Below are 41,685 nucleotides of genomic sequence, written 5' to 3'. Positions count from 1 at the left end.
GAAATCAACAGACCAATTTCAAAGTACATAAACAAAAGAGGGAATGTCCCTAAAAATTATCTACTTTTGGGACACCCTCGTGTTTAGGAATTTATTTTCAGCAGCTCTTTTATAATTTCATTGAACCTTTGGTCGAGCCTATTGTAGGTTTCATCTTTTTTTGTTAGTGAACTTAATTTTCCTAGTATTTCCTGTTTTTCATTTTCAAGCTGGAGGCGGTGTGTTTCCAGTTCCTCAGCCCTTTTGCTTTCAACAATAGGAGTTCGTATCTTCTTATCCTCAATCATCCACTTTTTGTTTGTTATTTTTTCAATGAAATAGCGATCATGGGATACGACAAGGACTGTACCGTTATACTCCACAAGTGTTTGTTCCAGCTGCTCTCTTGATGGTAAGTCGAGATGGTTGGTTGGTTCATCTAATAGTAATAAATCTTTTTCCTCAAGGATTAATTGCATTAATTTGCACTTTACTCGTTCACCCATACTCATATTCGCAATTGTTTCCGTCCATTGTCCAGCATTGAAGCCTAAATGCTTCATTACATTTTGCACTTTTCCACGTTCATCAAAGCTTTCTTTGTAAAAGAATTGTTCTGGTGTTTGCTCTAAAGGTAAATCGAACACTTCTTGTGTCAAATACCCAATTTTTACTGCCGGTGATTTCCAAATGTACCCCTCAGCTGTTTCTCTTTCCATTAGGATTTTCAATAGTGTGGTTTTGCCGCTGCCATTTGGTCCCGCTAAAACAATCTTTTCTCCTGATTGGATCGTTAAGTTTACTCCCTCAAACAATAACTCTTTGTTGAAAACTTTCCGTAAATCCTTGATTTCAATCAGACGCTTTCCTCTCCTTTGATTCTGAGGCAATGTGAATTGAACCGTATATTCCGGTTTTAACCGTTCTACCTTTGATTTCTCTAACTCTTTTTCTAACCGTTTCTGTTTGGATTTTACTTGTGCATCCGTTCGTTTAGCTTTGACACGGTAATATTCCTTAAACCCCTCTTTCTGAGTCGATTGATTATGCGCTTTTTCTGACCATGAGCTTAGTTTTTTCAGCTGTGCTTCAACTTGTTTAATCTGCTTTTGTTGTACATTATATGCATGCTGCTGAGCCTGTCGTTTTTCATTCCTATATGTGATATAAGCTGAATAATTCCCTTCAAACTCTAGGATATTTTTATCCTCAATCGACCATATTTTTGTTGCCGCTTGATCTAGAAAATAACGATCATGCGTGGCAATGATAATTACCCCTTTATAATTATGCATTAAGCTAATTAATAGTTGTACCGAGGCCTCATCCAAATGATTTGTAGGTTCATCCAAAAGCAATATTCCGGCATTTTGTGCAAATCCTCTTGCCAACCGTGCCTTCAGTTTCTCTCCGCCACTTAACGATTCATAATCCTTCAATGGGACCGAGAGCTTTGCTAAAAGCTCCTGCTCATTAGGATTAACCTGTTGATTTGCAAATTCTGCTAGTTCTTGTAATACAAACTCTACGTCCATTCTTTGTTTCCAATCTACTATACCTGATGCCGGTTTTATTTCACCCGCAATCATTTTTAACAACGTTGATTTGCCGGCTCCATTTTTTCCAATAATTCCGATTATCTCATTACTTTTAACTTGTAATCCAGCTGCCTCAAATAGAGTTATTTCTTCGATTGTACATCGTAGATTTTGTATTTTTAATATTTCTTTCATTCATATCCCTGCTTTCCGGGAGGATTAAAGAGCATTACCGAAAAGTTGTTGAACGTAAAAAATCCTCCCAAGTTTAATTGGAAGGATTAGCCTACAAATTTCGTGCAAAAATAAGCCCGTTTTTAACAGACCATTCTTTCGAATATATGAAAATTGGGCAGACTAATCCTATTTTTCGTTAATCGTACTATACGATTGATCGAGTAAAATAAGATTAGTTAATCATCGTCCACCCACATTCCCTTCTTAACAAGTTGGCACTATTATAACATTAAATTCCAAATTAAAATAGCCTAATTATTGCCATAAGTCTTTTAATTTCTTAATCCAGTTCGCGTATATACCGTTAATGGTTAAGATAATGAGGCCAATGCGACCTTGAATCTGCCATCTAAAGGCTTTCTGCTTCATATGCTTCTTTTGTCGTTTTATCAAGCCTTCTGAGCAAGGCCATTGTTGCTCGTACAAACCAAAAGGATACTGTTAGCGATTCGAAGGAATGAGCCCAAGACCAATTATTCTTATACTTAATTAATTTAGTATTTTTTTCAGCCCAAATCTCACCAAGTAAAATCGGAGTACTAAAAATGAATACTGACGATACTGTTTTCAGTAAACTTGTTCGATACGTTAGCTTATTATAAAGAACACATACAATTGGGAAAAGCAGAAGATCGAACAAAATATTAATATGAAAAACATTTGGTAATAACCGTACTGGGTATACAACTTTTTTATGGGATACGACGAAAGAATCGATAAATCCAGAATAAAAGGCTTTAATGCAGAAGACCAATCCTTTATTGGTTGCTTTTTCAAAATAAATGGAAAACTGCCTAAGCCTATATATAAAAGAATTCTTAATATTTTCATGTTACGCAATGGACACACCTCTTTCTTGTCTATAGGATGTGCTTTTTTTTTAACAGCAATTCATGCTTGAAATAAAGTCTTCTTATTACAATTAGTCCGGCCAATTAATCAATGATTGGTACATTAAAATATATTACGAAAAACAGAACAATTGGAATAGAAACTAGCATAGCTATCATTGGCTTTTTGTAATGCAGTCGAAGCATGGGAAAAAGCATTACATTAAATAATATGGACCATCCAATTGTCCAACCATGGTGATGGGAAACTAAATCTAAATATCGTAAATTTATATATTCAATTAATGAATATAAAGCTACCCAGCATAAAATCCAAATGATACTTTTAGAAGTTTCTTTTGGAAATTGTCCTAAGTAAATCAAAATAGTTGCCGGGTAGGCAACAAACATGATTAATAATGAAATAACGGTATGGTTAGAAAGGAGATTTTCAGCCATTATACTCTCGTTATATTCCCACATTTTATACTCATAACAAAGTATGTTATAAAGCAAGTCCCCAAACCATAAGAACAATATTGTAGAATGGTACCTCTTCCAGTTTTTCCAGTCACCCCATCTTAGCCCTGCACCTAAAAACAAAGCATTAAAAATTAAATGCATTTAATCAGCTCCGTATTTTTCTTTTTGTCTAAGTACAAAACAGCGAACAGTATTTCACTGTTCGCCAAAAGCTAAAACATGCTTAATTGATAATTTTTAGATAACAGCTCCAATAATTTAATTCCTGCGATACTGTTTCCTTTTTGATCTAATGCTGGTCCGAAAATTCCAATTCCAAATCTGCCTGGGACTGCTCCCATAATGCCTCCTGATACTCCACTTTTGGAAGGAATCCCTACTTTAATAGCAAATTCTCCTGAAGCATTGTACATTCCGCAGGTTACCATGAAGGTTTTACAAATTCGAGCAATATCAACTGGCATGATTCGTTTGTTTTTTTCCTGATCAATCCCGTCCATTGCAAAAACTAAGCCGATTTTTGCTAGATCGTAACAGTTCATTTCTATGGCGCACTGTTTTGTGTATAAATCAATTAACGTTTCTACATCTTCATTGATTACCTTATGCTGTTTTAAAAAATAGATAAGCGCACGGTTTAGGTTTGCCGTTTCGTATTCTGACTGGGCCACTTCTTCGTTGTAGCTAACAGAAGCATCTCCTACTAAGTCCCGTATAAAAGATAACAGCCTATCTAGCCTCTCTTCCACTGTATTCCCTTTGATCATATGCGTTACAACCAATGCTCCGGCGTTTATCATTGGATTCAATGGTTTAGCCGGCACCATCGTTTCAAGTTTGGCAATTGAATTAAATGGGTCTCCAGTCGGTTCCATCCCCACTCGTTCAAATACATAATCTGCTCCCCTGTCCATTAAGACCAGAGCTAGACTGATTACTTTTGAAATACTTTGCAGCGTAAATTTTTTCTCTATGTCTCCTGCCTGTATACAGTTCCCTTCTGGATAATGAATTGCAATTGATAAATCGTTAGGATTTGCTTTTCCGAGTGCGGGAATATAATCTGCAACCTTTCCCTTTTTAGCGCATTTCTTCGCTTCAAGTACTAATTCTTTTAATTCACCACTTGATTGACAAGGCATCTTCATCACCGCCAGTAGTTTACTCGTTGCCTTACTCGTTTTTTTAACTCTTGATCCACATAGACTCCTTCTTTCTTGTCGTGTAGAACTTCTTCGTAAACCTGCGCTTGTTTTTTACAGTGCTTCGGTCGTGAAGACTCCTTCTATTAAAGTTTCTTCACTTTAATAGGACTTACCATTAAAAGAGCCAGGAGTAACGTAATCCACGCATTACTATATGAAAAGAATCCCATCCCGGCCAACGGCAGTCCGGCAGCCGGAATAGGCAAACCATTAAAATACCCGATGGTCGGTTTCACATTAAATTTTGCTAAACGTAATGCGCCCATTATTGGGAAAAGTATAAATGCCAAAGAAGTCAAAACGGAAGTTGGTGCGATCGAATGGAATAGAAGGGCAGGAGCAACCCCAAAACTTACTATATCGGCTAAAGAATCGAGCTGCACTCCCATTTCACTGTTTACCTTCAACCTTCTTGCAATCCTTCCGTCAAGAAGATCAAAAACGCCTGAAAAAAATATTAAAATAGCGGCTGTTTCGATAAAGCCGCTCATATTTAGCGTAATGGAAAGCACACCACATAATAAATTTCCAAGTGTAAATATATTAGGTACTACTTTTATAATTTGTTTAAACATAGTTGACCTCCTGTACATTGACAAGCCTCTTATTAGCATTTTCTATATATTCTTTCATTATTCTAATGAATGGTTAACATTCCTATCGATTTTAAACACACGAATATATACATATGTATGAAAAATTTTAGAAAAGGGTGATTCTTGTCCATTCTAATTTTTCTATGGTGCATAAAATATTGTGCATATTTTAATGCGCGCATACCGTAAAGGAGGGCTGATGAAAATGAAGAATTCAAGAACAAAAACACAGTCAAATCAAACTTATTCTAATCGTGTGTTAAGAGCAGAGTTTGATAATAACTGGGATACAACGATTACTTCAACCGGTTATGTCAAATATGTTGCGCTGAAAGATAAGGCTACAGTAGAACTTTTACTTTCCGATGGCACAAGTAGACTAGTGGTATTTCCAAAAAACGGTTATATATTAGTGGGCAGCGGGGGTACAAGTCACTTTAGTAAACCGCATTTGACCTTAACAATTTAAGGATTTTTTGTAAACAGTCACAACTCAAAAAATAATTTTTATAAATGCCCCCTTCCCTTTTCATCAAAAAAAGCAGAGCTGTTCACGATTCGCTCTGCTTTTAAAAGTGCTTATTTATTTGAATTAATACATGTATATACTTTTAAAAAAACAGGCTACAATTCACTTACAGTTTTCACTGTCCTCCCGAGGTGGAATCGTGTCTTTTTATGGTGCCTGACACCACTTAGTTTAAGCTTCGACTGTTTCTTTCTGTTCGAATATTTTTTTCAAGTGTTCTGGTGCGGTTAAGTAGGCCATACCGTTCCCTTCGAGTTTTGGCGAGTTTCCTAGGGGGATGGTTCGCTTGATTAGCTGGGCGTATAGTTCAGGCTCGGTGAGATTTCTTTCAAAGGTTTCGTTGCTGAGAGCCTTGATAAGTGCCAGTGCACCAGATATATGGGGAGTGGCCATTGATGTTCCGCTTAGTTTGGCGTATTTGCCATTTAAGTAGGTGGATAAAATTTTTTCCCCAGGTGCGACTAAATCTAACTCTTTATTTGAATTGCTAAAATCAGATATACGTCGTTCAAGATTTACAGCACCGACACTTATGACTTCGTTATACGCTCCAGGATAACCTAGTTCATCTGTAGAATCTTGTCCGTCCCCTTCATTTCCTGCCGCGCAAACAACCAAAATATTATTGGCAACAGCCTTCTGGATCGCTTCACGTAAGGCTGGTACATCAACTGGACCGCCAAGGCTCATTGAGATGATATCTACCTTTTGCTCAATCGCAAAATGGATTCCATTGATAATCCATTCATATTGGCCGGAACCATGTTTATCCAATACCTTAACAATTAGTAGATTCGCTTCAGGAGCAACTCCAACGACACCGTTTTGATTTTCGGCTGCCGCTATGGTTCCAGCAACATGTGTGCCGTGGCCATTATAATCACGGTAAATATCTTGATTGCTGTTGTCATCATTGGTAAAATTCCGACCGCTAATGATTCTATCTTTCAAATCAGGATGGGTACCATCACATCCGGTATCTAAGATGGCGACCGTAATTCCCTTTCCTTTCGTTCTTTCCCAAATTTTCGGGGCTTGAATCATTTCTACCCCTGTTGGCACCTCGGCTGCTTCTTCAACCTCTGCAATGAATCGGTACGGAATTAAACGCATTTTTTGCTCCATCTTTTTCCCTCCTAAGGTTTATTCGAAGTCACCCCTGATGTTACTAATAGTCTATCAATTCTGAATGTAACAAAAAAGGTGCCTTTGGATTATTTTTCTATTTTTCCTATTAAAAGTGCCTGACACCAAAATGAGTATCAGGCACCAAACCTAATATAGTTTTTTCAAATCGTCTATAAATGCTAGAACGGCCTCTTCTCTCGTTGCCCAGGAAGTTACAAGGCGAATGGCTGAGTGGTCTGTGTTGACCGTTTCCCAAATATGGAAACCATAGTTCTTTTGTAATGCTGTTATCACTTCATTCGGCAGGATCGGAAAAATTTGGTTGGATGGTGATTGTGTTAGAAATTGTATATTCACTTTGCTAAGTTCAGCCGCAAGCAAACCCGACATTTTATTGGCATGCTCGGCCAAATCAAAAAACAAATTATCCCGAAAAAGTTCATAAAACTGGATTCCTAAAAGCCTTCCTTTAGCCAAAAGTCCTCCCTTTTGTTTAATATGATAACGAAAATCTCCTTTAAGCGCTTCTCGGCAAATAACCAATGCTTCGCCCATCAAAGAACCATTCTTTGTGCCGCCAATATAAAAAGCATCAACAAATGAAGGAATATCACATAACTCGATATCATTTTCTTCTGAACAAAGTGCGGACCCCAGTCTCGCCCCATCCATATACAAAATTAAATCTCGCTCACGGCAGAATTCACTTAACCTCCGCAGCTCCTCTTTCTTATAAATCGTTCCAATTTCAGTAGAATTCGATATGTAAACCAGCTTTGGTTTTACCATGTGCTCATCAGTATGATAATCGAGAACTGTTTTGACCAGCAACGGTGTTAATTTCCCATCCTCAGTTTCAATCGATAACACCTTATGACCTGTTGCTTCAATCGCACCTGTTTCATGCGTAAAAATATGGCCGGAATTAGCGGCGATGGCTGCCTCGTGAGGTCTTAAAAATGCGGATATCGTCGTAAGATTTGTCTGAGTTCCCCCTGCTAACAGGTGAATATCCACATCTTTTCGTCCAAGCCTTTCCTTAATAAGCTCCACTGCTTTCTGCGAAAATCGATCTTCACCGTAGCCATCTTCCTGCTCAAGATTGGAATCAACTAAAGCTTGCAATATTCTTGGATGTGCGCCTTCGCTGTAATCATTTTTAAAGCTATACATGAATCGTTGCCCCCGTTTTCCTTTTTTCCTTTTATTTTATCGTAACATATTTTCCGAAACGAATTTTTAATAAAAATAACATAAATCAGTAAAACAAATAGAGATTTTTATATGATAGATTGATGTTAGCACATAGTAATTGTGAGATGATTTCATGTTGAATTTAAAGGAAGCAACTGAACTATTAAAATCTGAAGGCATCATAAATTCCGAACAAGATGTTATACGCTTGATTCTTAACGGTAAACTGAAAGCAAAACGAAGTAAAAGTTTAAATGTAGATTATGTCATTCATCCTATTGATATAGCAGCATTTATTTTGAAAAAACAGATAGCGGACCGCAGTAAGAAATACGGCATCGATTATCAGCAATGGGAAAAAACATTTCAAGATAACAAACGATTAAAAGCGGAAAACGAGGAATTGAAGGTAAAAGTTCGCATCGAGCAAACCAAAGTGCGCGGTTTAAAAAGAATGCTGCAGGCAGAATATGCACTTACGGAATCCCCTCCCCTTGCATATACGGACATATTAGGATTAGAAACAGATACCGACAAGGACGTAATCAAGAAAGAGTTTAAAAAACTACTTAAGGCACTCCATCCCGACCACGGCGGCGATGACCGGCTTTTCCGGGTGTTTTATGAGCATTACACGAAAGTAAAGTAGGATTGTTCTGTCTACTCAATGTAACGACAAATAGTCCCCAGCTTTCAAGAAGATCGGGACTATTTGTCGCTTACGGTTCTGTTTTTGTGGCCTGCTAATTTTTAAATTCCTCGTAATACTGTTTAAATTCTTCCTTAGTAACTTCATGAAACGAGAGTTTTTGGTCCGTTGTCCAAAACGACAGGTCCAATCTAGTGGCTCCTTTATGGAAATCCCCTTCCAACTCGGTTGTTTTCCCGTCTGCATTAATAAAGAACTTCACCATTTGCCCATCTGTTATTCCATTTAATACATACCTTTTTTCTTTCCCCTTGTCATCCATCATGAGAAGAGAACCAGTTATTTCGCCTTCGAGCAAGGCTTCATCGATTTTGACGAACAATTGAAACGAGCCGTCCTTAGCGGTGTAAAGATATCCGTAAACATTACGAAGCTTAGAAAAAAATTCTCTTAGTCGTTTATTTTCCTTTTCTTCCGCGTCGTAGTCTTTTAATGCACTTACATACCCTTTGAGTTCTTCCTGATTAACGGGGTTGTATAATTTGATATCTTTTTCACCTTGCTTTTGGATTGAAAGATGCGGTCCGGTAAACCAAGCCTCATATGTCATCATTTCCGTGCCATTATTCACCTTTAATTTATATCCTTTTTCGGTTGTTTCACCAATCAGATTGTAAATCTTCTCATCCTTTAACGGTGCTTTCCCGGCTTTTTCTATGAATCTCAGTTGGTGAAGTTTTCCCTCGACTTTCCCTCTTTTACTAGTCAGCTCAAACCAATAAAGAAAGCCGTTATCACTATACACAAATGCGTCAGATTTGTTGAGCGGGTCATTATGCTCGTTCACCTTTGATATAGCCCACCAACATGCCGTCCCGATTACCAAGCTAATTACCGCCGCCACTCCCCAATATTTTAACTTCTTCATGGTGATTCCCTCCTAAACCGAGGTAAAGTCAATCTATTTTTTCGAGTTTTTTCTTATCTAGTTCGCAGTTCTTCTATGCGCAGATTTAAATCAGCAAGATAGCTATCACTTAAATAGCCGCTGCCACCGCGGAATATTTCTTCAGCATAATGTTCAGGAGGAGCCGATTCCTCTTCTTTGTTCACAACGATAAATGTCAATACGTTTTTAACCACGGTACCATTGATTGTGAGTTCTATCACCGCCGGCCGATAACAGCCAACGCTCACACCCTCTCTTCGGTATAAATACGCTAGCGCTTCTGCCGGAATTTCATAGACAATGCCCTCAACGGTTCCTCCTTTTTCTACAATGTCAGCCCTTCCTCCATCAAGTGACCTTATTGTAAACTGCAATTGGTAACCATCAAGGACACCCTTGCCTATTACTTTTTGAAAAAAATGATCCACCCCGGCCTGCTGGAATCGCTCATGGTCCATACAGCTTCCATAAGCAAAATAATAATATGATTGGTTTTGCTCCCTTAGAAACCGATCGACACACCAGTCTCCGTCTTCAATCTGCCGCATGTTTTGCGGCTCTTGGTCTTCAGGAAGAGTATAAACAAATGCCATATAGCTTTCTGTATCCGTATGAATTAGCTGTTCGCCCCTATTGTAGTAGTTATTTTTCCCGGGACCGTAATAGCCCTCAAGCCCATCAAGTGCTTGTAGCTGCCGATCATCTACCTTATAAAGCTCACCGTAGACTTTATTTTCTTCTGAAGCAGCTAAAAAGGGGTACCCTAATGTTGAATCAAACATCCTCCCTCTCGTCCAGCACTGTCTCCTAACACACTCCGCTCCGAGCAATAATCCATGATTTCCTTCATGCTTCCTTAATGTGCCATAAACAAACACGAGATGTTTCGTCAATCTGCTTCTCTCCTTCAATAAGATAAATTTCTCTTAACAACCTTGTAAAAAAATTTTATAAGATATTAAGCATTAACAATATACACACGCTCCGGTCTGCCTACAGTTCCATATGCTAAATCAGCTTCTATTTTTTCCTCAGCAACTAGATGCTCTAAATAGCGCCTGGCAGTAGTTCGACTGATTCCAATTTTTTTCGCAACAATTTCAGCTGTTAGGCCGCTTACTTCTCTGCCTAACACCTCTAGTACCTTTTCAAGTGTGCGCGGATCAATTCCTTTTGGCAGATAAGACTTTTCAATACTGCTGCTTACTTCAATTTCTTTTCGCAGCAGCCTGTCTACCTGCTGCTGTGTGACATAGACACCTTCTTCCTCCAATTGAACTAGCTTTCTATGAAAATCCTGATATCGTAGTAATGATTGTTTAAAACGCTCGAAAACAACTGGTTTTATGATGTAATCAAATACACCGATACTTATTGCTTCTTGAACTTTATGAATCTCTTTCGCAGCTGTAATCATAATGACGTTCATTTGTTTCGCTTGCTGTTTTGTTTCTTTCAATAAGTCCAGGCCGTTCATATCTGGGAAAAAAATGTCCAGCAAGAGCAAATCTGGCTGCAGAATCTCTATTAAGGTTTTTGCCTCTGCATAGCTAGCGGCAATTCCAACTGTTTGAAAACCTTCAATCTGTTCAAGAAAGCGTTTTTGGATTTCCGCAACTCTTAGGTCATCCTCAACAATTAACACTTCAATATCCCGATTCCCCTTCATGCAACTTCCCCCTGCTTTTTGGTATTGCTACTGTAAAAATGGTACCTTTTCCAATGTCAGATGAAAACGTAATCGTGCCGCTTAATTCAGTAATTGCCTTTTCTGCTAAGCTTAAGCCAATCCCAGCATTACGGCCTGTATCCTTCGTTGTAAAGCCATTTTTAAATATCATATTATTTGCACTCTCATCTATTCCCATTCCGTTATCTTCGACTTCAATAATTAATTCTTTACCGAGATCTGTTAAAAACAGGGTAACCTTCTTGTCTAGCTTTTCATTTTCCCTTACCGCCTCAAAAGCATTATTCACCAGATTCCCTATGATGGTTACCAATGCATCTCTGCTAATTTCTACCGGTACATCTTTAAAACTGCTCTCTCGATCAATTGAAAAATCAATTTTTAACTCACTTGCTAAACTCGATTTCCCTAAAATAAAGGCTGCCAGAATAGGATCCGGCACTTCCTTCATTAAAAAGTGAATGAATCCCTGAGCAACATCTACTTCCTTCGAGATAAAATCCATCGCTTCTTTATAGGACCCAAGCTGAATCAAGCCTAACAAGGTGTACATCCGGTTTGAATATTCGTGGGTTTGGGCACGCAAGCCTTCCGCATAGGTTTTAATATGGGATAATTCCTTTAAGAGATTAGCAAGCTCGGATTTATTGCGAAAGCTTGCCACCGCTCCTATAACCTCTTTTTTATTATTAAAAAAAGGAATACGATTGGCTAAGTACACTTCTCCGGCAATCAAAATCTCCTGATCATATTCTGCTTTTCCTGTTCGGACAACGTCAAGAAGATGCGTATTTTCCAGTACCTCTTCAATTCTTTTTCCTCGCAGCAGAATTTCGAGCGGCGTCTTCAAAATAGTGTGGGCGGTTTCATTAACGACCGTAATCCGCCCTTCCGTATCAATAGCGATAATCCCTTCATGTATCGACTCTAGAATCGCATGTTTTTCTTGATACATCCAGGCAATTTCCTTTGGTTCCAATCCAAAAATGGCTCTTTTGATATTTATAGAGATTAAGTATGCCGCCAAGATTCCGCCCAATAAAATGATAACCGTTGCGACAAAGATTTTTTTCTGCACTTTGGCCACTTCTGTTTCAATATCCGTTTGAAGATATCCGACAGAAACGACACCAATTACCGTATCCCCATTAAAAATCGGTGCTTTGCCTCGAAGTGAAGGACCAAGCGTTCCCGTAGATTCCGAGATGACCGATTCCCCTTTAAATACACGGTCATTATCTCCCCCTACCATTTTCTGCCCAATGCGTTTGGGATTGGGGTGTGAATAACGAATCTCGCTTCGGTTACCAATCACAATGAACTCTGCCCCAACGTCCTTGCGAATTTTTTCAGCAATTGGTTGAATAATCGCTGCTGGATTTTTTGTATGAAAAGCAGATTCAATTGCGGGCATATTGGAAATGGATTCCGCAACCGATAAAGCTTTCAAGCCGATTTCATGTTTCAAGTTAGTTTCCATAATATTTTTGAAAGTAAATTCTATAATCGTACCAAGCACAATGATGAGTATGGATATTCCTAGCATTAATTTCGTATGTAACCTCATTAAAACACCTCTATCCCTATCATATAAAAAAAAACTCCTGTTAAAAAGGAGTTTTTCGTAATCTTCTGAAACCTATCCTTCTATATTTATCACGACTTCTTTGCCTCTTTTTTTCATCAGGAATGGGACAACCAGCCAAAGGACGGTGATCAGTAGAAAGGCTAAAGAAATCGGACGGGTAACAAATACACTATATTCTCCATTTGAGATGGTTAACGCTCTTCTTAGATTATTCTCAATCATCGGTCCTAACACTAGCCCAAGCACAAGCGGGGCGATCGGATAGTCATGTTTACTAAAGAAATAACCGAGAATGCCGCATGCTAATAAAAGCAATAGATCGTTTGTCGACACTTGTACCGCATACACGCCAAATATCGAAATCGCGATAATCATCGGCAGCAAATATTTCTTTGGTGTCTGAATGATTTTGGCAAACACCTTAACTAACGGCAGATTTAAGATTAATAGCATAATATTTCCGATGAACATACTTGCGATCAAACCCCAGGCAACCTGTGGATGATCCTCAAATAATAATGGCCCAGGCTGGACATTGTACATCATTAATGCTCCCATTAAGATGGCAGTGGTACCCGAACCAGGTATTCCTAATGTCAATAAGGGAATCATCGCACCGCCAGACGCCGCATTATTCGCAGATTCCGGTGCCGCAACCCCAGCAATGGCTCCCGTACCAAATTTTGAAGGGTTTTTGGAAATCTTTTTCTCGAGAATATAAGAAAAGAAGGAGGCCAGCGTTGCCCCGGCTCCCGGTAAGATACCGACAAAGAAACCTAGGATAGAACCACGGGCAATGGGTCCTGCTGATTCTTTAAACTCTTCTTTTGATGGAAGCAAATTATTGATTCGAGCAATTTCCATGTCTTCCTCTTCTTTTTCTAAAATTGTCTTAAATACCTCACCCAGTGCAAACAGTCCTACTGCGATGGTTAAAAATTCAATTCCTTGGTATAGCCATGGAACATCGAAGGTGAACCGGGCAATTCCCGAAACGTTGTCGATCCCAATCGTTCCAAGCAATAACCCGCAAACTGTCATAATTAATGCTTTAGTAACCGATTTTCCAGCTAACCCGCTGACTGCTCCAAGACCTAATAGCATTAACGAAAAATATTCTGCCGGACCAAATTTTAAAGCTACATTGGATAATGGCTTTGCCAAGACAATCAACGCAACGATTGTCACAATCCCTGCCACAAAGGAGCCAATAGCAGCGATCGATAAAGCACTTCCCGCTCTCCCTTTCTTCGCCATCTGGTATCCGTCTAATGTCGTTACTACCGAAGAGGATTCTCCCGGTGTATTTAATAGAATAGAAGTAGTAGAACCGCCATACATTGCTCCATAATAAACGCCTGCTAGGAGAATAATCGCGCTTGTCGCCGCTTGCTCGGGCGGCAGCCCGCCAGTGATAGAAGCTGTGACCGGAATCAGGAGTGCTACCCCGCTCATTGGACCTATTCCAGGCAAAACACCGACTGCCGTGCCAATTAACACCCCGACGAAGGCAAAAATGAGATTATACCAAATAAGTGCTGTTCCAAATCCTTGAAATAAATATTCAAGTGTACTCAAAAGATTTTCCTCCTTTCTTTAATTGCTGTTAAAACCAGATTGGCCAGCCTGGAAGCGTACCCTTCAATACTTCCACAAATAAGACATAGACAACTCCTGAAAATGCTGCAGAAATGATGAGAGACGTAACCCACTTTGACCGTTCCATTGTTTGAAAGCAAATACACAAGAACAAAAAGGTGGTAATGACATACCCAACAATTTCTAACGTTAAAATGTAGACCAATGTAGCAGCTAAAATGATTAAGAAGGGTTTGTATTGAATAGATTCCTTTTTGCCCTCTCCCGGACTGCTGGTAAGGGATTCAAAAAATAAACGGATACTTAATAAGACGAGTATAATTCCAAGAATGAACGGAAAGATATCGGGACCGACAACACTTCCATATGACGTGCTGGATAGCTGCTTGCTCGCGACCATAAATAGAACCCCGACAACAAGAAACGCCACAGCCGCAATTCTGTCAAATTTGATAGTCATTTTTACTCCCCCTTAGGAAAAAATAAGGAAGGAGAAAGTTACTCCTTCCCGCTAATTTTTATTTTTTCATACCAAGCGCTTCTAACAACTGCTGAACTTGTTGATTTTGATCCTCTAAAAACTTTTTGAAATCTTCACTGTTCCTATATTCTAATTCCCATCCCTGTGTCTCAACTTCTTTTTTCCACTCATCCGATTTCACAAGCTTATCGATTGTCTTTTCCCAATAGACTCTTGCTTCCTTAGACATTTTTTCCGGACCAAACACACCGCGCCAAATGGTGAATTCGGCATCGACACCTTGTTCTTTTGCTGTTGGAACATCTTTAAACTCACCAGCTAACCTCCCAGTTGATGTCACAGCTAAAACTCGAACCTTACCAGCCTTTAAAAACTCCTTCACGCTCGAGGCATCAGTACCAATGACATCCGCATTTCCGCCAAGCAGCGCTGTAATGGCTTCCCCGCCTCCATCATAGGAAACGTATTTTATTTTGGTTGGATCAACTCCATATTTATAGGCAGGAAGAATAGATATTAAATGGTCCATGGAACCTGGAGCCGAACCACCGGCAAATGTAAGTTTGCTAGGATCCTTCTTTACCTCTTCCAATACAGATTTCAGATCTTTGTATTTTGAATCAGCTTTCACTACAATGGCACCGAAGTCCTTTGTTAACTGGGCAAGCGGTGTTGTATTTTTATAACCGTATGGACTGTTTCCTTCCTTTTTTAAGTTGTTAATGATAATAGGCGGTGAATTAACGAAAAGCATTTCGTTATTGGATACTTGCTGAGTTGCATATTCGGCCATAAACACAGCTCCCCCGCCGCCTGGCTTATTCTCAACTGTCAATGGTTGTGTTACAAGCTTTGTTTCACTCAGCACTTTTGTAAAGGAACGCGCTGTTAAATCCCAGCCTCCTCCAGCACCAGAAGGAGCAACAACTGTAATCGCTTTCTTTGGATAGCCGGAATCCTCTTTCTTGGCTTGTCCTGCTGATTCTTTATTGCTGCATGCTCCTAAGCTCATTGCCAAGGCACCTGCACACATAACGGCTGAAAATTTTTTAATTGAAAACATTTCATTTCCCCCTTTGTTACCGTTTTCTTAATATTACAAAAAAAAATTGCGAATCATAGATTATAGTTATAAACAGCATTAAAAACTTAACAATCATTTTGTTCATAATGTTCACAAAGAAGAGCGGTGCGTTTCCATGCAAATTGCGTTGACTACCTTCCTTCAATGAAATAAAATAGACTAAATATTCCCAAAGACAGGGTGAGCAAATTGATTGAAGCAAAACTGCGCAGTATTTTAAAGAAAGTGAAAAGTGAAAATCCGGAAGCTAGATATGAAGCACTTGGTCAGCTTTTTGAATATAAGCAGCAGGATGGTATTGAGGTTCAAATGGATGTCTTAAAGGATATCATTAAGACCGCTGCATCACCATTTCCTGAACGCGTCGACCATTGGGACAACCCTTCCTATTATTTAATTGATTTTGTTTGCGATTTTCCGCAGCCAGAAGTCATCGAAGGTCTTATGAAGCATTTTGACGGATTTGATATACAGGCAAAGGAACGCGCAATTGAGGTGTTGCTTTTGACGGAGGATGAGGAAATTTTCTATTTCCTTGAGGAAAAAATTATTGGCTTGATGCAGACAGATGATTTCCTTATTCCCTATCGTGAGTTAACCTCATATCCGATGCTAATTAAAGGGATTCTTGATGCCACACTTGAAAAACTAGATTCTGAACATTATAAATTCATGCTTTATGATTTGCTGTTATCGCTTAACAATTCAGGAGTCGAACAAGGCTATCGTAAAGATGTAGTGCTGCCTATTTTGTTTAAAGATTATCAAAAAGAGAAACTGGAATACTTGAAATTTGATAAGGATTATACAACGAAGTACGTCTATACGGCTTGGAAGGACAGTTACTTTATTGTTCGAAGCCGGATGAGGCTATTTCTACATTTAATGGAATACTATTTTTCGCCGGAAATTGTTAAGGAGCTTGAAGAAGCACTTGAATTCCAGGATCCTTTTCTTAAAACCGAAGCACTCTTGGTTTGTATTTCAAAAAATCTTCCATATCAAGCAAGTACATTGTTACAATGTGCGGATGACATAGAAACAGCTGAAATGGTTTATTGGGAGTTGAAGGATAAAAATTTAGAGCATCTGTATCCCATCCTAGAAGGAAAACAGCCGCATTTGGCAAAGACAAGATTGTTCTCTACCATTATAAATTTGCCTGAGGAAGAGGACGGGGTAATCCGCTATCCTGAGAACATTCAGATCATCGATAAGGTGGATAGCGAAAATACCCATGGACAGCCGCTTAGGTATTATTTATTGATGTTTAAGGAACATGATCATGTGTATGTTGGCTGGGCAGGCGGTTATGCGCTTGAGGACGGCGATGATACGGCCCATCTTTGGGACGGCAGCTATACAGATTTTGTTGAATTTGATTCCGCTTCCATCGAAGGTCATAAACAGCAATTTTTCCAAAAAAGGGACGAAGAAATTCAAGAATATGAAAGCAGTATATTTTATGAAAGCTCCCCAAAACTTAGCAAAGGCGCCTGGTTCTTCCTTGCCTTGCTGATTACTCACTGGATTAGAGAAATTTTCACTGGGTTTGAATACGGTACAATCCTTATTTCGCTTCTATTTACCGTAATTGGCGGTGGATTTTGTCTCTATGAAGTGGCGAAAAATAAGAAAAGAAAGATTATGATTATCGGTGAGCAGCTAGTAAAAACGGAAGGAACCAAACAGCAAAGCATCGGCATGTCAGAGATTAAAAAAGTAGCCTATGACAAGAAACATGTCCTCATCTACAATCATAAAAACGAACTTGCCTTCAAGTTCCCGAAAAATTGGGTCCGCTACGAACTATTCTATCTTTATATGAAAGAACACACTGGACACTTGAAAAACAACCCATTTATACAGTCTTGATGTTATTAATAGACCCCTTTTGGCGCCTGACACCAAAGGGGTCTATTTTTTTGAAAGCAAATCTAGCACAAGCTCTTCCTATTCACATTTTAGGTCTTAATAACTATCTGAAAATTGTGACTTTTGTGCATATTTTCTAAATCTACTAAATGGTATGATTTACCTGTATATACTATATTTGGGGGAGTGAGAGATTTTGAGAAATGTAAAAAGAACACTATTGGGTCTAGCAACTGTTATGACTCTAGCAGTTTCTTCAACTGCCTATGCTGACCAGCCGGGATTAAGCGATTTTCCTGAACCTGTTGACCCACAGTCCTGGGTCCTGCCAAGGGATATGAGCTGGAGTGATTATCGCCCGGTCCCTGGTATTGACTGGAATAAATCCGACATTAAAGCAGAGAGAGTGATTAGGGGTGCCCTGATAATTGTTGATTTCCAAGACCGTGATTTTATCTTAAGCGAGCCCGAGGGTTCTGAAATAGCTGGAAATCCGATCGGTACAGGGAAAATCCCGCGAGATCAAATCGGCAAGTTTTGGGAGAATTTTCTTAACAAGCCATCGGCATTGAATAATTATCGAACTGTTAATGAATATTGGCGTGAGAACTCCTTTGGTAAATGGCAAATCGAGGTCAAATCCTTCGGAACCTACCGAATGGATGGCAAAGAACATGAATATGGCCTGAACGAATTCGGACAACAGGTGAATTTGCCACCCGGTGATAAAGGACGAAGTTTAAGATCTGAAGCCCTTCAAAAAGCACAGGCTGACATTACAGCATCCGGGGAAAAATTCGATTTCAATTTTATCATACATGCTGGTTATGATGAATCTGGTGTTTGGCAGGAGTTTGGTGAAATGATGTTCCAAAATGCCGATAAGATTTCAGATGCATTTGGTCCAAATGTGCCAGGAATGCCGAACTCGGCTGTAACCCGCTATGTACCATGGACTTCTTGGTATGCAGCGAAAGGGATTTGGTCCAGTGCAAGCAATGGCACTTCAATTCAAGGGGAAAACGATGGCATGGCTGTTTTCGCACACGAGTTTGGCCATATCATGAAACTGGGTGACAACTATAATAACCCATATGGGATCCCGGTTTCAAGAACCTATTCTGGTCCATGGGAATTAATGAGCCGTGGAAGCTTTAATGGTCCTGGCGGTCCGCACACTCGCTGGATGGTTCCGGCAACGCTTGGTTCTGCAGCTCCATCACACCATATGCTTCGAAACAAAATTAAACAGGGCTTCCTAACAGAGGATCAATATTTGACCTTGGACAGGGACAAGCTTGCTGAAACGGGTCCTGTTTTTACTGATATTCTTGCCCGCGAAATACCAACCGGTAAAGAATTTGGCCGAGATGGTTTACACGGGATTCAAATTAAGATGGTTGATCATACACCAGCAAATTCCTTAAATGACGATTGGCGTGCAGATATGCAGCGCGGTGCCAAATGGTACAATAACTATACGATGGAAGTCGTTGATCGGGTCGGTTTCGACTCTTTCACGCCGGACGCCGGTGTCTTATTGGCAAAAACAAAGGATAGCGAATCTGCACCAAATATTTGGGTCATTGATGCCCATAAAGAAGATATTAATCAAGAAGACTTCAAGCGTCCCGATGGTTCTACTGCAATGCTTTCAAAAGGAGACTACCAGCAGCTAGCGGATGCCCTCTTTAAAGCTGGAACAGGCGAAGGTGTTATAAGTGAATATAAAGATGAACACAACCGTCTTCACTTCTATATTTTGGATAAAAAATATGATAAGAAAGGCGCGCTTTCTTATCGTGTTGCCGTTCGACATATGGATGGGGCTGGTTCCGCCGCCCGCGGTGTCGCCGTTAAGAATGGTAAAACTGAATTTGCTGCACCAGGTAAAATTGGTGTCTATTATTTTGATGTAACAAACACTGGAAAAGCAACGGATTTAATTCGGGTGAGTACAAAAACAGATGCGGGCTGGGACATTCAGCTGCAGCATAATGTTGTGGAAGTAGAAGCTGGAAAAACAGTCAGCGTGCCTGTTTACGTGAAAATTCCAAAAGGCGGCGACATTCAGCCCGTTCCTACCAAACTAAACTTTACAGCAATTTCTGAAACGGATAAAAGTAAAACAGCTGTGTCCACGCTCCGCGTTGGTCCTGGGAATGGGAATAAATAGGTATTAAACAAAACCAGCAATCTCGTAAATGGAGATTGCTGGTTTTGTTCGTAATTTAATTTTTAAAAATTAACTGCCTTTTTCCCTTCCACAATTGGCAGATAGATATAGCTTTGGCCAAGATGGACTTGGAAAGTTGCCCCTGTGGTTGAAGGAATGGTTCGCTGATAGGAGCTGCCGGCTATGATTACCCCGATACGATGACCTTTCTTAAATACATAATCATGCGGAAGTGCATCCCATACAAATTTATAGTTTTTGCCCGGATTTAATGGATCAGTTAGTAACAGTGACTTCCAGTTTTGCGGGTCGAACCAGCCTCTGGATACAATTTCATATGGAGCTGTATGCGTCGTTTTAACTGTTTCTCTGTAACAGGCATCATCCGTGTCGCTGCTTTCACCCCAACACGTTTCTTCAGCAATCGTTCGAATGCCTTCCCCGCTGCTTCTATGGTTTACACGGGTATCCAGCCCATAATCAACAATCATCACGGTTAAATTGGAATTCTCTTTATCTACCGTTGCACGTAAAGAAATTTCTGGAGCACCGCTTAATCTAACATCGTCGCTTAATGGTTCCGATAAAAATACCAATCGGTCACTCTTAACGGTTGTTTCATTACTTACCATTTGTGTTTCAGTTTGCCGCGGATTATCGGTAAATGGTTGTGAAAGGTTTCCTCTGACCGGACCGGTTGTCAGTACACCAGGTCCATCTTCTTTTTCACCAGGTGCTAGTCGAATTTTAAATTCCTGTGCATTGTTATCTGGCCAAGCACCACGAGTTTCCCATTCATCAGCCGCTCTTTCGATATCTACTTGAGGCTCGTCCATAATACCGTTTTGGATACCCATTAGCCAGTAATCAAACCAGCGATGCAGCGTATCCACCCATTCTGCTCTTCTAAAATCAAATGGATCGACATGCCCTGTTTGTGTCAGCCATAATTTACGAGGGATCTTTTCCTTATTTAAGGCATCCCACCATTCGCCAAAATGGTTCATTTTTACGTTTAAATCGTTTAGTCCGTGAATCGCAAAGACACTTGCTTTAACGTTTTTCACATCTTTCACGTAGTTTCTTTCATCCCAAAACTTATTGTAATCCCCTGTCGCGTCATCTGCTTCCTTATTAAGACGATCGAAAACATGTTGACATGCTGCTTTACGGGAACTATTTACAACCCTGCTGGCCAGTCCCCCAGGTCCATTGCGGTAATACGTCAACCCAGCATAGCGGTAATAGTTATACCAATTACTTATGGCCCCAATAGGAACAATGGTTTTTAATCCTTCTACTCCTGTTGCGGCTACCCCATTTGCCAATGTTCCGTCATAAGATTTCCCTATCATACCCACATTTCCGGTCGTCCATTCCGCTTTTACTTCTTGATTGTTTTTATCAAAAGCCTGTGCCCTGCCGTTGAGCCAATCGATCACAACTCTAATACTTTCGATCTCTTCAAAGCCTCCGGTTGTCGGACAGCCATCTGATTGGTTTGTGCCTACCATTTCTGGTAACGCAACAGCATACCCTCTTGGTACGAAGTAATTATCATAGAACAATGGAAACTTCTCATTAATTCCGTCTTTATCCTTGTCCTTTACCTCACTCTCATTCCCTCTTCCTAAACTCTCGTAATATGGGCTTGCATCCATAATGACTGGAACCTTAAGCCCTTTGTCTGATTCTTTTGGACGGATGATATCAACTGCAATTTTGTCCGGAACACCGTTTTCATCCGTATCAAGACTCGATTGAACAAAAACCGTCTCTCTGATTGCATCCTGATAGGAGTATTTCGGTTCTGTCTTTAATACGATTGCTGATCTCGTTGTCTGATTTTTCTCTGAAACTACCGTTTCCGCATTTGCATTATACATTGATGAAAGAGTTAAGGCTAACGTTGTTACAATTGTTGCAACTTTTAATAATTTTCTCTTTTTCATTTTGACTCCTCCTCCCCTATTCATATTCATTGTAGGATATCGAAGGATTGTCCAATAGTGATAAAGTTCCTGATGTTCCAAATATTTCATTGTAAATATTTAGGATGAAAGTCTCAATATATTGCAACATCCCTTTTTTTCATTGATTAGTTTAATGTCGGTTTATTTCCCCTATTTTTTCCTACAATAGACCTAAATGCATTATTTTTTGAAACCTGCCTATCATTTAGCCCGTATATAAAATTAATTTCGTTGAAGGAGTCGAATAACTTTGCCAACAACTGAATCAGCTGAATTTTTAAAACAGGAATTAAACAAAATTGAAAAATGGGAAAAGGATCAAAAAGGGTTATGGTTTTGGGAAAAAATTGGACGAATCCCCTTCGCCATATTGGATAAGTTGACGCCGAAATTTATTCAAGACAAGATTGGCATTGCTCTCGATGAGCTAGGCAGCTACATACAAACAGGCGGTCAATATTTAATCAGTGAGAAAACGATTTTTAAAAAGTTTAAACTAGAAAATGAGGTAACCAGCTTAGAACAAGTGCAGCAATTACCGCTTTTAAAAATGGACGAGACAGCGGAGGAATTAAGGAACTCTAGAAAAAGGGTTGCAACGATTCAAGGCGCAACCACTGGATTTGGCGGGATTTTTACGCTGGCTATCGATATTCCAGTTCTGCTCGGACTTTCACTTAAAGTTCTGCAGGAAATTGCTTTATGTTACGGCTATGACCCGAAAGAAAAATCGGAACGGATCTTTATCGTTAAGTGCCTGCAGTTTACTTCCTCCGATGTCGTCGGAAAAAAAGCCATTTTGGAGGACTTAACCAATTTTAGTTCAGAGGCTAAAAATAACCGAATCATTTCGCAGCTTCAAGGCTGGCGTGAAGTAGTGATGACCTATCGCGATAATTTCGGCTGGAAAAAGCTATTTCAACTTGTCCCGATAGCAGGTGTAGTTTTTGGTGCTTTTATCAATCGGTCTTCCATCCAGGATGTGGCTGAAACGGGGATTATGTTGTATAGAAAACGAAGAATTTTAGAACGGATGCACCAGAAGGAAGGACTGGGCGAAGCTTAAATACTAGTAAAACAATATAGACCGATCAGGCAGCCAACATTTGATGGCTGCCTGTTCTTTTATCTATAAAGTAACCTCTTACTTTTCGAAATAAATTTAAAACTATTAGACAATATATTTTATAAATCTTATAATATCTTTAATATTTCAAAAAGCGAACACAATAGGAGTTATCATGGAAAAATATACGCATGTTTTTCAAGGGACTGCTTTTACCAGCAAGTCACCGAAAGAAGTACAAGTTTTAAAAGACCATCTTTTCTGCATCAATTCAGATGGGATAATCGAAAAAATTATTGCACCGGAGGATACCGATTATCAACCTTTACTAGATTTATATCATGGTGAGGAAAACTTCCATCGTTTAGCAAACGGTCAATACCTATTACCCGGCTTTGTAGATTTACATGTTCACGCACCGCAATGGGCACAATCCGGTACAGCCTTAGATATCCCTCTTAATGATTGGTTAAACACCTATACCTTCCCGATTGAATCCAAATTTTCCGATTTGGAATTTGCAAAAAATGTGTATGAGGATGTTGTTAGTACGCTTTTGGCAAATGGGACAACGACGGCGCTTTATTTTGCCACTATTCATAAACAGGCGAGTTTGCTCCTTGCTAAGATCTGTGCAGAAAAAGGCCAGCGTGGTTTAGTTGGAAAGGTGGTAATGGACCTCCCGGATCAAAATCCAGCATATTATCGTGATGCTGATGCAAAAACAGCTCTCGCTGATACGGAGGAATTTATTTTAGCAGTCAGAGAATTAGCAAAGTCAACCAAACAAGGTGTCTTCCCTGTCGTGACCCCGCGTTTTATCCCAAGCTGGACCGACGAGGCACTTAACGGATTAGGGGAATTAGCTGCCAAGTATGATACATATATACAATCGCACTGCAGCGAAAGTGACTGGGCGCATGGGTATGTTCAAGAGCGCTTCAACAAAAATGATGCCTTTGCATTGCATGATTTTGGTCTTTTACGTGAAAAATCGGTGATGGCACATTGTAATTTTTTAAATGAACAAGATGCTGCATTGTTTGCTGAAACAGGCACGGCGATAGGCCATTGTCCAATATCCAATGCCTATTTTGCTAATAGTGTCATTCCAATTTCCCACCTTCATTCAAAAGGGATTGAGATTGGCTTAGGCTCCGATATTTCTGGAGGCTTTTCGCCAAGTCTTTTTGATAATGCACGGCAGGCAGTGATGTCATCTCGGATGCTGGAGGATGGAGTTAATCCGGCTCTTCCTGCTGAAGAACGGGGTGTACCGAATTCCCGACTGACGATTGATGAAGCATTTTATTTTGCAACTGCTGGAGGCGGTGAAAGCTTGAGCCTGCCAATCGGTCGTTTGGCTGAAAACTATGCATGGGATGTGCAAATCATTGATACTAATTTAGGCTTTTCCAAGCTGCCTATCTATAATGTTTATGAAAATTTACATGATATTTTCCAAAAAATTATGTACTTAGTGCAGCCAGAAAACATTCGTGAAGTCTGGGTGCAGGGTGAAAAGGTACATTCTCGTTAATAGATTTTGATAAAAAAAACGGTCTTTGCTCATGAAATCGTGCTAAAGTAAAGACCGTTTATTTTTTTCTGCAAAAAAGTAGCTTTTATCTACATAATTATGACTTTATTTACAAATAACAGGATATTATCTACAAAATATCATTGCTCTTCTACACTTTTTGAATAATATGGATAATCACCCTTCTTAAGGAAAAACCCTTGTTGTTTTTCCATAAAATTGTCCCATAGACACCTTCTATGGGACAACTCTTCATTCTTTTCCTATTAAACTTTCCTATAGACCACTTCTATGGGACAAGTCCTCATCGTTTTCCTGCTAAACTGTCCCTTAAAATTTTTTTAAAACAAGCTAGAATCAATCGTGGAAATTCGTTCCGTCGGTTACAGCCTTGATGATTTCAGCACGAATGACAAAGTCACCGAAGTGTTCCCCATCAAAACGTTCCTTAGCATAGCGGGACAATAATACACGAAGTTCGCTTAAAATTTCTTCCTCGCCAATGTTTTCACGGTACATTTTATTTAAGCGGCTGCCGTCAAACGCTCCACCGAGATACATATTGTATTTCCCCACAGCTTTCCCCACAAAGGCAATTTCAGCAAGTGCTGGTCGTGCGCAGCCATTCGGGCAGCCGGTCATCCGAATCGTGATTTCTTCATCACGCAGACTGTTTTCATCCAAAATTTCTTCCACTTTTTCAATTAGATCTGGTAAATAACGCTGACTTTCGGCCATTGCCAAACCGCAAGTAGGAAGCGCCACACACGCCATCGAGCTGCGGAGCAGTGCGGAATGGATCCTTCCATCCGTCAAACCGTATTGCTTAAGCAATCCACTAATTTGTCCTTTATTTTCACTTGATACATTTGCAATTATAAGGTTTTGATTAGCCGTTAAACGGAAATCTCCTGTATGGACTTTAGCAATTTCACGCAGCCCGGTCTTCAATTTGTAATCCGCAAAATCCTGTACGCGCCCGTTTTCTACAAACAATGTAAAATGCGATTTTCCATCAATACCTTCCACCCAGCCATAACGGTCACCGTTATGATCAAAATGATAGGACCTTGCTTCCTCCAGCTTCCATCCGAGGCGGTTTTCTAATTCTTCCTTCACTACTTCTAGACCTAGCCTATCAATTGTGTACTTAAAACGGGCGTTTTTACGGACAGAGCGGTTTCCATAATCACGCTGAATGGTAATCGTTTTTTCCGCCACTTCGACAATTTTCTCCGGAGTACAGAAGCCAATCACTTTGGCAACCTGCGGATAGGTAGCTTTATCACCATGAGTAAAGCCCATACCGCCGCCGATGGCAATATTAAATCCAGCCAGCTTACCGTTTTCAACAATTGCAATCAATCCTAGATCTTGTGAAAAAACATCCACATCATTCGATGGCGGCACCGCTATCCCAATTTTAAATTTTCGCGGCAAATAAAGCGCACCGTAAATCGGTTCAACTTCCTCAACATCGGGGGTGCCGGCCACTTTTTCCTCATCAAGCCAGATCTCATGATACGCTCTTGTCCGTGGTAATAAATACTCACTTAACGTGCTTGCATATTCATAAACTTGGGAGTGAATCTCCGATTGATATGGGTTCGGGTTGCACATCACGTTCCGGTTAACATCGCCGCAAGCTGCTAACGTGGTTAACAGAACATCATCGATTTCCTGTATGGTTTGTTTCATATTCCATTTTAAAATTCCGTGCATTTGGAATGATTGGCGAGTGGTCAGCTTTAACGCCCCGTGGGCATATTTTTCTGCTAGGTCCTCTAGCACAAGCCATTGCTCAGATGTAACCACCCCGCCTGGCGCACGGACACGGAGCATAAATCCATAGGCCGGTTCAAGCTTTTGTTTTTGCCGTTCATTTCTAAGGTCGCGGTTATCCTGCAGGTAGCTTCCATGGAATTTCATCAGCCTATTATCATCATCGTTAATGCCGGCACTTAAGCGATCCTGAATCGATTCTTTTAACGTACCCTCCAAATAGTTGCTTTCCTCTTTTATACGCTCTACATCACTCGGCGGTCCGCCAGGTGCTGTTAAAATTTTTTTTAAAACCATGTTAAAAAAACTCCTTTCATACCTATCAATATACATCCCGTTGGTAACGTTTTTGCTGCTGCAAATCGCTCAAATATTCTACTGCCTTTTCTCGGCTTAAACCGCCTTCTTTTTCAATAATTTCAAGCAGAGAGTTGTGTACATCATGCGCCATATGTTTTTCATCACCGCAGATGTAAAAATAAGCTCCTGCTTCCAGCCATTCAAATAGTTCTTTGCTATGTTCGAGCAAGCGATGCTGCACATACACTTTTTCTGCCTGGTCTCTTGAAAAAGCAACATCCATTTTTGTCAAGACACCTTCTTTTAACCATTTTTGCCATTCCGTCTGATATAGGAAATCTGTTACAAAATGCTGATCACCAAAGAATAGCCAAGACTTCCCTTCCGCTCCGGCTTCCTCCCGCTCTTGCATAAAGGAACGGAACGGCGCGATACCCGTTCCTGGTCCAACCATGATGATTGGAGCATCCGAGTTCTCAGGCAATTTAAAGTTTTCATTATGTTGAATAAAGATTGGCAGCGTATCCCCCGGCTGTAAGCGCTCGGCAGCAAGGATTGAGCAGACTCCGTTTCGCTGTCTGCCATTCGCCTCATAGCGGAGTGCACCAATCGTTAAATGTACTTCATCGGGATTCGCATTTAAGCTGCTGGCAATCGAATACAACCGCGCCGGAATTTTACGAAGAACCGAAACAAACTCTTGTGCTGATTCTCCCCATGGTCCGAAATCACGGATTAAATCTAGTAGGTCACGACCTTTTAGATATTCTTTTACTTTATCCTCATTGCCTGGTGAAACAAGCTCATGTAATTCTTGATTGCTTGATAGCTTGCTGATTTTTTCAAGAAGTGGTTTTGTTAAAACCGTAATTTCATAAAAAGAGAGCAAAGCATCTTTCAGCGTACGAATATCTCCCTGTTTCACCGTCACCGGTTCCTCTTGATTCCATTTCAATTCATAGAGAAGGAATTCCACAAGTGCCGGGTCATTTTCCGGATAGATTCCTAAGCTGTCGCCAGGTTCGAATGTTAATCCAGATCCCTCCAAAGAAATTTCCAGATGGCGGGTTTCTTTATTGGAACCGCGTCCATTTAGATTAATGTTTTCTAATACTTCTGCTTGGAACGGATTCGTCCTTGAATAAACGGATTCAGCCGTCTGCAGTGATGCCGCTGGTGTTGGAACAGAATTTTGGATTTGCGATTCACTCAAGCTACCGAGCACACCTTGGATCCATTCTGCTGCAGGTTCATCATAATCTACATCACAGTCAAATCGTGGATACAAACGTGTGCCGCCTAATTCCTCCAAGCGCTTATCAAAGTCTTTTCCAGTCTGGCAAAAGAATTCATAAGAGCTGTCACCGAGTGCCAATACAGAAAAGTTTAATTCCGTCAGTTTTGGTGCCCGTTTACTATAAATAAATTCATGGAAGGTCAGCGCATTATCCGGCGGATCCCCTTCCCCGTGTGTACTCACGACAATGAGAAGATTTTTTAGTTTCTTCAAATTGTTCGGTTTGAAATCACTCATAGCCGATACGGTTACTATTGATCCATTAGCTTCAAGTGCGGCGGCAGCTTTTTTAGCCAGACCCTTGGAGTTCCCCGACTGCGAACCATAAAGGATGGTTACTTCTTTCGGGACTGCCTGATTACTATTTTGTGATAATTGTGGTACTGCAGTATTTCCTTGAATAAAAGCTGGATGAATGGCTGCAGCTAAATAACCGCTTAACCAAACTTTCTGTGATTCTGTTAATGTTGGCAGAAGGCGGTTAAGGAGTTCTGCCTGCTCCTGACTAAACGGACTGTTTAATACCTGTAATGACAAAGAAATCCACCTCACAATGGGTTATTTATATATTTTTTTAAATCATAGGGTTGCCCGTTCCACTACAACGTCTTCGACCACCTTATGGCGGCTCAATGGTTCGGTAACAAGCACCAACCTGCCCTGCTTTTTCCACTTCTGGACTTCGCGGTTTACTTCTGCACTAAGAAGGCCGGAAAATAATAGATAGGGAACGACAATGACCTTGCCGGGTGCTTTTTCTAAAATGGTATTAAGGCCCTCAGGCAGCCTTGGCTCTGAGGCGGCTAAATAACAAACAGAGACATATTCAATGCCGAGAAGCTCCCTAAGACCATCTTGAATTCCCCTAAAATCATCCAAAATCGCCTGATCGCTGCTGCCCCTGCCGACAATCAACAAGCGGTCCTGCTGGGTTAAGGTTCCTGCACTCTTCCACACAAGCTCAGCAACTGCATTCAAAATTTTCCCCTGTACACCGAAAGGATCCTTTACTTCAAGTTGAATGTGAGGGTAACTGGCCCGTAAGGAATCTAGGACTCTAGGAATATCTTGTTTAATATGGCCCGCGGCTAACAAAAACAGCGGTACAATGGTAATTTCCGTTGCACCCTTTTCCACGCACTGCTGAAAACCATCCTCAATCAACGGTTCTGTCAACTCTAGGAAACTAATCTCCTGAATGGGGACATCGATACGATGGATAACCCTTTCAATAAAACCCTTAGCCTCCTCAGCTCCTTTTTTCGAGCGAGTGCCATGACCAATGTAAAGTATTGCCTTCATCCATGTACCACCGGCAATTTTGGGACAATCTCATCCTGGAACCAATTTAATTTTTCGTGCAGCCGTACGACCTCGCCAATCACGATCATACTAGGATTTGAAATTTGTTTTTGACGCACTAGATCCTCAATTGTGTCTAATGTTCCGACAACGGTCCGCTGATCGCTCAACGTTCCCCAATGAATCAAAGCAATCGGCGTTTGCGATGGTTTCCCATGGCGGATTAACTGATTTATGATTGTGGGAAGCTGCGAAACACCCATATACACACAAATCGTATCAACCCCAGTTGCAAGCTTTGACCATTGATGCTCTGCCGCTTCATCACCAGCTTGATGGCCGGTAATGAAAGCAAAGCTTTTACTCAAAGTTCGATGCGTGACCGGAATTCCTGCATAAGCAGAAGCGGCAATCCCAGCTGTTATGCCGGGGACAATTTCAAACGGAACATCATTTTTAGCACATTCCTCAGCTTCCTCACCACCGCGTCCGAATACAAAAGGATCTCCCCCTTTTAAACGAACAACCTCATAGCCCTTCTTCGCATACTTCACCAAAAAACGGTTAATCGTTTCCTGTTTCATCGTGTGGTAATGGGGCAGCTTGCCACAATACACTAGCTGCGCCCCCTCCTTGGCATGCTTCAACAGTTCCGGATTTACCAGGCGATCGTAAAGAATGACATCTGCCTGCTTAATGCAACGCAACCCTTTGACGGTAATCAGATCGGGATCACCCGGTCCTGCACCCACTAAATACACCTTACCGACCATCGCCAATCATCCTTTCTCTTTTTCTATAAAAAACTAAATAAAGTTCTGGTCTTGAAGAAATGCAATAATTTCCTTCACCGCTTTTTCCACTGTTAATAGATCCGAGCGAATAATAATTTCTGGCCGGGCCGGAGCCTCATATGGTGAATCAATACCAGTAAAATCCTTTATTTCACCACGGCGCGCTTTCGCATAAAGCTTTTTTGGGTCCCGCCTTTCACACTCTTCAATCGGACAATCGACAAACACTTCAATAAAATCCCCTTCATTAAACAAGGCGCGAACCTGGTCACGGTCTGTACGAAACGGTGAGATGAATGCAGTCGTTACAATCGTTCCGCTGTCAACAAACAATTTAGCTACTTCACCAATTCTTCTTATATTCTCCGTCCGGTCTGCCTCGGAAAAACCAAGGTCCCCGTTCAGCCCATGACGAATATTATCGCCATCGAGCACATATTCATTGATCCCCATACGGTATAATTCAGCAGAAACTGCGTTTGCAATGGTTGATTTCCCAGAGCCTGAAAGTCCGGTAAACCAGAGGACGCAGCTTCCATGGCCATTTTGCAGATGACGGTCATACTTTGTTACGGCAGCATTATGCCAAGTAAGATTTGTTGCTTTCACCATTTTTCCATCCCCCTTATACGGCAGCGTTCTCTTTCAGTCCTTCTATCAGCACTTCGACAACCTCTTTTCGACTGAAGGTAGATGGCGGCAGGACTCCAGAACGCAGCATTTCCCTAACCTTTGTTCCTGATAGAATGACCCTGTCTTCCTTAGTGTGCGGGCAGGTTTTATCGGAAGCCATTCCCTCGCATTTCGTGCAATAGAAGCTGTGTTCAAAGAACAATGGCTTAATGCCGAGTTCTTGCTCAGAAAATTCACTGAAAATAAGCTGTGCATCATAAGTTCCATAATAATTACCCACCCCAGCATGGTCGCGGCCGACAATGAAATGGGTGCAGCCATAGTTCTTACGGGCAATTGCATGGAAAATTGCTTCCCTTGGACCGGCATAACGCATTGCCGCTGGATGTACACCGAGCTGCACACGGTCTGCAGGATAGTAGTTTTCTAAAAGTGCACGATAGCTTTTTAAACGGACATCAGCTGGAATATCATCTGACTTCGTTTCTCCGACAAGCGGGTTTACAAACAGTCCGTCAACTATTTCAAGCGCCGCTTTTTGAATGTATTCATGCGCCCGGTGGATCGGGTTGCGGGTTTGAAAGCCTACCACTGTTTTCCAGCCTTTTTCTTCAAACAGGGCACGCGTTTGCTGCGGTTCAAACCATACATCGCTAAATATCCCCTTTTCCGACTTTTTTACTAAAGTAACTTCTCCGGCTACATAAACTGGGCCTCTTTCATATAGCCTTTTGACACCTGGATGTTCGAGTTCCTGCGTTTTATAGACTTGGAGTGCTTCTTTTTCTAAATCCGGCTCATACCATTCGGACACGGTGATCACGCCGTAAACTTCATTATCAAACGATAATTTGATTTCTTCCCCTACTGTTAATCTACTTGCGGTTTCATACGATACAGGCAGAGTTACGGGTATGGACCATATCGTATTATCGGTTAGGCGCATATTTTCCACAACGGATTCATAATCAGCCTTTCCGAGAAAACCTTTGAGCGGACTAAATACACCTACACCAATTAACTCAAGATCACTTAATGCAATTACATCAATTTCAAGTTTCTTTTCAATTTGAGAAAAATCAAAATTTGGATTATACGCTTGAATTAATGTCCCTCCATGAGGTTGTGGTAAAAATGACATGTAAATCAGACCTTTCTTTTTAGTAGTTAATTAGATTTGTTAATTCCTTTATCGGCGAATCGCACTTTCTAACTTAACCCGTGAACGACAACTTTTCAAAAAAGCTCTTCCTTCGGCTGCTTCGTTCGCTTCATCAAGGACATCACGCCGAATACGGAAACCAATACTCCCGCCATCGCGATAATCGGGTAAAAATTATGTTCAATCACCATTTGAATCATGGTATATGACAACACCATTGATAACACCGGTGAAACGAGCCATACTGTCAACAGTTTAACGACAATATCTTTTTTCAACACTGTTTTACCGTGCTTCGCATAGCCGATCCCTATGATTGAGGATGTCGTGATTTGTGTCAGCGGGACAGGAATCCCAAACAGCGAGGCAATCGTTACAATACTGGCACCTGTTCCGGAAATAACGCAGCCTTCTTCAAGCTTCAAAGTGGTAATTTTCTTCCCATTCGTCTCAAGAACCCGCCGCCCTAGCAGTAACACGCCAATTGCTACGAATAATCCTCCCCAAAGAATTCCATCTCCCTTTGAAAGGATCCCAGCCCCAACTAGCGGTCCCACGGCATTAGCCACATTATTCATCCCAGCCGAAAATGCCTCGAAAAGCCCCATAAATACTACCAATAGCGATAGAAACGGTACTGCTCTCCGGGCCGAAACCACTCGTTGTACCGTATTGCTTTTTAAAAAATAGGACGCTGCAATGGCTATTAAAAATGCTGCAAATGGAGTAAGGAGCCAGAACAACATAATCCACAGGAGACTCCCTACAAATACTGACTGATAAACAATTCCCGCTCCAACCACCGCCCCCACTGCCACTTCACTGGTAGATAGCGGAATACCGAAGATATTAGCCAAAAATAATGATAATGAAGCGGATGCCAAGACAATTAAGGCAAGCGGGACAGTAAATGTGCTAGAGGGTACAATGCCGCTCCCAATCGTTTTCACGACCTCCCCGCCGCCTAGCCAGGCACCCAAAAATACAGCAATACTGCATAACAGTAAAGAAAGACCCTTCTTAATAACACCGGAGCCGTAGGCGATTCCCATTGATGCAGCGGCACCGCTTCCGCCAATATTCATTGCAAAAAACAAACCGATGATAATAGCCAGCATTAAGAGCATTGTCATATCCTCCTTAGCGTGTGTGCAGGCCGCACTCCGTCTTTCCGCTTCCTGCCCACCGTCCCGCACGTGAATCGCCTTCTGCCAAAACAGGCTGAGTGCATGGAAAACAACCGATGCTCGGATACTTTTGGTCATGCAATTTGTTATATGGAAGATCTTTTCTTCGGATGTAGGACCAAACATCCTCCCAAGTCCAGTGAATTAGCGGACAAATTTTGATGTTCTTGAATTTATCATCCTTATTGATAAACTCAGTGTTTGCTCTTGTCGGCGATTGTTCCCGCCGAAGCCCAGAAATCCATGCTTGTTTCGTCGTCAATGTTTCCCGTAACGGAATCACTTTACGAATTTCACAGCATTTGTTCGGGTCTCGCTTCCATAATGCCGTTCCATATTGTTCTGCTTGTTCTTCAAGGGTTATCGCTGGCTGCTTGCGCTCAATCCTCAGGCTCGGGAAACGAGCTTCCATTTTGTCGATGACTTCATACGTTTCGAGGAAATGTAACCCCGTATCAAGGAATACAATATGTGCATCCGGTTTCACCTGCTGAATCAAATCAATCAGCACAATTGCTTCTGCTCCAAAGCTTGAAGCATAGACAATTTGTTCTGCCGTATAGGCATTGTAAGCCCAATCTAAAACGGCTCTCGCCCCTTTGGTTTCATCTTTGACATCAAAATCACTGGATATTTGCCTCCAATTTTCAAATGTTACGGTACTTGTCATTGCGGTAATCCTCCTTCATTTTTCCGGCGGGCCGCCTTTTTTTAATAAAAAAAGACAGTCTGCCACGTTTGATAACATGGAGACCGCCTCTAGTTTTTCTAGTCAGCGATTTTTATTTGATTTAAGACGAACCTTTTCATTTTTTTCAATTTGAACTATCCTGCCATCCTGTACCACAAGGGTAATGGAACCAAATTTTAGGGATTCCAGCATTTTCTCAAGATGTGCCAATAATTCTTCTTTATTCTCTATCGTCAGTGGATTCGCCCCCTTTTCATAAAAAAATCCTTTCCACTTGGGAAAGGATTACATTTGTAATCTCCTTATCTCCCAAAATGACGTCATTTTGCTGGATTTGGCACCTTGCTTGGCAGGTTGCCGGGCTTCATTGGACCAGTCCCTCAGCCGCTCTTGATAAGAAATGATATTTGATGAAATTAATCCTACCATACCTATAGGTTTTGTGCAATTAGTAAATGAGCAATTTTTTGAAAAAATATAATTTTGGGCCATTGGACTCATTACAGCCTTAATAAGGGACAAAAAATAGCCAGAAGGACAACCTTTTATAGGAAGTGTCGTTTCTAGCTACCATAAGGTATTATTCATAATCTCCAAGCGTTTTATAAGTTGAATTTTTCTTTAAGATTGTCAAAATGTCATGAACAAGCTTGGTCATTTCCTTGCCATCCGAACTGTGATCACACTCTGTCCATTCAAAATGACGTTCTCCCGAATTAATCCAGACATTCAGTTCATAGCGTTCATGTGGTTTTTGATTACATTTTGTCGTTAAATTTTTATCTCCTAGGTAATTTGAAAATTTCAGCAGCTTGTAGATTTGATTCAGTTCCTTCTTGGAAAATTGAAAGTCACCCACTGCGACTGTTTCGCCATTTTGTAAGTCCTTGATTAACTTTTCCTCTTTTGTATTAATCATGTTTTTCTTCCCGACCCCATAGTTTAACTCAAAAGCGAAATTGTCCTCTTTGTCCACATCATGAAAAATCGTTAGCAATCCCTTCATCGGCTCATTCTCGCAGCCAGTCAATAGGTAATTTGTTTCTGTCTCTAATTCTTGTTTTTGAATTCCTTTACAAATCGATTTTGTTACTGCCCCATGACCATATTCATCTTCTCTCGTGTCCAAAGTAAACGTTAATTTGGAATCAGTGTAATCTAAATCGTGGTAAATCGGGTCTCCCTCGATCGTATAGCGTGTCAGCCGTACCTTATCTTTCTTATCGTTCTTCACATTGTAAATAAAATCATCCAAGCGCTCAACGTTTTGCAAGCCGCCGTGTGTTTCGACTATCTCATTTTTTTCCGTTAAATCCTTGTCCTTTAGCGGGATTCCCGCTGTTTGGCAGGCAGAGAAAATAACACAGAATGCTGATATAAATATACATACAAAAACCTTTCTAACCAATTTTGCCACACCCCTTTTAAAAAATGTGACGAAATTGGAAAAGAAAGGTTTCATTTCCTAATGTGCAGTTATTCTTCTAGTATTAAAATGCTGCTTAGGATCTCCGCTCTTAAATGCTCATTTGTCCGATAACGGTCATCCAATATCTTTTCCAATAGCTTGTTCTTTTCTTCAATTGAAATTTTAAGCTTTTTCAGCTTGTTCCTGCAACGTGAAAGGAATTCCAAATATGTTTCCCAAGATTGATCAAATTGCGATTCCAAATCTTGCTTTAGTTTGCGTGTCAGTTTAGGACTTGCCCCATTGGTGGATATCGCAATTTGCAGCTGTCCACGTTGAATGATTGCCGGAAAAATGACATTTCCTTCCTCTGCTTCATCTACCACACATATTAATTGATTTGGTGAGAGCTGTTCCGCCAAAGCTTTATTGATTTGTCGGTGGTTTGTAGCGAGAATGACCATAAATGCGTCACTTAAGTCAGCTGGAAATGCTTCTCTCTGGATTAAGCTATACCCCGTTTGCTTAGATAGCGCCAGTACATCTTCGCTAAACTCTGGTGCAACAAAGGTGATTTCCGGCTGCGCCGTTTCCAGGTTCTTGGCCTTTCTTGCAGCAATCTTCCCCCCGCCGACGATTACTACTTTTTTTCCTTTTAAATTAATAAAAAACGGCTGCATATTATTTGGCAAACTCCGTCACCAGCTGATCAAACTGCTTCAACGCATTGTCAATTGGCTCAGATGTCGTTAAATCCACGCCCGTTTTCTTTAACAATTCCAGCGGATAATCCGAGCCGCCGCTTTTTAAGAACTCTAAATACGAAGCCAATATCGTTTCATCTCCAGCTAACAGCTTTTCAGCAATATGAATCGCTGACGCGAAGCCAGTTGCGTATTTATACACATAAAATGGACGATAGAAATGCGGGATCCTCGACCATCCGTATTTTACCTCTTCATCGAACACTATTTCATCCCCGTTGTATTGTCTGAACACGGATTCGTAAATTTTATTAAACGCCTCAGCGTTAAGCGGTGTACCTGCTTCGGCCATTTCGTGGGTGATTTTTTCAAACTCGGCAAACATCACCTGGGTGAAAAACGTTCCCCTAAATTGATCGATAAAATGATTCAGCAAATGCTTGCGGACCGCATCATCGGCCTCGTTTTTCAATAAATAATTTATTAAGAGGACTTCATTAACCGTAGAGGCAACCTCAGCAACGAAAATACTGTACCCGGCTGAAATTCTTGGCTGATGCTTGCTGGAATAATAGGAATGCATGGCATGACCGAACTCGTGAATCATGGTAAACATACTATCTAAATCATCATGATGATTGAGCAAAACAAAAGGATGGACATCGTAAACCCCTAAGTTGTAGGCACCAGAACGTTTTCCAGGTGTCTCCCGTATGTCTATGTAGCGGGCATCCTTGAATGTTTTTAACGTCGAAACATACTCTTCACCGAGCGGTGCCAATGCTTTTAAAATTGTTTCATATGCTTCACCATATGATATTTCCAATTTAACTCCTTTAACAAGCGGTACATTTAAATCGTATTGGCGCAGCTCTTCAACGGCGAGCTTCTCTTTCCTTAAAGCAGTATAGCGGTGAAGCGGACCAATATTTGCCTTTGTCGCCGTAATCAGGTTTTCATACACTTCTTTTGGGACCATGTCTCCAAACAGTCCTTTTTCCAGAGCGGACGGATAATTTCTCAGCCGCGAAAGGGTCACATTTGTTTTAATATTCGAGGACAGTGTTGAAGCAATAGAATTTTTTAACTGCAGATATGGTTTGTAATAAGCCTTGTAAGCCTCACGCCGCTTATTTCGGTCTTCATCTTCTATTAATTTCGAGTACATACCGCGGGTTAATTCTACCTTTTCACCATCGTCGCCCGTAACCTCGCCAAACTTAATGTCAGCATTGTTCATCATATTAAACGTATGGCTTGGAGCGGAAAGTGCTTCGCCCAGCTGAGACAAGATTTCTTCTTTTTCCTTACTAAGCACATGTGCTTTATAGCGAAACGAATCGAAGAGATCCTGTTCAAAATATTGCAGGCGCGGCTCCTCTTGGATATATTCCATCAATGTGCTTTCTTCGAGGCTTAATAAAAATGGCATGAAAAACGAAGATGCTGCGCTCATTTTGACTGCCAGCTGCTTGGCACGGTCAACTAACGACTGTGCACGAGTATCCCGTGTATCGACATCGGCCTGAAGCATTCCGTAAACATACACAAGGTTGAATTTGCTTGAAACTTCTTCCTTTTGAGATAAATACTGATAAAGTGAAGCCCCATCATGAATAGCCCCGTCATATTGTTTTAATTGCGGCAGCATCGTTTCAATAAAATGATAATCTTTTTCCCAGTCCTCTATTGATAAATAGATGTCTTCAAAGCGCCATTTTTCAGTTTCCGGAATGTCCGCCCGTGATTTATAGATAACCGTCATTGTCATCCCCCCAACTTTTATATTACTTTATTTTACCATCAACCCAGCTAGAATTTCTTCAATTTTGCCGCCTGCTAGCAAATGTTGGTATAATCAACCTAAAATCTGCAACATGCAAGGTGGAAATATGCGAAAAAGATATGAAAATTTAGACGCGGTGAGAAGCAATAAATCCATGAAAGATATGCTGCGCTGGGGTAAGGAACGGCGCAGCAAAGTTAAAGATTTAACCAAACGCATTGAGCAAGCGCCGGTCAAAAGAATTAACGAACTAAAACAAAACAGCAGCACTACCTCCTATACATGGATTGGCCACTCTACTTTTTTTATCCAAATGAATGGACTTAATATCCTTACCGATCCAGTGTGGGCCAAACGGATGGGGTATGAAAAACGCACAACAGAACCTGGGATTGCTATGGAGGACATGCCCGAAATCGATGTTGTCGTTATTTCCCATGGCCACTATGACCATCTAGACTTTCCGACGTTGAAGCGCTTAAAAGGAAATCCACAGTACTATGTTCCCGTTGGATTAAAACGACTTTTAGTGAGAAGAGGATACCAAAACGTCACGGAAATGAACTGGTGGGACAGGATAGAGCATCAAGGAGTTACGATTCATTTTGTTCCGGCACAGCATTGGACACGTAGAACTCTTACAGATATCAATACTTCCCATTGGGGCGGGTTTATTTTTCAATCAGCAGCCGAGACCTATTATTTTGTCGGCGATACCGGCTATTTTCCCGGATTTAAACAAATCGCTGAACTTTTCAGCATTGATACCGTCTTCATGCCCATCGGAGCTTATGAACCGGAGTGGTTTATGGCGCCTGCCCATATCTCGCCGGAGGACAGTGTGAAAGCATTCATCGAGCTTGGCGCGAAACAATTTGTTCCCATGCATTACGGTACCTACCGATTGGCGGACGACACCGGACCTGAAGCACTAGAGCGCCTCCTGCAAGCCTGGAACAACCACAGTCTGCCTGAGGAACAGCTTAAAGTGTTATTAATCGGGGAGACAGTTTTTGAGGGCGGTGCCTGACACCGCCCTCTTTTTCTAAGTATTATGAAGTAACCGCTTCGCAATTGCGGATTTCTTGATAAAGATTCTCTAATTCAGACATGCTTCCTTCGTAAAGGTGCTTTTCATTAATTTTAAAAACACCAGATTTTATTAGTTTTTCAATCAAAATTTGTCTTTTATCCTGGACAGCATCTTGAAGAAAATCTTTCATTCAGGATTCCCTCCATTCATTTTTAACGCAAACTCCTTCCCTGCTCATTGCCATTATAACTGTGTATACCCACAAAAACTGTCGAAATAACAAATGATCACTAAAATGTTAATTTTCTTTAATGAACACACCTATACAACCTTAAGAATTTAATCATTCTGTTACATTTGATATTTTTGAAAATATAAAACGAAGGAGAGCATCTCTCCTTCGTTTATTGTCCATCTGCACCGTTCTGCGTAACTTTACGGATTTGGTTATTTTTAAAATTATCTTCTCTGGCCGCTTCAACCTTGTCATTTAACAATTTCTTTTGATCAACAACTAAAGATGAAACATGTTTTTTCTTTGCCATAACAATCCCCCCTTTATCAGCCTTTTTATTTTGCTTATTTTTTTAAAAAAATAATCGTATTTCCTTTAAAATAAAAAATGATCAATTGTCCCTATCAAGCATGCAAATCATGGTCTCAGAATCGGAAAATTATGGTACAATAAAAGTAAATATTATCCATTAGTTTAAAATTCATTAGAGGTGAAACACTATGTGGTGGTTAATGGGGATTGGCGGTCTTTTAGGTTTGGGTTTTATCGTTGACTTGATTTATAAAAAGAAAGGAATCAATCAAATTGATCCTGAAGAAAATGCAAAACATGTTTCAGAGTCTGAACGGGTTTATATGGAATCGACTATGCATAACATAAAAAATGACCATCATGGGAGCAGCGGTTTCTGACTCGCCTTAAAAATAGACAAAAAAGGCATGGAGAATCCAAGCCTTTTTTGTTACGTAAATATATTAGTTAGTTCCAAGCTCTGTCTGCCTCATTTCCTGCCGTTGTTCCTTAATAAGCAATCCTCCCATAAATCCCACAAGGGTGAAGATTACGGGAATAATAAAGCCGTAGTGATATCCGACGCTGCTTGGGGCTGCATGATAATGGTCTAATACCTTCCCGAATATGCTTGGTAATAGAACAGCACTAATAAAACCGCCGGTGTTTGCAAAGCCTGAGACGACACCAACCTCTTTCATCGGAAACGACTGGCGCACGACCGCAAATGTTAAGGCGCTCGCTCCATTCCCAAATCCTATAAGGAAGAAAAGAATATTAAGTAAAAAATACGGCGGCTTGCCGCTGAATAATAAAAACGCGGTCCAGCTCAAACAAATCATGACATGAAAAGCAATATACGGCCGTTTAATGGAATGTAATCGGCCTGAAATCCAGCTGCCAGCCGGTGCTCCAATAATGGCTCCAATCAATCCAACCATAATCAGCTGACTTGCACCTGAGCGGGACATACCAAATACGTGCATGCCATACGGCACGGCCCATGATCCGATAAAGCCGACGTAGGTGCCAACTGCACCAAAGTGACAACAGAAGGTGGCCCATGCCTGACGGTTTGAAAAAATCCTCCTCAGCAGGACTACTGTATTTTCCCGACGCTTTACTGCTTTTACCTTTGCTTTCAATTCGTTTTCAGCGTGTCTTTGCGGTATTTTTACCAATATAAAGTAAAGCAAAATGCCGATAAAGCATAAAATGACCCCTGTCGTTAAAAACGGCGGGCGCCATCCAAAATCGGAGATCCATTTGGAGAACGGAACGGTTGCGAGCAAAAAGCCAAAGCTTCCGGTCATCCCTGCAAGCCCCAGTAAGCCGACAAATTCATTGACTTTAAACCAGATACTTAAAATCAGGACAAGGTTGACCCAAATGGCTGCATCCCCCATTCCTACCAATAGGCGGGCAACGAGCAGAATATATTCATTTGGAGCTATGCTGTAAATGAAGGTTCCAACCCCGTTAAGCAATGTCCCAAAAATTAAGAAATAATTTGGTCCGAATCGGTCCGAGAGAATTCCTATTGGTATTTGCAAACCGGCATATGCTAAAAATTGAATACTTGTTAGTAATCCAATCATCGAGGCGGTCATATTAAAATCTTTCATTAATTGGTCAGAAATTAATCCAGGTGCCGTCCTTTGACTAACGATAATAAAGTAGGCAAACAGCACACTAGCGAATACGACCCAACGGTACTTGCTATTTTGTTTATTCACGTTCACTACTCCCAAAAGCTTATATAATCTCCTATTATACTCTTTATTTTTCCTATGGGAATGGTAAATATAATGTAGGCGTTTTCTTGTTACGTGGAGATTGAAACTAGTGAATTATGGAAAACTATTCAATTTAGCACAAACCACGTTGTACATAACACTCTTTAGTTGTCATTTAGCATCCTCCAAATGGCGCGACACCCTAAACAGCGTCGCTCACTAAAACACCGGACTAAATTTACGACTATTCAAAAAAATGCTAGTATAATAGTAGAGAAAATGCTTACATAGAAAGAAGGGGGACCCCGGCATGCTTGAATTATTGGTTACGATGGTTGAACGGCTTGGTATTCTCGTGACAATTGCATTTGTGTTAACAAGGTTTCCATTTTTTCGCAGCATGATTTACCAAGATCAATTAAATCGAAAACAGCAAATTTTAGCCATATTATTCTTTGGTTTTTTCGGCATCATCGGTACCTATTCCGGGCTGACCTTAAGTACCAACAGTCTGCAATTTAATAAATGGACCTCAGGCCTTACCGGTGATGAGGCAATTGCTAATTCCCGTGTTATCGGCGTTGTCTTAGCTGGCCTTTTGGGCGGTTACAGGGTAGGAATCGGCGCGGGACTTCTTGCCGGTATTCACCGGTTTACATTAGGCGGCTTTACCGCTCTTTCTTGCGGCACGGCCACCATTATTTCGGGGATTCTCGCTGGGCTATTTTACCGAAAAAATAAGCATGTGAAATTAAGCTCCGCCTTTTTCATCGGTGCATTTGCAGAATCAATGCAAATGCTGATTATTTTACTGCTCTCCCGTCCATTTGAAAAGGCTTGGACATTAGTTGAAATCATTGGTCTGCCAATGATTATCGCGAATGGACTCGGATGTGCACTATTCCTGTTAATTATCAAAAGTGTCATAAATGAAGAGGAAAAAGCGGGCGCAATT

Annotated in this window: 39 protein-coding genes and 1 riboswitch (1 of these 40 only partly in view); of the genes, 9 read left to right on the top strand and 30 right to left on the bottom strand. The window is 40.8% G+C overall.

Going from position 1 to position 41,685, the window contains the following annotated elements; all coding sequences use genetic code 11:
• Positions 1 to 83: 83 nt before the first annotated feature.
• The 5 genes from abc-f to pssA form a co-directional block, all read right to left on the bottom strand.
• Complete coding sequence (abc-f, locus tag IE222_RS02425; RefSeq protein WP_191269317.1) at positions 84 to 1,712, bottom strand: ribosomal protection-like ABC-F family protein; 1,629 nt, start codon at positions 1,710 to 1,712, stop codon at positions 84 to 86.
• 391 nt (positions 1,713 to 2,103) lie between these two features.
• On the bottom strand, positions 2,104 to 2,508 hold the full coding sequence (locus IE222_RS26875; RefSeq protein ID WP_370464997.1) for a CBO0543 family protein: 405 nt from the start codon (positions 2,506 to 2,508) through the stop codon (positions 2,104 to 2,106).
• 181 nt (positions 2,509 to 2,689) lie between these two features.
• On the bottom strand, positions 2,690 to 3,208 hold the full coding sequence (locus IE222_RS02420; protein ID WP_191269315.1) for a CBO0543 family protein: 519 nt from the start codon (positions 3,206 to 3,208) through the stop codon (positions 2,690 to 2,692).
• Positions 3,209 to 3,279: 71 nt separating this feature from the next.
• Positions 3,280 to 4,209 (bottom strand): glutaminase A, encoded by a 930-nt coding sequence (glsA, locus tag IE222_RS02415; RefSeq protein ID WP_191269313.1) that lies wholly within the window; start codon positions 4,207 to 4,209, stop codon positions 3,280 to 3,282.
• Between the two features lie 146 nt (positions 4,210 to 4,355).
• Positions 4,356 to 4,847 carry a CDP-diacylglycerol--serine O-phosphatidyltransferase gene (gene pssA, locus IE222_RS02410; protein WP_191269311.1) on the bottom strand — a complete coding sequence of 164 codons (492 nt, stop codon included), beginning with the start codon at positions 4,845 to 4,847 and terminating at the stop codon, positions 4,356 to 4,358.
• Positions 4,848 to 5,073: 226 nt separating this feature from the next.
• Here pssA and IE222_RS02405 point away from each other — a divergent pair, with 226 nt between their 5' ends.
• A complete protein-coding gene (locus tag IE222_RS02405) occupies positions 5,074 to 5,337 on the top strand; it encodes a hypothetical protein (protein ID WP_191269309.1) in 264 nt (87 codons plus the stop codon).
• Between the two features lie 231 nt (positions 5,338 to 5,568).
• Here IE222_RS02405 and IE222_RS02400 read toward each other — a convergent pair whose 3' ends face one another.
• Entirely contained in the window at positions 5,569 to 6,522 is a 954-nt protein-coding gene (locus IE222_RS02400; RefSeq protein ID WP_191269308.1) for a S8 family peptidase, read from the bottom strand.
• 150 nt (positions 6,523 to 6,672) lie between these two features.
• Entirely contained in the window at positions 6,673 to 7,698 is a 1,026-nt protein-coding gene (locus tag IE222_RS02395; protein ID WP_191269306.1) for a threonine aldolase family protein, read from the bottom strand.
• A 154-nt stretch (positions 7,699 to 7,852) separates the two neighbouring features.
• Between IE222_RS02395 and IE222_RS02390 the strand changes: the two genes are divergently transcribed.
• Entirely contained in the window at positions 7,853 to 8,368 is a 516-nt protein-coding gene (locus tag IE222_RS02390) for a J domain-containing protein (RefSeq protein WP_191269304.1), read from the top strand.
• 94 nt (positions 8,369 to 8,462) lie between these two features.
• Here the strand turns inward: IE222_RS02390 and IE222_RS02385 are convergent, their stop codons facing one another.
• The 7 genes from IE222_RS02385 to IE222_RS02355 all read right to left on the bottom strand — a co-directional run bounded on the left by IE222_RS02385 (position 8,463) and on the right by IE222_RS02355 (position 15,738).
• Complete coding sequence (locus IE222_RS02385; RefSeq protein ID WP_191269302.1) at positions 8,463 to 9,296, bottom strand: hypothetical protein; 834 nt, start codon at positions 9,294 to 9,296, stop codon at positions 8,463 to 8,465.
• A 53-nt stretch (positions 9,297 to 9,349) separates the two neighbouring features.
• Positions 9,350 to 10,210: a gamma-glutamylcyclotransferase family protein gene (locus IE222_RS02380; protein ID WP_191269300.1), complete on the bottom strand. Its 861-nt coding sequence runs from the start codon at positions 10,208 to 10,210 to the stop codon at positions 9,350 to 9,352.
• 65 nt (positions 10,211 to 10,275) lie between these two features.
• A complete protein-coding gene (locus IE222_RS02375; RefSeq protein WP_191269298.1) occupies positions 10,276 to 10,986 on the bottom strand; it encodes a response regulator in 711 nt (236 codons plus the stop codon).
• Positions 10,964 to 12,574, bottom strand: a complete 1,611-nt coding sequence (locus IE222_RS02370) for an ATP-binding protein (RefSeq protein ID WP_191269296.1) — start codon at positions 12,572 to 12,574, stop codon at positions 10,964 to 10,966. Before IE222_RS02370 ends, IE222_RS02375 begins: the two co-directional genes overlap by 23 nt.
• A gap of 72 nt (positions 12,575 to 12,646) precedes the next feature.
• Positions 12,647 to 14,173, bottom strand: coding sequence for a tripartite tricarboxylate transporter permease (locus IE222_RS02365; RefSeq protein WP_191269294.1), 1,527 nt, complete (start codon positions 14,171 to 14,173; stop codon positions 12,647 to 12,649).
• Between the two features lie 28 nt (positions 14,174 to 14,201).
• Positions 14,202 to 14,654 (bottom strand): tripartite tricarboxylate transporter TctB family protein, encoded by a 453-nt coding sequence (locus IE222_RS02360; RefSeq protein ID WP_191269292.1) that lies wholly within the window; start codon positions 14,652 to 14,654, stop codon positions 14,202 to 14,204.
• A 58-nt stretch (positions 14,655 to 14,712) separates the two neighbouring features.
• Complete coding sequence (locus IE222_RS02355) at positions 14,713 to 15,738, bottom strand: Bug family tripartite tricarboxylate transporter substrate binding protein (RefSeq protein ID WP_191269290.1); 1,026 nt, start codon at positions 15,736 to 15,738, stop codon at positions 14,713 to 14,715.
• Between the two features lie 210 nt (positions 15,739 to 15,948).
• Between IE222_RS02355 and IE222_RS02350 the strand changes: the two genes are divergently transcribed.
• Positions 15,949 to 17,634: a hypothetical protein gene (locus tag IE222_RS02350; protein ID WP_191269288.1), complete on the top strand. Its 1,686-nt coding sequence runs from the start codon at positions 15,949 to 15,951 to the stop codon at positions 17,632 to 17,634.
• A 196-nt stretch (positions 17,635 to 17,830) separates the two neighbouring features.
• Complete coding sequence (locus IE222_RS02345) at positions 17,831 to 19,810, top strand: M6 family metalloprotease domain-containing protein (protein WP_191269286.1); 1,980 nt, start codon at positions 17,831 to 17,833, stop codon at positions 19,808 to 19,810.
• 62 nt (positions 19,811 to 19,872) lie between these two features.
• On the opposite strand, the gene IE222_RS02340 is transcribed toward IE222_RS02345, so the two are convergent.
• Positions 19,873 to 21,762 (bottom strand): Xaa-Pro dipeptidyl-peptidase, encoded by a 1,890-nt coding sequence (locus tag IE222_RS02340; RefSeq protein WP_191269284.1) that lies wholly within the window; start codon positions 21,760 to 21,762, stop codon positions 19,873 to 19,875.
• 271 nt (positions 21,763 to 22,033) lie between these two features.
• Between IE222_RS02340 and IE222_RS02335 the strand changes: the two genes are divergently transcribed.
• Together IE222_RS02335 and guaD are read left to right on the top strand one after the other, a co-directional pair.
• Positions 22,034 to 22,849 carry an EcsC family protein gene (locus IE222_RS02335; RefSeq protein WP_191269282.1) on the top strand — a complete coding sequence of 272 codons (816 nt, stop codon included), beginning with the start codon at positions 22,034 to 22,036 and terminating at the stop codon, positions 22,847 to 22,849.
• Between the two features lie 175 nt (positions 22,850 to 23,024).
• Positions 23,025 to 24,389, top strand: a complete 1,365-nt coding sequence (guaD, locus tag IE222_RS02330) for a guanine deaminase (protein ID WP_191269279.1) — start codon at positions 23,025 to 23,027, stop codon at positions 24,387 to 24,389.
• Positions 24,390 to 24,746: 357 nt separating this feature from the next.
• Here guaD and cysI read toward each other — a convergent pair whose 3' ends face one another.
• The 12 genes from cysI to pepF all read right to left on the bottom strand — a co-directional run bounded on the left by cysI (position 24,747) and on the right by pepF (position 37,414).
• Positions 24,747 to 26,468, bottom strand: coding sequence for an assimilatory sulfite reductase (NADPH) hemoprotein subunit (cysI, locus tag IE222_RS02325; RefSeq protein WP_191269277.1), 1,722 nt, complete (start codon positions 26,466 to 26,468; stop codon positions 24,747 to 24,749).
• 25 nt (positions 26,469 to 26,493) lie between these two features.
• Positions 26,494 to 28,305, bottom strand: a complete 1,812-nt coding sequence (locus tag IE222_RS02320) for an assimilatory sulfite reductase (NADPH) flavoprotein subunit (RefSeq protein WP_191269275.1) — start codon at positions 28,303 to 28,305, stop codon at positions 26,494 to 26,496.
• 42 nt (positions 28,306 to 28,347) lie between these two features.
• On the bottom strand, positions 28,348 to 29,070 hold the full coding sequence (locus tag IE222_RS02315) for a sirohydrochlorin chelatase (RefSeq protein WP_191269273.1): 723 nt from the start codon (positions 29,068 to 29,070) through the stop codon (positions 28,348 to 28,350).
• Complete coding sequence (cobA, locus tag IE222_RS02310; RefSeq protein WP_191269271.1) at positions 29,067 to 29,843, bottom strand: uroporphyrinogen-III C-methyltransferase; 777 nt, start codon at positions 29,841 to 29,843, stop codon at positions 29,067 to 29,069. The genes IE222_RS02315 and cobA overlap by 4 nt, the downstream gene beginning before the upstream one ends.
• A 33-nt stretch (positions 29,844 to 29,876) precedes the next feature.
• A complete protein-coding gene (cysC, locus tag IE222_RS02305) occupies positions 29,877 to 30,476 on the bottom strand; it encodes an adenylyl-sulfate kinase (protein WP_191269269.1) in 600 nt (199 codons plus the stop codon).
• Positions 30,477 to 30,489: 13 nt separating this feature from the next.
• Positions 30,490 to 31,638 carry a sulfate adenylyltransferase gene (sat, locus tag IE222_RS02300; protein ID WP_191269267.1) on the bottom strand — a complete coding sequence of 383 codons (1,149 nt, stop codon included), beginning with the start codon at positions 31,636 to 31,638 and terminating at the stop codon, positions 30,490 to 30,492.
• Between the two features lie 95 nt (positions 31,639 to 31,733).
• The gene (cysP, locus tag IE222_RS02295) at positions 31,734 to 32,786 is read right to left on the bottom strand and encodes a sulfate permease (RefSeq protein ID WP_191269265.1); all 1,053 of its coding nucleotides are present in this window, start codon (positions 32,784 to 32,786) and stop codon (positions 31,734 to 31,736) included.
• Between the two features lie 13 nt (positions 32,787 to 32,799).
• On the bottom strand, positions 32,800 to 33,516 hold the full coding sequence (locus IE222_RS02290; protein ID WP_191269263.1) for a phosphoadenylyl-sulfate reductase: 717 nt from the start codon (positions 33,514 to 33,516) through the stop codon (positions 32,800 to 32,802).
• 102 nt (positions 33,517 to 33,618) lie between these two features.
• Positions 33,619 to 33,747: a YezD family protein gene (locus IE222_RS02285; RefSeq protein ID WP_370464996.1), complete on the bottom strand. Its 129-nt coding sequence runs from the start codon at positions 33,745 to 33,747 to the stop codon at positions 33,619 to 33,621.
• Positions 33,748 to 33,836: 89 nt separating this feature from the next.
• A riboswitch (SAM riboswitch) is annotated at positions 33,837 to 33,937 on the bottom strand.
• A 180-nt stretch (positions 33,938 to 34,117) separates the two neighbouring features.
• Positions 34,118 to 34,945, bottom strand: a complete 828-nt coding sequence (locus tag IE222_RS02280; protein WP_191269261.1) for a DUF4362 domain-containing protein — start codon at positions 34,943 to 34,945, stop codon at positions 34,118 to 34,120.
• A 68-nt stretch (positions 34,946 to 35,013) separates the two neighbouring features.
• The gene (locus IE222_RS02275; RefSeq protein ID WP_223282553.1) at positions 35,014 to 35,637 is read right to left on the bottom strand and encodes an NAD(P)-binding protein; all 624 of its coding nucleotides are present in this window, start codon (positions 35,635 to 35,637) and stop codon (positions 35,014 to 35,016) included.
• Positions 35,627 to 37,414: an oligoendopeptidase F gene (gene pepF / locus IE222_RS02270; RefSeq protein WP_191269257.1), complete on the bottom strand. Its 1,788-nt coding sequence runs from the start codon at positions 37,412 to 37,414 to the stop codon at positions 35,627 to 35,629. Before pepF ends, IE222_RS02275 begins: the two co-directional genes overlap by 11 nt.
• A 127-nt stretch (positions 37,415 to 37,541) precedes the next feature.
• On the opposite strand from pepF, the gene IE222_RS02265 reads away from it, so the two are divergent.
• The gene (locus tag IE222_RS02265; RefSeq protein WP_191269255.1) at positions 37,542 to 38,465 is read left to right on the top strand and encodes an MBL fold metallo-hydrolase; all 924 of its coding nucleotides are present in this window, start codon (positions 37,542 to 37,544) and stop codon (positions 38,463 to 38,465) included.
• 22 nt (positions 38,466 to 38,487) lie between these two features.
• On the opposite strand, the gene IE222_RS02260 is transcribed toward IE222_RS02265, so the two are convergent.
• Positions 38,488 to 38,658: a Fur-regulated basic protein FbpA gene (locus IE222_RS02260; RefSeq protein ID WP_191269253.1), complete on the bottom strand. Its 171-nt coding sequence runs from the start codon at positions 38,656 to 38,658 to the stop codon at positions 38,488 to 38,490.
• Between the two features lie 214 nt (positions 38,659 to 38,872).
• The gene (locus tag IE222_RS02255; protein WP_191269251.1) at positions 38,873 to 39,013 is read right to left on the bottom strand and encodes a hypothetical protein; all 141 of its coding nucleotides are present in this window, start codon (positions 39,011 to 39,013) and stop codon (positions 38,873 to 38,875) included.
• A gap of 190 nt (positions 39,014 to 39,203) precedes the next feature.
• Between IE222_RS02255 and IE222_RS02250 the strand changes: the two genes are divergently transcribed.
• Positions 39,204 to 39,395, top strand: coding sequence for a hypothetical protein (locus IE222_RS02250; protein WP_191269249.1), 192 nt, complete (start codon positions 39,204 to 39,206; stop codon positions 39,393 to 39,395).
• A 63-nt stretch (positions 39,396 to 39,458) separates the two neighbouring features.
• On the opposite strand, the gene IE222_RS02245 is transcribed toward IE222_RS02250, so the two are convergent.
• On the bottom strand, positions 39,459 to 40,730 hold the full coding sequence (locus IE222_RS02245) for an MFS transporter (RefSeq protein ID WP_191269247.1): 1,272 nt from the start codon (positions 40,728 to 40,730) through the stop codon (positions 39,459 to 39,461).
• A 310-nt stretch (positions 40,731 to 41,040) separates the two neighbouring features.
• Here IE222_RS02245 and IE222_RS02240 point away from each other — a divergent pair, with 310 nt between their 5' ends.
• Positions 41,041 to 41,685, top strand: partial view of a sensor histidine kinase gene (locus IE222_RS02240; protein WP_191269246.1) — the 5' portion only. 1,158 nt of this gene lie beyond the right edge of the window; the window shows 645 of its 1,803 coding nt (coding positions 1-645); its start codon is at positions 41,041 to 41,043; the stop codon falls past the right edge of the window.

It is taken from the genome of Neobacillus kokaensis (assembly GCF_014656545.1).
Classification (GTDB): Bacteria; Bacillota; Bacilli; order Bacillales; family Cytobacillaceae; genus Neobacillus; species Neobacillus kokaensis.
The sequence above is the reverse complement of the archived record's forward strand: the minus strand, read 5'-3'. Positions and strand labels throughout refer to the sequence as shown.

Excerpts from the sequence above, each read along its gene's own strand:
- IE222_RS02360 (WP_191269292.1), bottom strand. The coding sequence starts at position 14,654 with ATGACTATCAAATTTGACAGAATTGCGGCTGTGGCGTTTCTTGTTGTC.
- cysC (WP_191269269.1), bottom strand. The coding sequence starts at position 30,476 with ATGGTGAAAGCAACAAATCTTACTTGGCATAATGCTGCCGTAACAAAG.
- IE222_RS02290 (WP_191269263.1), bottom strand. The coding sequence starts at position 33,516 with ATGACAAGTACCGTAACATTTGAAAATTGGAGGCAAATATCCAGTGAT.
- IE222_RS02355 (WP_191269290.1), bottom strand. The coding sequence starts at position 15,738 with ATGTTTTCAATTAAAAAATTTTCAGCCGTTATGTGTGCAGGTGCCTTG.
- IE222_RS02405 (WP_191269309.1), top strand. The coding sequence starts at position 5,074 with ATGAAGAATTCAAGAACAAAAACACAGTCAAATCAAACTTATTCTAAT.
- pssA (WP_191269311.1), bottom strand. The coding sequence starts at position 4,847 with ATGTTTAAACAAATTATAAAAGTAGTACCTAATATATTTACACTTGGA.
- glsA (WP_191269313.1), bottom strand. The coding sequence starts at position 4,209 with ATGCCTTGTCAATCAAGTGGTGAATTAAAAGAATTAGTACTTGAAGCG.
- cobA (WP_191269271.1), bottom strand. The coding sequence starts at position 29,843 with ATGGTCGGTAAGGTGTATTTAGTGGGTGCAGGACCGGGTGATCCCGAT.
- IE222_RS02385 (WP_191269302.1), bottom strand. The coding sequence starts at position 9,296 with ATGAAGAAGTTAAAATATTGGGGAGTGGCGGCGGTAATTAGCTTGGTA.
- IE222_RS02375 (WP_191269298.1), bottom strand. The coding sequence starts at position 10,986 with ATGAAGGGGAATCGGGATATTGAAGTGTTAATTGTTGAGGATGACCTA.
- cysI (WP_191269277.1), bottom strand. The coding sequence starts at position 26,468 with ATGGTTTTAAAAAAAATTTTAACAGCACCTGGCGGACCGCCGAGTGAT.
- sat (WP_191269267.1), bottom strand. The coding sequence starts at position 31,638 with ATGTCATTTTTACCACAACCTCATGGAGGGACATTAATTCAAGCGTAT.
- IE222_RS02250 (WP_191269249.1), top strand. The coding sequence starts at position 39,204 with ATGTGGTGGTTAATGGGGATTGGCGGTCTTTTAGGTTTGGGTTTTATC.
- IE222_RS02260 (WP_191269253.1), bottom strand. The coding sequence starts at position 38,658 with ATGAAAGATTTTCTTCAAGATGCTGTCCAGGATAAAAGACAAATTTTG.
- IE222_RS02265 (WP_191269255.1), top strand. The coding sequence starts at position 37,542 with ATGCGAAAAAGATATGAAAATTTAGACGCGGTGAGAAGCAATAAATCC.
- IE222_RS02395 (WP_191269306.1), bottom strand. The coding sequence starts at position 7,698 with ATGTATAGCTTTAAAAATGATTACAGCGAAGGCGCACATCCAAGAATA.
- IE222_RS02420 (WP_191269315.1), bottom strand. The coding sequence starts at position 3,208 with ATGCATTTAATTTTTAATGCTTTGTTTTTAGGTGCAGGGCTAAGATGG.
- abc-f (WP_191269317.1), bottom strand. The coding sequence starts at position 1,712 with ATGAAAGAAATATTAAAAATACAAAATCTACGATGTACAATCGAAGAA.
- IE222_RS02315 (WP_191269273.1), bottom strand. The coding sequence starts at position 29,070 with ATGAAGGCAATACTTTACATTGGTCATGGCACTCGCTCGAAAAAAGGA.
- IE222_RS02370 (WP_191269296.1), bottom strand. The coding sequence starts at position 12,574 with ATGAGGTTACATACGAAATTAATGCTAGGAATATCCATACTCATCATT.
- IE222_RS02400 (WP_191269308.1), bottom strand. The coding sequence starts at position 6,522 with ATGGAGCAAAAAATGCGTTTAATTCCGTACCGATTCATTGCAGAGGTT.
- cysP (WP_191269265.1), bottom strand. The coding sequence starts at position 32,786 with ATGCTCTTAATGCTGGCTATTATCATCGGTTTGTTTTTTGCAATGAAT.
- pepF (WP_191269257.1), bottom strand. The coding sequence starts at position 37,414 with ATGACGGTTATCTATAAATCACGGGCGGACATTCCGGAAACTGAAAAA.
- guaD (WP_191269279.1), top strand. The coding sequence starts at position 23,025 with ATGGAAAAATATACGCATGTTTTTCAAGGGACTGCTTTTACCAGCAAG.
- IE222_RS02255 (WP_191269251.1), bottom strand. The coding sequence starts at position 39,013 with ATGGCAAAGAAAAAACATGTTTCATCTTTAGTTGTTGATCAAAAGAAA.
- IE222_RS02390 (WP_191269304.1), top strand. The coding sequence starts at position 7,853 with ATGTTGAATTTAAAGGAAGCAACTGAACTATTAAAATCTGAAGGCATC.
- IE222_RS02340 (WP_191269284.1), bottom strand. The coding sequence starts at position 21,762 with ATGAAAAAGAGAAAATTATTAAAAGTTGCAACAATTGTAACAACGTTA.